Raw genomic sequence first — 56050 nt, forward strand, 5'->3', positions numbered from 1 at the left:
GCAAGGAAAAGATCTTGCGCTCCGCCGGATGGGGAATTCGATCGGGAAGCGGAACGAGGACATGGATTACTTGTACTTCCGAATGCGGGAGCGGCAATATGACATCTTGAAACGCATCGCCGAGAACTCACGGGAAATCACACTCGTCGTCAATGAAGCCAAACCGGTCGCGACATTCCTTCGACTCGTCGGCGACAACGTCAACCAACAAGCCGACGCCTCGACGTTCTTGCGGGAGCTCGAGGAGACGATTGAGCATTATCGAAAAAACGTACCCCTCCCCACGTCACGTGAGGAATTTGAGGTACGTTCATCGTTGCTCAATATTTTGTCTGATGTGAAGAGCTACTTGATTTTGAAAGAGCGCTATATCCTATTGTTACAGGAACATGGCCATCCCCGACAAAAACGTGCTCAATAAAAAGATGGATACGATGACGACGACACCGATTTGAATGATGCGTTGCCGCTTTTTCTGTTTCTTACTCATGACGTTCCTCCAAATGTGTTTGTCCTCATTGTACAGAATGGAAAAGGTTCGTGCAAACGGCACGAGTTTGTTATAATAACCTAGAAATGTTTGGATGGAGGGATGTTTTCATGGTAAACGAGAAACGGGTGCTTGACACATTTTTACGGTTGGTCGGCATCGATTCGGAGACGAAAGAAGAGGCAGTCATCTGTGAGCATTTAAAGGCGGTCTTCACTGAGCTCGGATGTGACGTCTACGAGGACGACGCATCGACGAAAACGGCTCATTCAGGTAACAACCTCATCATCACGCTACCTGCGACGAAACAAGGCGTCGACCCGATTTATTTCACGGCGCATATGGATACGGTCACACCAGGTAAAGCGATCAAGACGAGTATTCAAGATGGCTACGTCGTGACGGATGGGACGACCATCCTTGGCGCTGATGATAAAACTGGTTTGACGGCGATGATTGAGCTGGTCCGTGTTTTGACGGAACAAGCGATTCCGCACGGTCAAATCCAATTCGTCATCACGGTCGGCGAAGAGTCAGGTCTCGTCGGGGCGAAAGTACTCGACTTGTCGAAAATTGATGCGAAGTTCGGTTTCGCGCTCGACTCGGACGGCCCGGTCGGCGATATCATCGTCGCTGCCCCGACACAAGCGAAAGTGAACGCTAGAATTTACGGTAAGACGGCGCATGCCGGTGTCGCGCCTGAGAAAGGGGTCTCGGCCATTCAAATCGCGGCGAAAGCGATCGCGAAGATGAAGCTTGGACGAATCGATGACGAGACGACAGCGAATATCGGACGGTTCGAAGGCGGACGTGCCACGAACATCGTCTGCGATTACGTCGAGGTGCTCGCCGAAGCGCGCTCGCTCATCCACGAGAAGATGGAAGCCCAAGCCGAGTCGATGAAACAAGCTTACGTCGAGGCGGCAGCGGCACATGGTGGCCGAGCCGAAGTCGACATCGACATCATGTACCCGGGGTTCAAGTTCGAAGAAGGCGACGAAGTCGTCGAAGTCGCGAAAGCGGCGGCAGAGGCCATCGGACGCCCGACACGAATCTTACATTCAGGTGGAGGGTCAGATGCGAACGTCATCGCTGGGGGCGGGATTCCGACCGTTAACCTCGCTGTCGGTTATGAAGAGATTCATACGACGAACGAGCGCATGCCGCTCGTCGAGCTATACAAGTTGGTTGAATATGTCGTTCAAATTGTCGAGCACGTCGCGACACCGAAAACGAAGTGAAAAAGAGCCGACGCGATGTCGGCTCTTCCTATGTGTTCGAGTGATTATGCGGCGAATTCCAATGATTCCAAGACGAGTTCGTCTGAACAGTGAAGTTCCATCGCTATGTCGTGAATGTGGATTGAGGTGCCTAGTTCTTGTTGGTGTTTGCGATTCATTGAAGTCGCCCGTTCCCGGATCAGTTCATAGATCGAGTCGGAATGTTCAACTTTATTCATCACGGATCACATCCTTTATCAACGATTGCCTACAGTATAGCATGGAATGCACTAGAAGAAAGGACAAAATTATTTATGAAGTTACAATTTTTAGGAACTGGCTCCGGCATGCCCTCGAAACAACGGAACGTTTCCGGTCTGGCGCTCACGCTTTCGAAACAGACGTGGCTCATCGATTGCGGTGAAGCGACCCAGCACCAAATGCTTCATACGAAAGTCAAACCGCGTAAAGTCTCGGCCGTCTGGGTGACCCACCTGCACGGTGACCACGTGTTCGGCCTGCCCGGTTTCTTGTCGACGCGTTCAGCGCTCGATGGGTCGAGTCCGCTTACGCTTTACGGACCGAAAGGCATCAAGAAATGGCTCGAGTTGACGATGAAAGTGACTGGATCATATCTCGGTTATGACTTGACGATTGTCGAGTATGAGGACGGGGATACGTTCGAACAGGACGGCCATCTCGTCACGGTCAAACGATTGGATCATCGTTTTCCATCGTACGGATTTCGAATTGAGGCACCCGAAAAGCCCGGTGCGCTCCTCGTTGATAAAGTGAAGGCGCTCGGGATTCCGAGCGGGCCGATTTATCGGACGATCAAGCAAGAGGAGACGTTCGAGTTTGAAGGAGAAACCTATCTCTCTAAAGAATACGTCACTGACGCGGTCCGTGGACCGATCGTGGCGATTCTGGGGGATACGATTCCTTGTCCGAACGCGGTCGTCCTCGCCGAAGGCGTCGATGTGCTCGTCCACGAGGCGACGTTCATGGACGAAGAGGCAAAGCTCGCCCGTCAATATGGTCACTCGACGACGGTCGAGGCGGCGACGCTCGCGAAGACGGTTCAAGCCGGACGCTTGATTGTCACCCATATCTCGGCCCGCTATCAAGGTCGAGATGATGAATTTTTAGACGAAGTCCGAGCCGTCTTCAAAGACAGTTTTGTCGCCAGCGACTTCTTCGAGTTTACAGTGGGGGATTAACGTGACAGTACAACTATACGTATGGCTTGGATTTTTTGTCATCAGTACGTTGCTAGGTTTACGCTTGAATCAACTGAAAGAACCCGAACCGAACTTTTTCTTTAAATTTTTATTTTTCTCTTTGCTCGGAATCGTGTCGTTCCCGATTGGCGGGTTCCATATCCCCATCGGTTTTCTCATGTCATTCTTGTTTTTTCCGAAACGAAATAGCCGCTATAAATGGTACGGTGCGCTCGTCGGTTTCTTTTTCTTCATCGTCTTGTTGTTCGTCCCGTTGTTTGATCAATCTGAGTTCCGGGCCGAGTCGCAACAAATCGGGGCGGTGTCGATTCAAGACGAGACATTTGACCGGATGACGGACAATATCTTACGTCGCATCAATAGTGACTCGATTAAACTCGACCGAAGCAAGATGGTGTTCACCGAGGACGGGGAACTCCGCTCGCTCGAATATTTGCTCATGGTCGAGCGCTCGAACTCGTTTCAACAGATTCGAATCAACTATGACGAGTCCGGTGAGTTGTCGTATCGCCAAGTCGACGAACTGAACATGGACTCGGGAAGTGCGTTTTTCGAGAAGCTCGTCGACTTTGAACATATGCTCGATGCCGTACGCGACACGCCTTGGTCTGAATTTGCGGACCGAGTCGACGCGCCGCTTCTCCAGTTCTCGTTTGACGGCCTGTACGACATGTACACGTTCGAGAACGAGTCGATGCTCATGATCAATCGTGATCGCAGGCTCGTCAAGTTCTGGTTGCAACGAGAACCTGTGCTCGCCAACAGCATCCAATTGTCTGGGCTCAGTCAAGAAGGCCGGACGACTGGTGAAAAATATACGATTCTATACAATTATTCTATCCATCAACGAGAGGATTTGACCGACCAATGAAAAAACTGCTCCTGATGAGTTTACTCGTCCCACTTTTGACCGCATGCGGCGGGGAAGAAACGACGAACGGAGATGCGGCCTGTGACGTCGAACCGACGATTTCCGTTTATGATGCTGCGACCGAGGAGACGTTGTTCCATGAGAAGAGCGTCTGTTTAGAGGACGGGGCGACAGTGCTCGATGCCCTTGAAGCGACTGAACTCGACATCGAATCGGTCGGTAGCGGAGAGATGACATACGTGACGGCGATCGACGGCATTCAAGAGAAGTCGGCCGGTCAATCGTCGGGCTGGGTCTACGCCTTTAATGGAAGCCCAGGCGACGAAGGCGCTGGGGCCAAAGAAGTCGAATCGACCGATATTATTCAATGGCGTTTCGAAGAAGATGCGATTTCTTTCTTCGAATGAGGCAGATTGGGAGCGCAGACATCCGGTCACGCTCCTTTTCTTCTTAGTGGCCCATTTGTTCATCCTGACTTATTTAAATGATTCGGTTTGGTTCCTTCTTGGACTTGTCGGCCTGTTGCTCCTCGAACGACGATTTCCGCTGGCGATGCTCGGTGTTTTGGCCGCGTTCATGCTGATCTCGTTTGCACCGATTGTTTTTGGGTGGAACGTCTCTCTCATGGGCATCACGAATCAATTGATTCCATTAGCTACATTTTTGTTCGGTATGATCTGGATGAACCGGTTCATGCGACTCGAACGATTGCTTCCGTTCTTGAACAGATGGCCGCGTTCGACCCGGTTGCTCTATGGGGGATGGGCCCTCGTCCCGTCGATGGAGCGGGCGGTGCGATTATCCATTGCGAGCCATCCGAGGCGCGAGTGGCAAGAGGCGATCGTCGTCGGTATCGACAGTCAACGCCTTGAACCGGTGTATGTGACGAATCGAATGCGACGTTTCGAACGGCATGACACCGTTCAATGCCTCGTCTTGCTCGGTTTCGTGGCGATCGCCTCGATGGGAGTGCCGGTCGTGTGGTTACTGTATCCATATTTGACGAAAGGAGGGTTGCGCGATGCGTTGGTTATCCTTGGCAGACGGACATGATGAATTCGATGAGTGGGTGAGGGAAGAACGAGCGCGAGTCATCCGCCTTGATACCCCGCTTGCCGGGAAGGTTTCATCGCTCATTTCTGGGAGTGACGCCCTGCGAGGAGCCGAACTGGCTGCCATTCTTCAAATCGATCATCTATTTCATAAGCGATTCGATGAGTGCTCAAGCGGAGAACGGCAACTCGTCCGCATCGCTCACGCCCTCGCCGATTCAGCCGAGGCGCTCGTCTTGATTGAACCGTTTCGACATTTGGATCGGTTTCGGGTCGAGCATTTAACGATGTTGCTCAGCAGGCTGACCGGGCTCGGCGTTCGGATTGCTTACACGGATAGGGCGCGCGAACATAGTCCGTCCGGCGCGTTTCACGTCAATCCGACCATGAATCAGCCTCAACTTGTCGTCACGGACGTGTCCTATCGCCACCCGTTACAGGCGTCCTATGCGGTCGAGCATGTGTCTTACGAAATGAAGGGGCCGGGTCTGACCGTCTGTATCGGTACGAATGGTAGCGGGAAGTCGACGTTGCTCGAATTGATTGCCAAAAGCGTGCGTCCGTTGTATGGGAAGGTCAAATGGACCGAGCGGCCGGTTTATTTACCGGCCGAGCAAGAGTTTGGTCCGTTCCCGCATGCGACGAATCGTCGTCTCGCTCAACTGCAAGCCATATTCGATTCTGAGGCATCTCTGTTCTTGTTGGACGAGCCAAGCGTGGGCTTGACCGAGCAAGAGCGCTCTCAGTTTGAACGGGCGTTAATCGAGAAAGCCGGGACGGCGCACATCATGTGTGCCACCCATGACGAGCAACTGATTCAGGCGGCAGACCGCATCATTTGCCTGTCGAACGGGATGCTCGTCTTTGATGGGGATCGCAGCGACTATATGAAACGGAGTGCGCTATGGTCACATATGTCCTCATCCTCTTGATTGCAGCGGGGGTCATGTCGAGGTTCGAACGGAGTGACGCCCCGATTGCCGTCTTGACGCAAATTCTCGCTCTCGCGGTCATCGGACGTTGGCTGTTCGTGGCCATCCCGAATGTCCAACCTTCGACAGCGCTGCTCATGCTGACGACCCTTTATTTTGGATTCACGAGTGGGGCCATGTTGGCATTGTTCGTTCCGATTTTATCAGGTCTGTTGCTCGGGGTCGGCCCGTTCGTTTTGTTTCAATTTTTAGGGTGGCTCCTTGTCGTCGTCGTCGTCTCGTTCTTGAAGCCATTGCTTCGTCGCTCCCGGTTGTTCCTTGCCGCCGTCGGTCTCGGGGCCGGCTTTTTATTCGGATGGACGGCCAACCTGTCCTTCGCCGAGGTAATCGGGATCGACTTCGTCAAATTGCTCGTGCTCAGTTTGCCGTTCGATATGGCCCATGGCATCGGGAATGCCGTCTTTCTCGTCTTATTGCACGATCTGTTCGTTCGCATATTTGTACGAGAAGACGGGTAACAAGTAGATATCACACCGAGTGAGGTGACGCGTGCATGAGCGGATACGTCAATCTAGTTGAAATCGGTTGGTTTCTTTTCATTGGACTGTTGTTTATGGGACTCAATTTATTGTTGATGTCTCGTCGTCTCATTCGAACGCGCTATGGGATGCTCAGTATTCTCGGCGCGAGTGTATGGCCTGCACTAATGATCGTCCTGTCTGTACAAGGGGGACGCGTCCTTGACGGACTGGCCGAGCGAGCGGTCACGCTCGAGAGCGTGTTGGCCTGGGCAGTCGTCGTGGCGACGGCTCTGATGGTGTGTATTCCGGGTGTTTCACTGATTCGGCGCATGGTGCAGTTGGCTCGACATTGAACAATCACTATACGTAAAAGGAGGAGGTCCCACAACGGGAACCTCCTCCTTTTTATTGATTATGATTGTCAGGTCGTCGGCACATCTTCCATTCCGGCATCTGACGGTTTTTGGAACCGGCGCAAGATCTCGAGGCTGACCGCCCTAGGCATGAGTTTGGCCGCGGCCACTAGCAACTGGTTCGAGACGCCGGGAACGACCACGCGTTTGTTATTCATGACGCCTTTATAGCCGAAGAAGGCGACGAGGTGGGACGGCATTTTCGACACCATCATTTCGCTGCCGGCACGATTGAAGAAACCGGTATCGGTCGGTCCCGGGCACAGGACGCTCACGTTCACACCTGTTCCTTTCACTTCGGCATGGAGCGCCTCGGTGAGTGACAACACGTACGCTTTCGTCGCATAATAGACCGCCATGTAAGGGCCAGGTTGGAAGGCGGCGACTGAGGCGACATTTAAGACATAACCATGATTTCGCTCGACCATGCCAGGTAAGTAGGCTTTCGTCAGTTCGGTCAAGGCGTTGACGTTCAAGCGGACCTCTTCGGCCTCGGTCTCGGCGTCGAGGTCGATGAACTCGCCGGCCGTCCCGAAACCGGCGTTGTTGATTAAAAAGTCGACCGTCAGTCCGGCGTCTTCAATCGCGTTTGTCAGTCGTTTTGCGGCCTGATGTTCAGACAAGTCGAGGGCGAATACGTGCACGTGGACACGGTACCGCTTCTCCAGTACTTTTTTCAATTCGTGCAAACGGGGCTCGTTGCGAGACACGAGGATACAGTCAAACCCGTCCCGGGCCGCTAAAACGGCAAGATCGAGGCCAATTCCGGTCGAGGCTCCAGTAATTAAGGCGGTTTTTGTCAAAATCGTCCACTCCTTCGATGTAAAAAGTCATACTTTGTTACTGATTTCTTCACGAGTTGTTAAATTCCTGCACGGCCACCACATCAAAACGTGTGCTAGAGTATAGCAAGAATATGTGATTAGACTCACAAAGTGAGGAGAAGAAAGCAAATGATGATTCAGCTAGTGACTACGGCACAAAGCGTCGAGCAAGCAGAGGCGCTAATCATGGCGGGCTCCGACCGCATCTATATCGGAGATTCAAAATACGGGTTACGCCACAAAGGTGACTGGTCACTTCCGGCTGTGCGAGAAGTCACAGCAGTAGCCCACCGATACGGCAAAGAAGTGACGGTCGCTGTCAATAACTTGATGCATAACGAGCAGATCGAGACGCTCCCTGAATATTTGCAGGAACTCAAAGCGATCGGAATCGACAGTGTGACGGCAGGCGATCCTGGCGCCATCCGTCTGATCCGTAATGCCAATATCCCCTATTGGTATGATGCTCAAACGCTCGTCACGTCGGCGAGACACATTCAGTTTTGGGGGAAGCGTGACGCCATCGGAGCGATCGCAGCCCGTGAAGTGACGTTGACCGAACTCGGGATGATCCAACAACAGATTGGTTTGCCGGTCGAAGTGCAAGTGTATGGCCCGACGTGCATCCATCATTCGAAACGTCCGCTCTTGACGAACTACTTCAACGAGATCGGCCGGTCGAACATATTGGCAGAAGCACGAGAGTATTATGTGAGCGAACCGTCGGATGCGGACAGTCGCTACCCCGTCTATCAAGACGACAACGGTACGCACGTCTTCTCTGAAGATTTGACACTCATGGGACAATTGCCCACGCTCTTGAAGGGCGGGTTGCACACGTGGAAACTCGAAGGCTGGCATGCGGGCGATGCGTTCGTCGACATCGTCCGTCTGTTCGATAAAGCCCGGTCGGATCTATTGAACGGGCGGTTCGACCGTCATGGCATGGAACGGCGTCTCGCCGAACTCCAACCTGAACAATTCCGGCTCGGGACCGGACTGTTGTTACGAAATCCAGAAGAGATCAAGTGAGGGAACCGAGATGAAAAAACGTCCAGAACTATTAGCACCAGCTGGGAACTTAGAAAAATTGAAGATGGCGATTTTGTACGGGGCCGATGCGGTCTTTATCGGGGGGCAACAGTTCGGGCTCCGTTCCCGGGCGGGTAACTTCGGTTATGAAGAGATGGCCGAAGGAGTCGCGTTCGCCCATGCTCGTGGCGCAAAAGTGTATGTCGCGGCCAACATGGTGACGCATGAAGGGGATATCGACGGTGCTGGCGAGTTCTTTTGCAAGCTTCGCGATATCGGCATCGATGCCGTCATCGTGTCCGATCCGGCCATGATCGAGGTGTGCCTCACGGATGCACCGGGACTTCCGGTCCACTTGTCGACGCAGGCGTCAGCAACAAATTACGAGACACTCCGTTTCTGGCAAGAGGAAGGATTGGAGCGAATCGTCCTCGCCCGCGAAGTTTCGATGGAGGAAATCAAAGAAATGAAACGGCAAGTCGATGTTGAAATCGAGACGTTCGTCCATGGGGCGATGTGCATCTCGTACTCGGGGCGTTGCACGTTATCAAATCATATGGCGCTCCGCGATGCGAACCGGGGTGGCTGTGCCCAATCTTGTCGTTGGAAATATGGTTTCTTCGAGGCGGACGAGCTGTTGACCGACGAGATGGCGGCACGCGACGAGGAACCGTTCTCGATGAGCTCGGTCGATTTGGCGATGGTACGCCACATCCCGGACTTGGTCGATGCTGGCGTCGACAGCTTGAAAATTGAGGGACGGATGAAATCGATTCACTATGTGGCAACCGTCTGTAACGTCTACCGTCAAGTCATCGACGCCTACTGCGCCGATCCTGAAGGGTTCGAGTTCGACCCGGCGTGGGAAGAAGAAATTTGGAAAGCGGCACAACGAGAACTCGCGACCGGATTCTATTACGGCGTCCCGACCGAGAACGAGCAACTGTTCGGCAAGCCGCGCGCCATCCCGCAATATGCATTTGCGGCACGCGTCATCTCCTATGATCCGACGACACAAATGGCAACACTCGAGCAGCGGAACCATTTCCGACGCGGAGAAGAAGTCGAGTTCTTCGGCCCCGGCTTCGTCCGTTTCTCCCAGCGAATCGATGAGCTGTACGATGAGTCGGGAGAAAGACTTGAGACGGCGAACCAGGCGATGATGACGGTGCGCGTCAAAGTCGAGCAGCCGGTCGTGACCGATTTCATTATGCGCAAACGAAAAGCCGGCGTCGTGAGCCCTCCAGTGCCGAGCCCGGTCTGACACATCCGGTAAGACAACATAGTCGACCGTTCCATCCAATCTTGCTACCCTATTAACATAGACGAAAAAGGGGATGGAAGCATGAATCAAAATACGGAGCAGCTCCGGACCGACCCGATCGGACGCCTGCTATTCAAGCTGTCGCTACCTGCGATGATCGGCATGCTGGTGACGGCGCTCTACAATATCATCGATACGATCTTCGTCGCCCGCGGCATCGGGGCGACCGCCGTGGCCGCCATCGGGATCGCTTTCCCGATCCAGATGATTCTCATGGCCGTCTCGAGCGCGGTCGGGTTGGGCGGCGCCTCGATCAGTTCACGGAAACTAGGTAAAGGGGATGATGCCGGTGCCGCCGTCACGTTCTTGAACGTCCTCGTCCTCGTCGGGGTGTTTGCGGCCTTCGCAGTCAGTTCCGCCTTTTTCATGTTAGATGACATTTTGACAGTGTTCGGAGCGACGTCGGCCATCATGGAACTGAGCCGTCAATACTTATCTGTCGTGCTGATCAGCTCGCCGTTCTTCATGTTCACACTCGCGGCGAGCGCGATGGTACGGGCTGAAGGGCAAGCGCCCTATCAGATGAAAGTGATGCTCACGACCGTCGTCGTCAATTTGGTGACGACACCGCTATTCATCTTCACGTTCGACTGGGGCATTTACGGTGCGGCCTGGTCGACTGCGCTCGCCCAAGTCGTCGGATCGGTCCTCATGCTTCGGTTCTTCTTCGCGAAAAAAAATCGCCGGACCGAGCTCGACTTCCAATGGCGGAAGTTTCGACTACGGTTCGGCGAATTAAAAGAGATTATGGCGATTGGGTCGTCCTCATTCATCATGATGGTGTCGCAATCGATTCTATTCGTCGGCGTCAACGTCATGCTCGGAACGTACGGCGGGACCGAGGAACTTGCCATCTTTGCGATCATCAATAAATTCATGGCGCTCGTCGGGATGCCAATCATGGGCATCGTTCAAGGCATGCAGCCGATCGTCGGGTATAATTTCGGGGCCAGACAATTCGACCGGATGCGCGAGACGATCTGGACGGCGTTGCGGGTCGGGATTGCCATCGCGGTCATCATCTGGCTGACGCTCCAGTTGATTCCGGAACAGCTCATGCGCATGTTCACGACCGACGCGAACTTGATTGCCGGCGGGGTGACGGCCATCCATGTGTTGTTCGCCGTCTCGTTTCTCCCGAGCGTGCAAATGCTCATCAACGGCATTTATCAATCACTCGGAAAGGCCCGTGTCGCGATGTTCTTGTCACTGTCGCGACAAACGCTCTATACGATTCCGCTCGTCTTCATCTTGCCGAACTTCTTCGGCGTGTTTGGGGTATGGCTCGCGTTTCCAATCGCCGATGCCATGACCTTCTTGACGGCGGTCGGCATGGCGGTGTGGGACCGCAAGTTATTGTTCCGCCCGTCTGAGGAAGAAGTCGAAGCGAAAGCGACCAATTTATGAAGCGACGTCCGTTCTGGTGGAACGGGCGTCTTCTTTTAGGAACAAATAGATTCCGCCGAGCAGGACGGCCGCGCCGATCCATTGCATTACGCCGAGACGTTCGTCGAAGAAGACGAACCCGAACAGCATGCCCCACAGTGCCTCGCCAAGGATGGTGATGCTGACGACGGTGGCACTGACCCGGGCGAGCGCATAGTTGAACAAGTTATGCCCTAAAATCGTCGGGAAGAAGGCGAGGGCGAGGAAATACCACCAGTTGACCGATTCGAACGCGGTGAACGTCGTCCCCCGCACGAGGAGCATGAAGCAGAGGACGACCGTCGCGACGAGATAGACGCTGAACGAGTAAGTATTCGTGTTCATCTCGGTTCGGACGTGTTGACCGACGAGCCAATAGCCGGCGATAAGAAGGGCGGCGATTAAGGCGAGCAGGTCCCCGAAGAGCGCTTCGCGTCCAAGTTGGATGTCACCCGCCGCGACAAGCATGCCCCCAAGGACGGCGATGAGTGCGAAGGCTAAACCTTTTCGGGTCGGATTCTTTTTAAAGATCAAGGCGTTCCCGATTAAAACGAAAATCGGACTCGACGTCACGAATAACGTTGAACTCGCGACGGTCGTATAATCGAGTGACAAAAACCAGAGCCAAAAGTGGAACGCCAGCAACGTCCCGCTGAGCAACAAGGCATATCTCGTCATGAGACGCGTCCCGATGAGTGACTTGAAGTCGACAAACGGCAACAACATCAGACACGTGATCAGCATTCGGTAAAACGCGGCCGTTTCGGCCGGCGCGGACGTCCATTTGACGAATAATACGCTCGTCGACAAGAAAAATACAGCGGCGAATAAAATGAGATAAGACAATCGACATCCCCCTTTATGTTGTACATACTCTTCTAATGATATTATAGAATAGATAAGAAAATACATTCTTTCTCGAAAGTGTCGTTCCGACGAGATATTTCGGATGACTTTGAAAGTAGGGATCCTATGAGACTAATCATCGCGGAGAAACCGTCGCAGGCTCAAAAACTGGCTGCGCCGTATCCATCAAAAAAGAAAAAAGACGAGATTGAGATCGCTTCTTGCGCCCGTTTCCCAGAAGGTGCCATCGTCGTTTGGGCGGTCGGTCACTTATGCGAGCTTCAAGAACCGTCCCACTATAAACCGGAATGGAAGTCGTGGAAATATGAGTCGCTCCCGATTGTGCCGGACCGATTCGACTATCGCATCTCGAAAGGTAAATCGAAACCGTTTCAGACGATCAAAAAATGGCTGCACGATCGCTCCATCACCGATATCATCATCGCGTCCGATGCCGAGCGAGAAGGAGAAGCGATTGTCCGGCTCATTTTACGACTCGCTGGCAATAAAAAACCGCTGTCACGCCTTTGGATCTCAAGTTTGACCGAACAGGCGGTCGACCGTGGTTTCGCCGAACTGCTGCCCGGCGACCAGACCGTCCCTTATTATCATGAGGCGATGAGTCGTGCTTGTGCCGACTGGCTCGTCGGCATGAACGCCTCAAGGGCGTATACGACGCTGTTGAAGACGATCGGCATCGAGGACGTGTTTTCGCTCGGTCGTGTCCAGACGCCGACGCTCGCTTTGATCGTCAATCGCGAACGAGAGATTAAACAGTTCGTCCCAGAGCCGTATTTCGAGGTCGAGGCGACACTTCAAAAAGGACGTGGCACGTTCAAAGCGAAATACATGCTCGGGAAGACGACGAAACTGAAGACACGCGATCAAGCCGACGCCGTCGTCAACCGGGCGACCGGGACGGCGATTGTCCGTTCGATTGACAAAGAGGACAAGACGGAATACCCGCCGTTTTGGTTCAGTTTATCGGGTTTGCAGGCCGAGGCCGGCAAGCGGTTCGGCTTTGGGGCGAAGAAGACGCTCGATATCGCCCAAAAGTTGTATACGAAAGGATGGATCAGTTATCCACGGACCGACTCGAGCTTCGTCACACCGGACGAAGCGACACTGTTCCCGCAGACGAAAGCCCGGCTGTTGAAGTCCGCGGCCTATGCCGGACTTCAGGACGTGTTGACCGAGAATCCGTCGCGAAACAGTCGCTACGTCAATGCGAAAAAAGTCAGTGATCACTATGCGATCATCCCGACCGAGGCGTGTGGCGATGTGGCTCGGCTCAGCGGGGACGAGGCAAAACTATACGATTTGATTAACCGTCGCTTTCTTGCGGCGTTCGCCCCTCCGGCGAAGCTTGAGAAGACGACGGTCGACCTCATGGACGGGGACGACCTATACCGGGCGAAAGGGACGGTCGTCGTCAGCCCCGGGTACCGGCAAGTCGTCGAGATGAAGTCCAAAGACGTCGAGCTCCCGGCACTTACGGTCGGTGAACCGTTGACCGAAAAAAAAGTCGAAGTATTATCGAAACAGACGGAGCCACCGAAACGGTATACGGAAGGGGCACTCATCATGGCGATGAAAGTGGCCGGCAAGCAACTCGATGATGAGGAACTGATTCACATCATGAAAGAAGTCGAAGGGCTCGGCACTGAGGCCACGCGGGCCAATATTATCGACGGATTGAAAAAACGGGGTTATGTCGACCTGCAAAAGAAAGAGCTCGTCCCGACCGACAAGGGCCGTCTCTTAATCGATGTGCTCGGCGACAGCATCCTCGCCTCGCCGGCCATGACGGCGAAGTGGGAGAAGCGGCTCCATGAGATTGGACAGGCATCGGCATCCGCCGCCGAGTTTATCGAACAGGCGAAAAAGATGTCGATTCATCTCGTCGAGGAGGCGAAGGCGCGTGTCGAGTCGGCGAACCCGGAAGGCTACACGATCGAAGCAAGACGTTTCGGGAAAAAATCTGCGGCACGGCCAAAAGCGTCGTTCGGCGTCTGTCCGAGCTGCGGCAAAGGGCTCGTCGAGCATCCGAAGTTTATCGGCTGCAGCGGTTATCGCGAAGGATGCAAGTTCACGATGTCGAAACAAGTGCTCGGCGTCGGGATTGCCAAGGATGAGCTGAAACAGATGATCAACGGCGGCCAGTCGAACGTGCATACGTTCAAAAAAGGGGACAAGACGTTCGACGCTGCGCTCTATCTTGAAAAAGGGGCGCTCCGATTCGAATTTAAATAAAAAATAAGAGCCATCCGTCGTGGATGGCTCTTATTTTTTCTGCTGCTCATCTTCGGTGATGCGGCGGTTAATTTCCTCGTAATCGAGCACGATGTCGTCTTTGTTGTCCTTGTAGGCGTATCCTTTTTGAATGACGACGATCGAGGCAATCAAGACGAGCAAGATAATCAAACCGCTCACTGCAAAAATCCATCCCATGGGCCATTCCTCGCTTTCGTACTTCTAGTATGCCAAAAACGAAAGAGATTCTCCATCTTTCGGGTACTTCGAACTGTCACAGCATTGAAATACCTAATGAGGCGATTAGATATGATACAATAATATGCAGAAGAACACTGACAGAGAAAGTAGGGATGACTATGGCGATTTTGATTGTGGACGACGAACCGGTCAATACGATGGTTCTCGAACAATTATTGCATCAACATGATTATGAGACGATTTCGGTCTCAAGTGGTGAAGATGCGCTCGCGCTCCTGATGGATCCGCAAGCCCCGTCGCTATACGACCTTGTCCTGCTCGATGTCGAGATGCCAGGGATTTCTGGGATTGAGACATGCAAACGGATTCGACAGATGACCGGTTACGAGGAATTGCCCGTGATCATGGTCTCGGGCCGCACCGAAGAAAAGCAGATTGCGGAAGGACTTGACGCTGAGGCGTCCGATTATACGACGAAACCGATTAAAATCACGGAACTGCTCGCACGGATCCGTTCGGCGCTTCGCTATAAAGCAGCCGTGGATGAACGGAAGAAATATGAGGCACGTCTTCAATATGACCTCGATCTCGCGCAAAAGATTCAACAGAGTGCCTTGACCCCACCGATCAGTAACGATGAGATTGACGTCCGGGCCTTGTATTTGCCGTCTAAAAAACTGGCCGGTGACATGTATGCCTGGTTCCAGGTCGCACCTGATCGCTACGGCGTCATCATCTTTGATGTGATGGGGCATGGCGTGTCGTCTGCGTTGATTACGATGGGCATTCGTTCGATTTTACCGGGCCTCGTCGGCAACGTCCAATATCCGGTCGATGTGATGAGCGAGTTGAACCGCCAGATGACGTTCTTGTTCTCGGGAGAGGACATGCAGAGCTACTTCACGGCCGTATACTGCTATATCGATACGACGAAGCGTCAAATCGAGTACGTCAACGCCGGACATCCGCCGGTCATCGTGACGTCTGATACAGGCGTAACTCGCCTCGAGACGACCGGAGTGCCGGTCGGTATGTTCGAGGAGCCGAACTATGAGTCAAATGTGATTGACATCGAGCCGGGTATGACGATGCATATGTATACGGATGGGCTGATGGAATGTTACAGCAAAGACATCGATGACGGCATCCGTTGGCTCGAGAAGGACATCGCGTCCTACGGGCTCGACTACGCACGCCATGTCGCCGAACAGCTCGTTCCTAAAATCGAGATCGACGATGACCTTTGTCTCGTCACGGTCAAATTGATGTAAATAAGAGGGTGTCACCGTAGCCGGCGACACCCTCCTTTTCTTTAGAAATAACGCTTACGCCACAAAATATAAAAGGCGAGGCTTGAGAAGCCGACCATCATCGCGAGCGCGAACACGAAACCGATCGATTGGCCTTCCCATGGGACTTGAACGTTCATCCCGAATATCCCAGAAATCATCGTCGGGATGCTCAGCACGATTGTGATCGAGGCCAAGAATTTCATGACGAAGTTGACGTTGTTCGAGATGATTGAACCGAAGGCGTCCATTTTAATGCTGATGATGTCGTTATAGATCGACGCCATCTCCATCGCCTGGCGGTGCTCGACGAACACGTCTTCGAGCAATTCCTCGTCTTCCTCGTGCTTCTCGAGGCTCGGTGTCTTGACGATGCGGTCGAGGACGCTGTCGTTCGCTTTAAGTGAGGTCATGAAATAGACGAGCGACTTCTGTAAGTTCATCAATTGAAAGATTTCCTGATTTCGCATCGAACGTTGCAACTCTTGCTCGAGCTCGTCCATGCGCCGGTCGATTTGGCGAAGGAAACGCAAGTACGTCATGCTGACTCGGTGCAAAATCTGGAAGACGAACCGGCTCCGATAGTTCGTTCGGAACAGCCGGGCTTTTCCGTTGGCGAACAGGTTGAGCACGTCGAGGTCTCGTGAGCAGACGGTGATGAAATGTCGGCCGGTGACGATGATACCGAGTGGAATCGTGTTGTAGGCGCGTCCCGTATCATCTTCTTCCACGTACGGGACGTCGATGATCATGAGGAGCCCCTCATCATCTTTTTCAAATCGTGGTTTTTCTTCAATATCAAGCGGGTCGTAGACGAAGTCTTCAGGAATGCCGGAGGCGGCGATGACTTGATCAGCCTCGTCTTTCGTCGGATTGACGAGTTGGATCCAGCTTCCTTTATCAAAGTCGTCGATTTCGTCGACACGCCCAGATGCGTCGGTACGGTAAATCGTTAGCATAATGTTCCTCCTACCTTAGCTCAACCTAATTATAGGTAGGCGATTGAGAGAGTGCAATCGGAAAAGGAGGAGTTTTTTTGTTTTTTCTCGAAAACATGCTACAGTGGGAAAGAATGGCAGTAGGATTGAGTCAAAGGAGGGATGGAGTTGTCACAAACGCCCCAAAATGCTCTGTTTAACGAAGAAAAGTTGGCGGAGCTCCATCAAATCGCTAGCGGAAATAAAGAATTCTTGAAAAAGATTGCCGATACGTACGTACGTCAATTCGAGGCGAAGTTCCCTGAATTGAAACAGATGGTGCGTGAACAAAATCACGAACAAATCGAACAACTTGCCCACTTGTTGAAAGGGGCCTCTTATTCTGTCGGGCTCGACGAGACGGCCGCTCGATTCCATCAGCTTGAAATGGCTGGGGAGACGAACGAGACGTCGAACCTCGAACCGATTCTCGATGAGATTGAAGCCGATATGCATCGCTTCGATCAAGAATGGGACGCCCACTTGAACGAGTTGCCATAGGAAAAACGGGATTCCGCCGCGAGGCGAAATCCCGTTTTTCAAATCAAGCTAAAAATTCGTCGAGTGTGGCGATCAGCATGCCAATCTCTGGTTTTGTGATCTGGGCGTTCGCCCCGACCGCGTCGCCTTTATGCTTCAAATCATCCGAGATGAGTGAAGAGAAGATGACGATTGGCAGGTCGGCGAATTGGTCCATCTCACGGAGTCGTTTCGTCAAATGCAAACCGTCCATTTGCGGCATCTCGATGTCGGTGATGAGCAGGTCGCAATGAACGTCGCTCTGTTCGAACGCATCGAGCGCTTCCTTTCCGTTGTTGAAGATCGTCGTGTTGAAGTAGCCGGCATCGTCGAGCGTGTCGATGATGAGCGTCCGTAACATCTCTGAATCTTCCGCGATCCACACTTGTTTGTTCGACCGTTCCCGGGCACCGAGTCGTTTGACCGATTCGCGGGCCATGATATCCTTTCGTGACAATTCGAGCGCAATCCGCTCGTAATCGAGAAGGATAATCATCTGGTCTCCCGTTTTGACGACCCCGTTCGTGATGCCTTGCATGCCGCGCGCGAGATCGGACGGCGTGTCGATCTGTTCCCATGAGATTCGTTTAATTTCGGTCACTTGGTCGACGCGGAGCACCGACTTTTCTCCGTTGAACTCACAGACGATCAAGCGGTCGTTCTCTCCAACGTCACGCGGGTGACCGATGACCATTGGTAAATCGATGACGGTCATGACCTCGCCGCGAAGCTCGATGAGCCCCATGATCGCTTCCGGGGTACCCGGTAGCGGGGTGAGGGGAAGCATCGTGATGATTTCACGTACTTTCATGACGTTGATCCCGAAAATGAACGGGCCAGATTGGAAAATGACGATTTCTAATTCGTTCGTGCCTGCCTCAAGTAAAATATTATGATCCATGCTCACTGGTGGTCCCTCCTAGTTCACGTACTCTCTTCCTTTCTATCGGTCGATTTGATGAACATCTACAGTTGAAAGTGGCAAAGTCGAGGCGGAATTGACAAAAAATTGACGAGTAACCGTTTACATTACATAAACTGAATCTTTATAGTTGTTCTACCGATTTGATTTTGCATACAATGGGGGTGGCAACGAGATATCAAAGCTTACTCAGGAGGCAGATAGAGATTATGAGTATGAACACGTATCCATATTTAATTAATGGACAATGGCAGGAATCAACAACGAACGAAACAATCGAACTCGTTTCACCTTATACAGAAGAAGTCGTCGGACATGTCCAGGCGATGTCTCGTGATGAAGTCGATGAGGCAATTCACGGCGCGAAAAGCGCACAACAGGAATGGGCGGCGCTTCCGGTCAACAAGCGTGCCGAACTGTTGTACGCTTGGGCGGACAAACTCGAAGAGCGCGTAGATGAGATCGGTCAAATCATCATGCGCGAAGTCGGGAAAAACTTGAGCGATGCGAAGAAAGAAGTCGTCCGGACAGCAGAAATCATTCGCTATACGGCGGAAGAAGGACTTCGCTTCACAGGCGGATTCATGCAAGGCGACTCATTCCCGGGCGGTTCGAAGAACAAGATGGCGATCATCAAGAAAGAAGCACTCGGTGTCGTCCTCGCAATCTCGCCGTTCAACTATCCGGTCAACTTGGCAGCAGCCAAAATCGCACCGGCGCTTATCACTGGTAACGCGGTCGTATTTAAACCAGCGACACAAGGCGCTATCAGCGGTGTGAAAATGGTCGAGGCGCTTCAAGATGCAGGTCTTCCGAGCGGTCTATTGAACCTCGTCACAGGACGCGGGTCCGTTATCGGTGACTACTTGACGTCACACCCTGGCATCGACATGATCACATTCACAGGTGGTACCGGGACAGGTCAACACTTGTCGCAACAGGCATCGATGGTACCTGTCGTGCTCGAACTCGGCGGGAAAGATCCGGCCCTCGTCCTTGAAGACGCGGACCTCACCCTGGCGGCTGATCAAATCATCAGCGGGGCGTTCTCGTATTCAGGACAACGCTGTACGGCGATCAAGCGCGTATTCGTGCTCGAGCACCAAGCAGACGAACTCGTCGGTATGTTGAAAGAACGTGTCGAGAAGCTCACGGTCGGCTCACCGGTCGATAACAGCTTTATCGTCCCACTCATCGACAAGAAGTCGGCAGATTACGTCCAAGGTTTGATTGACGACGCCGTCAACAAACAAGCGACGGTCGTCCACGGAAACGAACGCGACGGCAACCTCCTTCATCCGACACTCCTCGACCACGTCACGCGTGAGATGCGCGTCGCTTGGGAAGAGCCGTTCGGACCGGTGTTGCCGGTCATCCGCGTCAAGTCGCTCGACGAGATGATTGAACTTACGAACGAATCAGAGTTCGGTCTTCAAGCGAGCGTGTTCACACAAAACGTGAACAACGCCTTCACGGTCGCCGACAAGCTCGAAGTCGGTACAGTCCAAGTGAACGGTCGCACAGAACGCGGCCCTGACCACTTCCCGTTCATCGGCGTGAAGCAATCAGGCCTCGGGGTCCAAGGGATTGGACGCAGCCTCGAGACGATGACACGCGATAAAGTTACCGTCATCAACTTATAAGTGATTGGAGAGGAGAAATCCTCTCCTTTTTTTGTGTGATTGAAATCCGTTCTAATCGACAGGTATAATGAGTGAAGATAGGTGGAAGGGGTTGTGGGGACGTGGCGAACTGGATTTCAAGCCAACTGGCAAGACTCGATATACCGACGCCGTTCGAGGTCGGCAACGTGAACGTCTATGTCGTCGAACATATGAACCGTTTCTTCATGGTCGATTGCGGACCAGACACGGAAGAGGCGTGGACTTCATTGACGACACAATTGGCCGAGCTCGAACTGAATCTCGCGGATATTGATTTTTTATTTTTGACGCACCATCATGCCGACCATGCGGGGCAAGCCTGGCGTTTGCGTGACGCCTCGATTCCTGTATATGGACACGAGAAGCTCGTTCGCTATTTGGAACAGACACCGAACTTCATCAAACGGGGCAATCAGTTCTTACACGACCTGGCGCACTGGTTTGGTACACCCGAGTCGATTGTGAACAAACTGCCTGATTATCGGGAAGCGTTGCGTTGGATCGGTCCGACGACCGTCACGATGACGTTCGAGGACGGTCAAGATGTGACGAGTGACGGGGCATGGAAGACGATCCATCTGCCTGGTCATGCGAGTGACCAGCTCGGTCTCCTTGGTCCTGGCGGTGTTTTGATCGCGGGTGATCATTTGATTGATACGGTCGAACCGAACCCGCTCATTGAACAACCGTACGAGGAGGAAGGGTTTGCCTCACCGGTCGTCCTGTATCTCGATTCGCTCCGAAAACTTCAAGACGTCGATTTGAAGCTCGTCGTGAGCGGGCACGGGGAACCGATTCAAAAACCGCGACCGTTGATCGAGGCGCGCATCGCCCAGCGTTATGAACGGAGTGAGTTGCTGCTCGCCGATTGGGTCGACGGGTTGAGCGTGTTCGATTGGTCGATGCGCCTCTATGGCCGCAAGATGCGTCGGGCGATGCCGCTCGTCTTCAGTGAGGTGTTCGCGCGCTTGACGTTGCTCGAGGAACGTGGCCGCGTCGTCAAACGGTTGACGGACGGGAAATGGATCTATATGAGAGCGGAGGAATTTGTGGAATGAGACATATTGTGATCACGGGTGCGTCGAGCGGCTTTGGGGCCGCGCTGGCGCATTCTTTTTATGAGGCGGGTGCCCGCTTGACATTGATTGCACGAAGTGAGGACCGATTGCGTGAACTCGGCACGAAACTATCGGCCGATTGGCTCGTCGCCGACGTCTGTACCGAATATGAGACGCTCGTGGCAAACGTCGAACGAACATACGGGCCAATCGACGTCTGGGTGAACAATGCCGGTATCGGTGAGTTCGACCGGGTCGTCGATCAATCGACCGACGTCATCGAGGAGACGATACGCTTGAACGCGATCGCCCCGATGGTGCTCGCACGTGACTGTGCCCGGTCGATGCGCCGCGGCAGCACGATCATCAACGTCTGCTCGCAAGCGGCGAAAGTACCGACGCCGAAGTCGGCCGTCTATGCCGGTTCAAAGGCGGCGTTACTTCAGTTCTCGAACGCGCTTCGGTTGGAACTGAAGCCGGAAGGGATTCATGTGTTGACGGTCAATCCGGGTCCGATCGCGACACCGTTTTTTCTCCGGGCCGACAAGAGCGGACGTTACGAGGCGAGCGTGAAATCGATTATGCTCAATCCCGATCGTCTCGCGAAACGTGTCGTCGCGGCGTGTGAGGCGTCGAAACGTGAAGTGAATGCCCCGTGGTGGATGGAACTTGGCGCGAAACTGTACGCAATGTGCCCGGTCATGTTCGAACGGCTCGCAAAACGGGGATTTGACAGAAAGTAAATGCGCCAACATAGAGAAAAAAGGGGGAGACACGATGCGCCGATTGAAACAATTTGGCTTGATGCTGTCACTCATCTTCCTCGCTGCCTGCGGGACGACGCGCGCCGAGATCACACCGACGTTCGAACAGGCAGCCGAAGAAGCGAAACAGTCGACGGTCAATTTTTATATGTGGGGAGGCGATGACGGCATCAATCGCTACATCGATGAGTATGTCGCGCCCCGCCTGAAACAGACGTATGACGTGGAGTTGAACCGCGTCCCGATGGACACGGCCGAGTTCGTGCGCCAATTGTCGCTCGACAAGCGGGCAAATCGAGAAGAAGGGACAATCGACCTCATGTGGATCAACGGAGACAATTTCCGTAACGCCGCCGAGGCGGAGTTGCTCCAAGGCGACCTGCTCGACAAAATCCCGAACGCCGCGCTGTTGAACGAAGAAGCCCAGGCAACTGATGCGGGCACCCCGACCGACGGGCTCGAGGTCGCCTGGGGGAACGTGCAGTTCGTCATGCACTATGATGCGGACAAAGTCAAAAATCCGCCGACGACGTTCGACGAATTACATCGTTGGACCGAAGAAAATCCGGGCCGTTTCACGTATCCTGAAGTGACAGACTTCACGGGCAACGCGTTCGTCCGCCATCTGCTCTACGCCGAGTATGGGGCTGCGGCCGGTGACGGAGAGATTCCAGACGCGTTCTGGGAGAAGCTTGCGACGTGGTCGCCGACCCTTTGGAAACAAGGGTCAACATATCCGAAGTCACTCGCCCAACTCGACCAGTTGTACGCCGCGGGTGACGTCTGGATGACGATGGGCTTCAATGAACGACGCGCCGAGGCGGAACGCAACGACGGCGTGTTCCCGAAGGGGACACGGGCACTCGTGCTCGAGCATTCGATTGCCTCGACGCATTTTCTCGCCGTTCCGTTTAACGCCAAAAATCCGAACGGTGCGCTCGTCGTCATCAATGAGTTACTGTCACCGGAAGCCCAGCTCGCCAAACAAGACGCGACGTATTGGGGGGACGGGACATCGCTCGATTTGACGAAACTCGATGCGGCCGACCGTGACGCCTTCTTGAAGCTCGATGACGGTGTCACCTATCCTGATCCGGAACGTCTCGCCGAACGATCGATTCCCGACTATGGGCCCGCCGTGATTGATGCGATTCGTGAGGAGTGGGATCGTGTCGCGAAGTAGTCTATGGCTTAGTTTAATCGTTTTGGCATTGCCATTCACCGGCGTTGCCTTCCTGCTCTACGAGACCGTCGGATTTGACTGGTCTGAGTTGAACGAGGCGGCGTGGCGTGCGAGCCTGGCGGTGACGTTGTACGTGACGCTTACATCGACGTTCCTCTCACTCGTGATTGGGACGTGGCTTGCCCGGACGATCTATATGAGGCGTTCGATGTGGCTCGCATCATTCCTCAAATGGCCGATGTTCGTGCCGCACGTCGCGGCAGCCTATTTGTTTTATCTGTTGTTCTCAGGTGGCTTTCCGGTATATGGCCTCATTGAGGCAAATGAGCGCCATCATCTCGTCGTCATCTTGACGTACGTCTGGAAAGAAGTACCGTTCGTTTTTTTGATGGTGGTCGGCACATACGGCCAACTGAATCCAGGGTACTTGGATATGGCCAAGACGCTCCAGCTCAAACCGCTCGAACAGTTCAGAGTGGCCGAATGGCCATTTCTCATCAAACCGCTCCTCGACTCGTTCTGGGTGCTCGTGGCGTTCATCTCGTTCGCTTATGAAGTGCCGGCTTTGCTAGGTGTCACGTACCCCGAGCTGCTCGGGGTACTCGCCTACGAGCGATTGACGACTGGTCTATTTTTAAATGCATTCGAGTCGTATGCGGTCGCGCTCGCTTGGACATTGTTCATCTTCAGCGGCGTCATCGCATCCTACGCTTTGACGGCCAAGCGGAGACGCCGAATCGAACGGGGGGTGAGACGATGAGTCGACTTCTCGTCGCTTGTTTCGTCGTCTTTCCGTTCGTCGGGTTGTTTTTGACGTTTCCGAGGTCGCTCACGTGGGACGAGGCGATTTTGAATACGGTCGCCTACGTGGTCGCCGTGGCGCTCATCAACGTTTGGCTCGGCATCGGGACGGCCTGGTGGCTCTTGTTCACCGAGTCAAAATGGAAGGCGTGGGTCGAATGGCTCACGTTTCTGCCATTGTTTATCCCCGTCTTGGCGAGCATGTTCGGCATGTATATCGCCCTCGCCCAAGTCGGACTCATCGGGACGTACACGGGGGTCGGGCTCGTCCTACTCGTCACGACGTTGCCGTATTCGATTCGATTGGCATACAACGCCATGTACGTGATCGGGAGACCGCTCCTCGAACAGTCACTGACGCTCGCGCCGCTCACCCGGATCGGGTTCGTCCTATTCCCGCTCATGAAAGAGTCGGTGCGGACGATCGTATTGTTTTCGACCGTCATCGTGTTGAGTCAATTCGTGCTCGTCCAATTGATCGGGGCCGGACTCGTCCCGACGGTCACAACGCGGCTGTATCAGGCCTACGCAGGCAATGACGTCTCATTGGCGTTACAAAATACATGGGTGCTCGTCTCGTTGCCGGTCTTATTTTATATCGGGCTCGGTGCGATGTTCGGCATCTGGATTAGATTGGTGAAGGGGCGTTTGCAATGAGCTTGGTATTGTCAGGAATACGAAAACGTTTTAAAGACCGCGACGTGTTACGCGGCATCGATCTCACTATCCCGAACGGAGAAATCCATGCCCTCGTGGGTGTGAGCGGTTCCGGGAAGTCGACACTGCTCCGCATCGTCGCCGGACTTGAGACGCTTGATGCCGGGTCGGTGACGTGGGAGGAGATGCCGCTCGATGGGGTACCGCCTCACTTGCGCCGGATTACGATGTTGTCCCAATCCCCGCTCTTGTTTCCGCATCTGACAGTCGGCGAGAACGTGACGCTCGCCACGCCGAACCGGTCACGGGAAGAAGCGGAAGCGTGGCTCACCCGGGTCAAGCTTCCTGGCCGCTACGACGCTGAAATTCATGAATTGTCTGGAGGGGAACAGCAACGCGCGAGCTTCGCCCGGGCGCTCGCTGCCGCGCCTCGACTCATTCTGCTCGATGAGCCGTTCACGAACCTCGACCCCGGTCTCAAATCCGAGTTGCAACGACTGATTCGTGACCTCGTCCGTGAACTCGAGTTGACGGCGCTCCTTGTGACCCACGACCGGGAAGAAGCGATGCTCGTCGCCGACCGGGTGACATTACTCGAGACGGGTCGGGTTCTGGTGACCGGTACGCCGGGACGTTTATCCGAGACGGAGTCGACGTTCGGTGACTTTGTCGAAGTGAGCGGTACGCTGCTTCCGTCGACCGATATCGACGTGTCGACAGAGGCGACGTCCGATTCGATCGTGCTCGTCCGGACGTTCATTCGCTTCGGGCATCATTTCGGCGAGTACCGGCGCCCGACCGGGGAATATGTCATCTTACCGCGGAGCGAATCGTTCAAAGTCGGAGAGACGTATTATTTGCGACAGAAACAAGGAGGAATTTGATGTTAGACACATACGGTAGCCGCTTCGTCCGTCCCGTCATCGAGCGCGGGGCCGATCGGCTTTTGAAATGGAACTTTACCCCGAACGAGGTGACGATCCTCGGAGGCATCATCGGTGTCTCGGTCGGTCTGTTCATTTATAACGATATGTTGTGGACGGCCGTGTTGCTGTTATGGGTGTCGGGTCTCTTCGACGTCCTCGATGGGACGATGGCCCGGCGCTCCCAAAAGACGGGGTTCGGCACGGTGCTCGACCTCGTCTTCGACCGTATCGTCGAGATTGCCGTCGTCATCGCGCTCGCTCTACGACATCCTGAACATATGCCGATCTTCCTGCTCTTGCTCGGGTCGTTCGTCGTGGCGATGACGTTATTCCTCGCCGTCGGGGCGAGCAGCTCACGCCGTTCAGAGAAATCATTTTATTATCAGCCTGGTATTTTGGAGCGGACGGAATGTTTCATCTTGTTCACGCTCATGATTCTTTTCCCGACATGGATCGGCGTCATCGCGACGATTTTCCTCGTGCTTGAAGTGTTCACAATCCTCCAACGTTTGTTTGAAGCAAGGCGGATTCTAAGATGAAGCCGCGCCTTGTCTTGGTCGGGCTCGGTCATGGGCAGCTCGAGATTCTAGAACACCTCGATGCGCTTAACGAAAACTACGAAGTGTCGTATATCGGTGGACGAGAGGCGATTTATACGGGTGCGTTTCCTCAAGTGATCGCTGGCGAGATGGAATCGGCGACGACGCGGTTGCGTCGTGACGTCTCTCCCGTCGCCGAGCGCCTGATCGGTCTCGATCCGGATGCGCGCCTCGTCGAAACCGATCGCGGCCACGTCGCATATGACATCCTCGTGCTCGCGACCGGTGCGAAGAGTCGTGGGATCGGGAACCGGTTAAAACCGATGACGACAAACATGCTGGACGAGATTTTACAGAGTGATGCAATCACGATCGTCGGCGGGGGCAAAGCCGGAGTCGAACTCGCCTTCGCTTGCCTCAGACAGAAGCAACGCGTGACGCTCTATGCTCGTGACATCTTACCCGAACTTCCCCGTCATGTCGGGCGACAGATGGCGCGACGTCTCGTCCGCAGCGGCGTGATGCTCATTCTGACGTCGTTCCAACCAGGGACTCAGACAGAGGGACTCGTCTTAGACGCGACCGGTGTCGTTCCTGATGAGTTTTGGTCTGAGGCTGGACTTGCGGACGATGGGGCGTTCATCGACACGGAAGACGATTTGCGACACCCGGTCTACCGCGAGATTTATATCACCGGGGATATGGCGGCCCGATTGAACGGTGGTGTCGATGCCGTCCGTTCGGGTCGGCATGTCGCCCGTCAACTGCTCGGTACGCCACGCCGGTTCAAATCGCGGACGTCGCTCAATATTTTGTTGACGACCCCAGGACGGGCACTCTTGACGTTCGGGAAGCTGACATGGCACGGTCGTCTGCCGTTTTGGCTAAAGCGGCGCATCGACCGGCGTTATCTCGAGCGCTTCAAGTGAACAAAAAAAGACGACCACGACGGCCGTCTTTTTGTTTACGCGTTCAACGTATCGAGGAACGAGCGGATTTGCATCTCCGTCTTGGCGTTCGCCGAGTGGAGGTGTTCTTGTTTGACGCCTTCTTGATAGAAAAGAAGTGAGGGGATGCCTCGGACTTCTTGCGCGTCCGACAGTTCAGGCAACTCGTCGCGGTCGACGACGTACCAGTTGAACTGCGGATAATCTTTGACTAGTTCGTCGACGTACATATCAAGACGACGGCAGTCGGGACACCATGATGTCGTAAAGATGACCATACCTTTATTTTGGATGGCCTCTTGGAATTGTTGATCAGATTGGATCGGTTTCATAAAAATCTCTCCCTTCACATATATTGTCTGTGTATTCGTAACGGGCGTCAACCGATTGGCATTCTCGGTCGTATCGCAATATGTGATACACTTATAAAAATAGAACCGCAAGGGATAGGTGATGGTTATGGCGTTACGTCATGCACTACTCGGGTTATTGACCCATCAACCCGCTACCGGCTATGCCTTGAACGCGACGTTCAAAGCACAAATGATTCATTTTTGGCACGCCCATCATACACAGATTTATCGCGAACTGTTAAAGATGGAAGACGAATCACTCGTCTCCTCTGAGCACGTCGCTCAACATGACTTACCGGATAAAAAGATTTATTCAATCACCGAGGCGGGACGTCAAGAGCTAATCGACTGGCTCCGGCAACCGACCTCGTACCAACCGAAGATGAAAGATGAGAACTTGCTACGGGTCAGCCTCCTGCAACTACTCCCGCTCGACGAGGCGATCCGTTACGTCGAGGAGACGAAAGCGCATCATGAACAAGTCGCTCATCAGATTCGGGCGTTTCAAGCGGCGCACCAGTCCGAGGCTGACACGCTCGGTTATTTACTGACGAGCGAGTACGCCATCCGGATGATGGAAAATTACGCCGGTTGGGCTGATTGGGCCATCGAACAGATGAAACAGCGAGACAAACATGCGACCTGACGTTCAGGTCGCATGTTTTGTGTAGGGTTGGACCGGCAGCCGGTTCAACAGATCGTCGAGTTTGTGCGAATCGACGGCGTATTGATGAGCGGCGATCAAGTCGTTCAATTGGTCGACCGAGGACGCGCCCGGTAGGACGACGGCACATGTCCGCTCCGCGGCTGCGAGGGCGTACGCTTGAATCGGTTCGGGAATCGTCGGCATCAAGTCGCGCAACTCCGCTTCAGTCCAAGATTCAAAGCCCTTCTCCGACAAGCGGGCAGACCATTCGTCGGTCAGTATGCCTTTGGCGAGCGGACCGCGCCCGACGATCGGGATGTCGAGTTCGAGCGTTTCGATGCGGCGGTCGAGCAGGGAGTACGGGGTCATCAAGACATCGAGCTCTCCGTGTTCGAGCCAGTAGCGGATGAAGTTCGGGCGAATCGAGGACAGTCCGATTTGGCGGATGGCGCCAGCTTGTTTCTGTCGACGCATGAAATCGATTGTCGCGTCCAGGTCGTCTTCCATCGTGCCGCCATGAACGTAATATAAATCCAAGTAATCTGTCTGTAAGCGTTCGAGAGAATCGTGTAGGGCCTGTTCTAAATAGGAGGGGGCTGGATTCCAACGCATTCCGTCCCCTGTCCATTGATTCCCGCCTTTACTGGTCAAGAACAGTTCGTTCCGGCGACCGGCGAACGTCGAGCCGACGAGTTTTTCGACTTCGAAGTGGTCATAGACGTCGGCCGTATCAAAGTGGCGGATGCCAGCCGCATAGGCGGCCTCTAAAATCTGTCGCGCTTCCGCCTCGCCATGTTTCAAAATCGACATAGTTCCTAATCCTAACTCTGCCATTGATAATTCCTCCTTGTTCCGTCTGTCAATATGAATCATAATTACAGTATATAGGAAAAGGTGAGGGGTACATACAATGGAAGAGAAAACGATTGAACGGGAAGTCATTTACGAAGGAAAGATCTTTAACGTGGAGAAGCACGTCGTGTCACTCCCGAACGGAGGGACGTCGGTCCGCGAACTCGTCTATCACAACGGGGCCGTCGCCGTCCTCGTCGTCGATGAAGACGACCGCATCGTCCTCGTCGAGCAGTACCGGAAAGCGTTCGAATCGATGTCGCTCGAAATTCCGGCCGGAAAATTGGAAGTTGGTGAGGAACCGCTTGCGAGCGCGAAGCGCGAGCTCGAAGAAGAGACCGGTTATACGGCCGAGAATCTTGAAAAAATCTTCTCGTTTTACGGGGCACCCGGCTTTTGTAGCGAACGGGTCGACGTCTACGTCGCACGCGGCTTGACGGCCGGTGTGATGAACCTCGATGAAGATGAATTTTTACAAGTCCAACGCTTTACGTTCGACGAGGCGGTCGACTTGTTAGCGAGCGGACGAATCACCGACGCGAAGACGATCATGGCGATTCAATGGTGGCAATTATCTAAATTGAAATGATTCTAAACTAGAGTGACATATGTTACACTTACATAGGAATCATTTTAATTTGAAAAACCGAACGAACTTCGGTATGCTTTGAATAGTGAATTATGCAAAGAGGGGGCGCCTTATGGAAACGCGAATTGAACGGATCAAACAGCAATTGAGCGCCAAAGGATATAAATTGACACCGCAACGAGAATCGACGGTCCGCATCTTACTTGAGAATGAAACGGATCATTTGAGTGCGGAGAACGTCTTCATGCTCGTCAAAGGCATCGCTCCGGAAATCGGGCTCGCGACGGTTTACCGGACGCTCGAGCTTTTGACCGAGCTCGGTGTCGTCGACAAAGTCAACTTCGGTGACGGCGTTGCCCGTTTCGACCTCAGACCAGAAGGCGCGAACCATTCGCACCATCATCTCGTCTGTGTCGAGTGCGGTTCGGTCGAGGAGATCATGGAAGACTTGCTCGTCGACGTTGAGAAGAAAGTCGAAAGCAAATACGAATTTTTAATCAAAGACCATCGCTTGACGTTTCACGGCATCTGTAAAGTGTGCCAAGCTAAAGGCGTCACGCTTGAGGGTCATAAAGCAGTCATCAACGGATAAAGCAAGACAGGCAGCCTCTTAAAGGCTGCCTGTCTTTTGTATGTCGTCACATCGTCAAATAACGGGACAAGCCGGTGGCGATGCCATCGTGATTGTTCGACAGCGTGATTTCGTTCGCAATAGCCTTGATGTCTTCGACGGCGTTGTCCATCGCGACCCCGATGCCGGCATACTCGATGATGGAGCGGTCGTTATGGCCGTCCCCGAACGCGATGACGTGCTCGCGGTCAATCCCAATCTCCCGGAACACGTGATCGAGTGCCCGGGCCTTGTCGATTCCGAGATCCGTGAACTCATAGTACATGGCTGCCGTGAACATGCCCGTCACGCGGTCCGTGAACGGTCCGGCGAGCGAGGCGGCATGGGCCTGTAGATAGTCCGGCTGTCCGGCGACGAGGATTTTATAGATCGGGAAGGTGATGGCGTCGGCGAGTCGCGGCTCTTCCCGCAATTGGAATCGTCCGCCGCGCGACTCATACTCGATGATATTGAACGGCTTACCATTTAACTCGAGCATGCCGCTGAAGACGTCATTAACGTACATATACGTCTCGTCATTGATCATCGGGATGACGTCGAATCCGGTCAAATGATCCAAGATGGCAATCGCGTCGTCCTGATTGATGGCCTGTTCGAACAGCGTCTCGTTCGTTCTGGCATCGGTCACACATGCCCCGTTCGAGGAGACGATGAGTCCCCCATTTTTATGGAGCATGAGCTCTTCGGCGAAAGGGTCGATTCCTCGCTTCGGACGTCCGGAAGTGAGCACCACTTTGACGCCGTTCGCCTGCAAATCGAGAAGTATCTGTTTCGTGCGCGGCGAGATCATTTTTTGATCGTTCAACAACGTCCCGTCAAGGTCTAGTAGAATCGCTTGGATCATCGTCGCGTCTCCTTAAATCGTCAATTCGAGTTTGTTTTGTTCGGGGTCGAGCAGGACGCTCTCTTAATAACCGTCCCCAGTCGTGCGTGGGCCATCGACGAGTGGGTAGCCGTCGGTCTCGAGTCGTCGCGTCAAGCTGTCGACCGCTTCTTTGCTGCCGAGTGCGAACGCGATATGCGCATAGCCGAGCGTCTCACGCGAAGCGTCTTCAATGTCCGGACGGCGCATCAACTCGAAGCGGCATGAACTGTTTGGGAACGTCAGAAAATAGGATTCGAACTGTTTGCGTTCGTTGATATACTTCTCGTTCGCGGTTGCCCCGAGATACGTCTCATAAAAACGGCGCATCTGTTCAAGCTCGTTCACCCAGAGGGCGACGTGTTCAATCTTCATGGAATACCCCCCTTGGAATTGTTGTCGTATGCTGGGTGGTCAGCTTCATGACCGCTGCCTGGAATTCGAGCATTCGTCGTGTGGAGTGTATCAAATCCGGACAGGCTTGGTAAACTCGACATGAGAAAAGCGGCGTGAAAACCTCACCAATTCCTGTCACAAAAAAGCTTTAAAAAAAATGAGGTCAGACGTCTTCACAACGGTTTACATAAGTGATATGATGTAAGCGTATTCAGGTGTAGCGAGGAAGGAGGGGGATGTCATGCGTTCGCAAGTCGAGTTATTTTTGCAGTATATGACGGTTGAGAAACGAATGTCCACGAACACGAGACAAGCCTATGCGAGCGATTTGACCCAGTACTTATCGACACTTACCCAACTCGGGGTGACAGAATGGAATGAAGTCACGCGGGCACACATCGTCAAACATATGGAAGAGTTATCGCAAGCCGGTCGGGCTGCTTCATCACTCCGACGGGCCGTCAGTTCGATTCGGACGTTCCATCATCATTTGAAGATGACAGGTGGTGCAACGACTGACCCGGCACTTTATTTGGAGACGCCGAAAGCGGAACGGCATCTGCCAGACACGTGGTCTCAAGATGAAGTTGAACGGTTGCTCGACAGTGTGCCGACGTCAGACCCGCTCGCGCTCCGCGATCGGGCCATGCTCGAACTGCTCTACGGAACGGGCATGCGCGTCAGCGAACTTCTTGGGCTTGATTTGGATGATTTACAGTTCGAATTGGGGTATCTACAGTGTGAAGGCAAAGGCGAGAGCGCCCGGATCATCCCGGTGTCGTCTGTCGCCCAAGGTTTTGTCGAACGCTATATCCAACAGGCCCGTAACGGGCTCGGCGGTCGGGAGACCGAGGCGTTGTTCTTGAACGGGCGCGGCGGAAGGCTCAGCCGTCAAGGGTTCTGGAAGATGATCAAACGACGGGCCAAAGAGGCCGGCATCCAAAAAGAGATCACGCCACACGTGCTCCGTCATTCGTTCGCGACACACTTGCTCGAGAACGGGGCCGATCTTCGGGCCATCCAACAGATGCTTGGGCATGCCGATCTCTCCACGACTCAAATCTACACACATGTCAATAAGGCACGACTCCACGATGTCTATCGAAAACATCATCCGCGTGCGTAAAGACACTAAAGGAGGAACTTTTTGTGAAGAAATTTAAACGTATTTTCTTGGTCGTCATGGACTCGGTCGGGATTGGGGAAGCCCCAGATGCCGACCAGTTCGGAGACGTCGGTTCAGACACGCTCGGGCATATCGCTCGTGAACACGGTGGGTTGAACATGCCGAACATGGGCCGCCTCGGGCTGTCGAACATCAAGCCGATTGACGGCATCGAAGTGTCGACGACACCGAGCGCCTACGGACGCATGGAAGAAATCTCGGCCGGGAAAGACACGATGACTGGCCACTGGGAGATCATGGGCCTTCATATCGATACGCCTTTCCGCGTGTTCGAAGAATTCCCGGACGATTTGATCGACCGGCTCAAAGAGTTCAGCGGCCGTGACATCATCGGCAACAAGCCGGCATCAGGGACAGAGATCTTGGATGAGCTCGGCGAAGAGCATGTCAAAACAGGTGCCTTGATCGTCTATACATCAGCTGACTCGGTGCTCCAAATCGCGGCGCACGAAGAAGTCGTCCCGCTCGACGAGTTGTACCGCATCTGCGAATACGCCCGTGAAATCACGCGCGAAGACCCGTACATGCTCGGCCGCATCATCGCCCGACCGTTCCTCGGAACGCCTGGCGCGTGGGTCCGGACATCTAATCGTCACGACTATGCGCTCAAGCCGTTCGGCAAGACGGTCATGAACACGCTCGAGACGGCAGGGAAAGATGTGATCGCTCTTGGGAAAATCAGCGACATCTATGACGGCGAAGGTGTCACGAAAGCGATTCGGACAAAATCGAACATGGATGGCATGGACAAACTCGTCGAATCGCTCGATGAAGAGTTCGAAGGTCTCTGCTTCTTGAACCTCGTCGACTTCGATGCGCTCTTCGGTCACCGCCGTGACCCAGAAGGCTATGCGATCGCGCTTGAAGAGTATGACGCCCGTCTACCGGAAGTAATGGAGAAGTTGCGTGAAGACGACTTGCTCATCATTACGGCCGACCACGGGAACGACCCGACGGCACCGGGAACGGACCATACGCGTGAATATGTGCCGCTCATCGTCCATCATCACGGTTCGACAGCGGTCGACCTCGGCATCCGCGGAACGTTCGCCGATATCGGCGCCACAGTGGCCGATAACTTCGACGTCGATGCACCAGCACACGGAAAGAGTTTCTTAAACGAAATTTGAGGAGGCATTACTCATGGTAAATTGGAACGAAACAAAGGCATTTTTACAGGAACGCATGAACGGAACACCAGAAATCGGACTCATTCTCGGCTCAGGTCTCGGCGTCCTCGCGGATGAAATCGAGAACGCGGTGAAAATCCCTTATGAGGATATCCCGCACTTCCCGGTATCGACCGTCGAAGGCCACGCCGGCCAACTCGTCTTCGGGGACCTCGAAGGAAAACGCGTCGTCGCGATGCAAGGACGGTTCCACTTCTATGAAGGCTACTCAATGGAACAAGTGACGTTCCCGGTCCGCGTCCTCAAATTGATCGGTGTCGAAACGCTCATCGTCACGAATGCGGCTGGTGCTTGCAACGAGTCGTTCAACCCGGGGGACTTGATGATCATTACGGATCACATCAACTTCTTCGGTACGAGCCCACTCATCGGTAAGAACGCGAGCGACTTCGGAACACGTTTCCCGGACATGTCAGAAGCGTACGATAAGGAGCTCGTCACATTGACGGAAGGCGTCGCCACAAAACTTGGACTTTCTGTTCAAAAAGGCGTCTACTTCGGGAACACGGGTCCGACGTATGAGACACCGGCCGAAGTGAAGATGGCTCGCCTGCTCGGAGGCGACGTTGTCGGCATGTCGACGGTGCCTGAAGTCATCGTGGCCCGTCACTCAGATATGCGAGTGCTCGGCATCTCGTGCGTATCGAACATGGCAGCCGGGATTTTAGATCAACCGCTCAACCATGAAGAAGTCATCGAGACGACAGAACGCGTCCGCCAAGACTTCCTTTCACTCGTACGCGGCACGATTCAAAGCATGTAACCACTACCCAATTAGGAGGACGAAACTTATGCGCATGGTCGATTTGATTTTGAAAAAACGTAACGGTGGCGAATTGAACGAAGAGGAGATTCGCTTCATCATCGAAGGCTTCACGAACGAGACGATTCCTGATTATCAGATGTCGGCCCTTTCGATGGCGATTTACTTTAACGGCATGACAGAGAAAGAGACGGCGGCCTTGACGATGGAGATGGTCAAGTCTGGTGACGTCATCGATTTGTCGAACATTCAAGGTAAAAAAGTTGATAAACACTCGACTGGCGGCGTCGGTGACAAAATCAGCTTAATCGTCGCTCCGCTCGTCGCGTCAATCGGGATTCCGGTCGCGAAGATGAGCGGTCGCGGTCTCGGCCACACGGGCGGGACGATCGATAAGCTTGAATCGTTCCCTGGCTTCAACGTCGAGTTGACGGAAGAACAGTTCACGAAGCAAGTAAACGATATCAAGATGTCAATCATCGGTCAGACGGGCAACTTGACGCCTGCCGACAAACGTCTTTACGCACTCCGTGACGTGACGGCGACGGTCGATTCAATCCCGCTCATCGCGAGCTCGATCATGTCGAAGAAGATCGCGGCCGGTGCCGACAGCATCGTCCTTGACGTCAAGACGGGTTCAGGCGCGTTCATGAAGTCGTTCGACGACGCGAAAGCGCTCGCTGAAGAGATGGTCGCCATCGGTAAGAACGTCGGCCGTAAGACGGTCGCCGTCATCACGGATATGGACCAGCCGCTCGGTTTCGAAATCGGGAACGCCAATGAAGTGAAAGAAGCGATTGAAGTCCTCTCGGGCAAAGACGTGACCGACTTGAAGACGATTGCCCTCACGATTGCCGGCCATATGGCAGTACTCGGCGAGTTCTATCAGACGTTCGAGGAAGCGTACGCTGACCTTGAGAAACGGATGGCCGACGGTCATGCCCTCGAAGTGTTCCGTCAGTTCGTAGCGGCACAAGGTGGCGACGCGTCGCTCGTCGATGACTTGTCGAAACTTCCGCAAGCGAAGTATGAGACGACGTTCGTCGCGAAACAAGCAGGTTACGTCGAGTCGATTATCGCTGACGAAGTCGGTGTGGCAGCGATGCTCCTCGGCGCAGGTCGGGCGACAAAAGATGATCAGCTCGACTTCGCGGCCGGTATCACGCTCGAGAAGAAAGTCGGTGACAAGGTCGAGGCCGGTGACGTGATCGCCGTGCTCCGTTCGAACAAAGAAGACATGACATCTGCGCTCGAGCGGATGGACCACGCGTACACGATCGGTGCGACAGAGCCGACGGCGCGTCCACTCGTCCACGCTGTCATCCAGTAAGCGGCAAGTCAGAACGTCTGTTTCCACAAAATAGTGGAGACAGACGGTTTTTTTTGATAGAATGGGCAATGTGTGAGTGAGAATGACAATATGAACATAAAGGGGTAACTTTTCATGAAAAAAGGATCTATGAAATTAGAGAACGGCGAAATGATCGAATTCGACTTGTTCCACGATGCGGCACCGATCACGGTCGACAACTTCGAGGAGCTCGCGAACAGCGGCTTCTATAACGGTTTGACGTTCCACCGGGTCATCCCAGGTTTCGTCAGCCAAGGCGGCTGCCCAGACGGGACAGGCATGGGTGGTTCAGGCAAGACGATCCCATGTGAGACATCGACATCGTTCCCATACAAACATGAAGCGGGTTCGCTTTCAATGGCACACGCCGGACGCAACACGGGCTCGTCACAGTTCTTCATCGTCCATGAGCCACAACCACATCTCGACGGTGTCCACACGGTCTTCGGAAAAGTGACGTCTGGCCTTGAGCACGCGGTCAAACTTCGTCAAGGCACGAAGATGGCCGAAGTTAAAGTTTGGGACGAGAATTGATTTCTGCCTGAACGTTATGGCACAATGAGCCATGTCTCTCACGTGTTCACTTAGTGAAACATGAATGACTAAAGGTGGTGAAACCAGCAATGCTGGTGAAATACAAACAATCGTACGAAAAGACGGCGATGGGCTTGCTCGCGTTCTCATGTAGCGACAAATCTCCGCTCGCCTTGCTCGAACTCGTCCGGTCCTACGAAGAAGACCCTGCCAAATTCCTCTATCTGTGGAGAGTCGGGGAAGACTTCGTCGGGATCATCGGGATGGAGCAACAAGAGACGACGATGTTCATCCATCATATCGCGCTGTCTCCGTCGTTCCGCGGCGAGAAGCGTTCTTACGAATTGCTCGATGAGACCCGGAACTTATTGCCGCTCGACTTGACGCTTGTCGGTCAAGGCAAAACCGGTGACTTGCTCGATAAATGGAACCAAGTCGTCATTTAAAAAAAGCTAGGCTCAGCGCCTAGCTTTTTTACGTGCCTCAAGCGCCCGGAGCCGTTCGGTGACGACGGGTGTCCGGTCTCGATACATATGTTTATGGACGAGCTCGTCAAACGTCAAAGTGGTCGGTTCGAAGGCGGGCTTCAAACGCTCGATGCGTTGTCGTGTCGCTTCATTGAGCGGAAGCGCCTCCGGGAGCGGCCAACGCTCCAAGTCACGGGCAAACGTCGCGGTATCGATTCCGAGGGCTTCGAGTTCGGTCACGGCCAACGTGAGCTTCTGCTGTAACGCTGCGATACTCTTTTTTGCACCGGGCGTGTTACCGCGACGGGCATGGTAGTGGGCAACGGCGTATTGAATCAAGGCAGCGTAACCGAGATCCTCTCGCCCCCCGTCCTGCCATGCTTCTTCAAGCACTTCGTGGCACTCGAAATAATCGGCATGACATTCAAATAAGAGCGTATACTGGATAAAAGGCGTCGACATCAAATTTCTCCTTTCGTGGTCACGGTACTACAAAACATGTTATACTAAAGCGCAAAAATGTAAATGGCAGGTGTCTCTATGGAAGCGTACAACGTCAAAATCGATACGTTCGAAGGCCCGCTTGACCTGTTGCTCCACTTGATTGGAAAAATGGAGCTCGACATCGCAGACATCTCTGTCTCCGAGGTCACGGATCAGTATGTCGCCTATATCCGGACGATGCAAAAATTTGAACTCGATGTGGCCAGTGAATATTTGGTCATGGCGGCGACGTTGCTCCAATTGAAGAGCAAGCAACTGTTGCCACCGGTTCCAGTTGAAGAAGATGACATTCCCGACTTTGGGGAAGAACCGACCCGAGAAGGGTTGATTCGACAGTTGATTGAATATAAGGCGTATAAAGAAGCGGTCGTATTCATGCGCGAGCAAGAAGAGTCTCGCCTCGAACTGTATAGCCGTCCCGGTGAGGATTTGACGCGCTACATGTCCGACCTCGTCCAGCCGTATGACGGTCCACTCAACTTTGCGGACTTATTACACGCCTATTCGAAAATGGTCGAACGCAAGCGGTGGAAAGAGCGTCGCAAAAAGACGATCAAACGTGAAGAACGGACGCTTGAAGAACAGATGACACGGTTGCACGATCACGTCTCGGCAAAGCGGACAACATCGTTCTTCTCGTTTTTTGAGGAACGTCCCGATGTGTCGGACCTTGTCGTCACGTTCATGGCGCTACTCGAATTGATCAAGTTGCGCGTCGTTACGACCAAACAGGAAGAGCGAGACATTCAAATCTCGTTCGTCGAATCGTCAAAGGAAAGGGATGAAGCCGTTGCTGTCTTATGAAACGATTATTGAGAGTCTATTGTTCGTCGTCGGCGAAGAAGGAATGGAAGTGCGGGCCCTCGCGGACACGCTCGACATTTCGGAAGCCGCTGCACGCGAACAGTTGAGCAAACTAGAAGCATCGTTCAAAGATTCGGGTCGTCCGTTCCAACTGATTGAATCCGCGGGCGTGTATAAGCTCGTGACGATTCCTGAAGTGTCGGAGTACATTCAACGTTACGTCGGCACGATGGCCGAACAGGCGTTATCACGTGCCGCGATGGAGACGCTCGTCATCATCGCGTACAAGCAACCGGTCACCCGGGCCGATATCGAGGAAGTCCGGGGCGTCAAAGTCGAGCGTGTCATCCATACGCTGTTGTCTAAAGGATTGATTGAAGCGGCCGGCCGGGCCAAGACGATTGGCCGGGCCAAGTTATACCGGACGACCGAACATTTCCTGGACCATTTTGGATTCAATTCACTCGATGAATTGCCCCCATTAACGTTTGAAGACGAGCTCTCGGACGAAGGCGATTTGTTCTTCGGCCAGCCGTCTGCGATTACGCAAGATAGATTGGAGAATGAATAAATGGAACGTTTACAAAAAGTGATTGCCCAAGCAGGTGTCGCCTCACGGCGTAAAGCCGAAGAAATGATTTTAGATGGACGGGTGCGCGTCAACGGGAAAGTCGTGCGCGAACTCGGTACGAAAGTCGGTCCAAAGTCTGAAGTCGAGGTCGACGGTGTGAAAATCGAACAAGAAGAGCATGTTTATTATGTGCTCTATAAGCCGAGCGGTTACGTCTCGACGGTCGAAGATGATAAAGGACGGAAAGTCATCACCGATCTCGTACCACCTGGATCGCGTGTCTTCCCGGTCGGACGTCTCGACTATAACACGACGGGACTCATCATTTTAACGAATGACGGTGAGTTCTCGAACATGATGACCCATCCGAAGTTCAAGATCCCAAAACGTTATGTCGCGAAAGTGAAGAACATTCCTTCGTATATCGCGATTAAACAACTCGAGTCGGGTGTCGAACTCGATGACGGCTACAAGACGGGTAGCGCCCAAGTGAAGATGAAGACGGTCGACCATAAGAAAAACTCGGCCATCTTAGAAATCGTCATCTCGGAAGGCCATAACCGTCAAATCCGTCGCATGCTCGAAGCAGTCGGTTCAGAAGTCATCAAACTGAAACGCGAACAGTTCGGTTTCTTGACGCTCGACGGTCTCACGACGGGCGAATGGCGTGAACTGTCACGCAAGGAAGTATCGAAGCTACGTGAGCTTGCCAACCCGACCGTACCACCCGTACAACGGGGCAAGAAAAAGAAAAAATAACAACTAAAAAATCGTCCTGAGATAGGATGATTTTTTATTTTGTGGAGATTGTGTGACAAAAAGATGAAAAAAGTCTGTTAATGTGCGTTTTTGGTGTTTTTTCAGTACAATAACAACTAAAGGATGGTGTGAACTCATGACGAAAGAAACAAAGTCGGGTGATCGCATGAACCAGGCGATGGCCCATAAGAAAAAACGGTCATTTTGGCGGCTCATGATTATGACGATGGTCCTGTTCGCAGGAGCGGTCGTTATCATGCAATTGTTTGAACAAGCCGGCAACGACGGACGTATCGAGGCCGGTGACGATGCGCCGAACTTCAAGCTCGTCAGTCTTGACGGGACGACGATGGTCGAGCGTGACACATACGACGGTAAAGGGTTGCTCTTGAACTTCTGGGGCACATTCTGTGAACCGTGTGAGAAAGAGATGCCGGTCGTCCAGGATAACTATGCCGCACTCCAAGACATGGGCGTCGATTTTTGGGCGGTCAACGTCGGCGAGACACCGCTTCGGGTCGATAATTTCGTGAACGGCCTCGGCGTCAAGCTCGACTATCCGATTTTGATGGACACGCGCAGCGAAGTCGAGAAGGCGTACGGGATTTATAACTTGCCGGTCACGTTCGTCATCGATGCCGACGGCAAAGTGATTGAAAAGTACGAAGGTGAACTCACGAAAGAGAAACTGATGGAGTTGGCCGAGAAGTCATTGTAAGCGAACGGGGGGCGCACAAATGCTAGATATGAAATACGACGGCGCCGATTTACGATCGAAGCGTCGTCCACGGTCATGGATTGACCGGGTGTGGAGCTTTTTTGCATCGGTCAAGGTCGGTCTATGGCTCATCGGGCTTATCATCGTCGGGTCGGCGATCGGAACGATTTTCCCGCAAGAGATGTATATTCCGCAACAGTTGCCGGCGAACCAGTATTACACGGACGAGTACGGGACACCGGGTACGATTTACTACACGCTAGGATTCCACAACCTCTATACATCGTGGTGGTACATCACGTTGATCGTGATGCTGACGTTATCGCTCATCGTTGTATCGATTGATCGATTTTTCCCGCTGTATAAAGCGTTGAAATTTCAACCGGTCCGACGTACCGATCGCTTCATGCGCGGACAACGTTTGATTGGTGAGGGAAAAGGGACGGACGAGCAAATCGATGCGTTCGGAGAGGCTTTAAAAGCCAAGCGTTATCAAGTGAAGCGTGATGGGGATGCCTTACTCGCCGAGAAATATCGATTCGGTCGCTGGGGTCCATACGTCAATCACATTGGGCTCGTCATCTTCTTCATCGGGGCGATGCTTCGCGTTTTCCCGGCATTCCATACGGATACGCTCGAATGGGTGCGCGAAGGCGATACGGTTCCGCTCGAAGCGACGGATGATGAATATTATCTTCGCAACGATCAGTTCATCTTAGAGATGTATGATCCGGAAAATAACGCGGAAGATGCGAAATTTGCCAAGGCGATCGAGAAAGCGGGCGCAGTCCCGAAAAACTATGAGACGGAATTGACGCTGTTCAAGAAGACCGGGACGAACGAGGACGGATCGCCGCAACTCGAGGAAGTCGATACCGGTTCGACGAAAGTGAACCACCCGTTCAAGTTTGAAAAGTACGAAGTGTATCAAGAACAGTATTCGAGTCGCCTGGAATTCTTGTCGATGTCCTTTAACGTTGCCGATAAAGAGACAGGTGATGTGTATGGACCGTTCACGGTCGATTTGACGAACCCGGAGACGACGTATGACCTCGGAGACGTCACGGTCAAACTGAACGACCTGTATCCTGACTTTGAGGTCAAGGACGGCCAACCGAACACGAAATCGCCACGGGCACTCAACCCGGCCTTCTTCATGGCGATTGACACACCAGACGGCACGACGGAATCAAATTTGATTGGAATTCGTTTAAACGTGGCCGATGAAGATAATCGCTATGTGTTCCAGTTCGCTGGTACGGAGATGGCAAGTACGAGTGGTCTACGCGTCAAGAGTGACTCGACGTATCCGATTTTGATTGTCGGTGGAGTCATCTTCATGATTGGAATTGTCATGGGGATGTATTGGCCGCACCGTCGTATCTGGATTCGCCGACACAATGAGACGGACGTGCTCGTCGCTGGTTTCACCAACAAGAACCCGTCCTCGCTCAATCGCGAAATCACACCGCTCCTAGAGAAAAATGGCCTGCCGATCTGGGAAGATCAGGCACGGTTTGAAAAAAAGACGGACGACAACTCAACCAATGAAAGAGGGGAATCATAATGGAGTGGATTCAGTGGAGCAGTCGTTTGCTCTTTATCGCGTTCATCCTTTACGCTGTCGCGACCGTGTTATTCACGATCGCGGTCAGCGGGATGCGCAAAGGCCGAAACGTCAACCGTATCGCCTACGGCAAATATGCGTTCATTTTGGCCGTCATCGGCTTCATCGCTCAAATGACATATTTTATTTTACGTTGGGTCGGGGTCGGTTATGCACCGGTATCGAACCTGTACGAATACACGACGTTCTTCGGCATGATGATGGTGTTCGGGTTCCTCGTCGTGTACGGGATTTATAAAAATGACGTGCTTGGCTTGTTCGCCATGCCGGTGGCGCTTCTCGTCATCGCTTTCGCTTCGATGTTCTCGAGCGAAGTGGCACCGCTTATCCCGGCCTTGAACAGTGTCTGGTTGAAAATTCACGTCACGACGGCCGCGCTCGGCCAAGGAATTCTCGCCATCAGCTTCGCCTCAGGTCTCATTTTCTTATTGAATGAGACGTCGATGCGGGAACAGTCGAAGTCACGAACGTGGCTTGAGATTACGATGTTCGTCCTCATGTGCACGCTCGGCTTCATTCTCGTCTCGATGCTCTTCAAGGCGATCGGTGCCGGTGGCGTGGTCGAGTTCACGAACGACCGCGGGACACAAGAGTCGTATGAATACTTCATGCCGATGTTGTTCGTGCCGGAAGGGGCTCAGCTTCTCTCTGGTTCGGGCGGACTGTCACTTGAGTTACCGACGTTCATCAATACATTGAAGTTGAACACGCTCATTTGGTCGGTCATCGCCGGCGTCGTGATTTATGTACTGCTTCGTTTCGTCATCTTGCGAAAACGGATTGCCGAGGCGCTTCAACCGCTCGCGAAAAAAGTCGATCTCGATCTCGCCGACGAGATCAGTTACCGGTCGATCGCCATCGGCTTGCCGGTGTTCATCCTCGGTGGACTCATCTTCGCGATGATTTGGGCACAAATCGCCTGGAACCGTTTCTGGGGCTGGGACCCGAAAGAAGTGTGGGCGCTCATCACGATGCTCATCTATATCTACTATTTGCATATGCGCATCCAACGTGGTTGGACGGGAACAAAAGCCGCTTGGTTATGTGTCGGCGGCTTCGCCGTCATCATGTTCAACTTGGTGTTCGTCAACCTCGTCATCGCAGGTTTGCACTCATATGCGTAAAAAAAGAAGTCACTTCGGTGGCTTCTTTTTTTACGCCGCTGTCAACTGACCGTTGTGAAGCCAAATAATAGAGTGGTATAGTTATGAAAGAGAGCGAAATGTTCACAATTGTGCAACATTCGCTACATCTTGTAATGGTTCTTTAGGAGGTTTAGTGGATGGCTAATAAAACTAAAATTTTAGTGGTCGACGACGAGGAAAGAATTCGCCGCCTATTAAAAATGTATTTGGAACGGGAACAATATGTGATCGTCGAAGCGACGAACGGGGAAGAGGCGCTTCAGCTCGCCCTTGAGCACAATTTTGATGTCATCCTGCTTGATTTGATGATGCCGAAAATGGACGGGGTCGAAGTATGTACCGAGCTTCGGAAATCGAAGGCGACACCGGTCATCATGCTGACGGCGAAAGGCGAAGAAGTCGATCGTGTCCAAGGTTTCGAAGTCGGAGCGGACGATTATATCGTCAAACCGTTCAGTCCGCGTGAGGTCGTCTTGCGCGTCAAGGCACTCCTTCGCCGCTCGGGCTCGACGAAATATTTGCGTACGGCCGAAAAATCAAAAGACTTGATCGTCTTCGCGCATTTGACGATCGACAACGATGCGCACCGCGTCACGGTCGACGGAGAAGAAATCGCGCTCACGCCGAAAGAGTATGAGCTCTTGTTCTTCTTGGCCAAACAAGTCGACAAAGTGTTTTCACGAGAGCAGCTCTTGAAAGAAGTTTGGAACTATGAATTCTTTGGAGACCTTCGAACGGTCGACACACACGTGAAACGACTCCGGGAGAAGTTGAACCGTGTCTCTCCAGAAGCCGCGCAAATGATCACGACGGTATGGGGTGTCGGGTACAAGTTCGAAGTCATCAGTGAGTGATGATTCGCCGGAATAGCATCGTCACAAAACTATGGTTGACGATTCTCGTATTGGTCAGTCTCATCTTGTTCATCGTCTCTGTGTTGATGCTCGAGTTTTTCAACTCGTTCCATATCGACCAGGAACGCGGCCACTTGGCCAAGCTCGGCGGGCAGGTCCAGTCGGTGTTGCTTCAAGAAGGGGACGCGTCACGGACGGTCGACCAAATCATTGAAGTGTACGGTGCGAACTATATATTAGAGAACGGGACGGTCCGTTCGAACTTTGGAACGGAAGTCGACGGTCTCATGACGGAGCTCGGCCGTCAGGATTGGGAAACGTATCAGGCGGTCGGGGAGACGGCGATTGGAAACTTTTCGTCATTTGACGATCAGGCGGCACTCGCGTATCGGACGACATTCTCACTCGAGACAGGCGAATATACGCTCTATTTGATCGAACCGCTCGACGCGATCTCGAGTGCGAACGAAGGGGCTCGGACGATCATCTTTTGGACGGTCGCGTCGGCGATCATCGTCACGACCGTATTTGCCTTCTTTTTATCGACCCGGATCACGGCACCGCTCCGCGAGATGCGTGACGCGGTCAATAAGACGGGAGAAGGGCAATTCGACCTCCGTCTCGTCCAGAAGTCGAACGATGAGATCGGGGAGTTGGCCGGGTCGTTCAATGCGATGAGTAGCCAACTGTCGACATACGTGAATGCGCTCGATCGAGAACGGCTCCAACTCGCCTCGATTTTACGGTCGATGGCCGATGGGGTCATCACGCTCGATCGTCATGCGAACGTCATTGTCACGAACCCGCAAGCCCAACCGCTCCTCATCGACGAACAGCCGCATGAAGTCGTCCTGTCTCTCTATGAGGACGTCGTTGCCGGGGCACCGGAGAAGACGATCGAAGTGAAACAAGACGAACATTATTATACGTTGACGGTGACACCGCTTCTCGGCGAGGATGATTTTGAAGGCGCGGTCGTCGTCATCCGTGACACGACCGAGAGCCATCGTCTTGACAAGATGCGAACCGATTTTGTTGCCAACGTCAGCCACGAGCTACGGACACCGCTCGTGACGCTTCAAGGGTATTCCGAGGCGATTATCGACGGCATGACCGAAAGTGATGACGCGACGAAAGAGTTCGCTTCCATCATCTACGATGAATCGCTTCGATTGGCCCGTCTCGTCAACGATTTGCTCGACCTGGCACGAATCGAGTCAGGCAAAGAGACGATGCAGTTCACGACGTTCGACCTCGGTGAATTTCTTCCGCGCGTCATGCGCAAATTCAACCAAATGGCGAACGAAAAAGGCATCACGCTGTCAACGGAGGCCCCGCGTCATGCCATCGAGGCGGACGGGGACCGATTGGAACAAGTGTTCACGAACTTGATCGGCAATGCCATCGCCCATACCGAGTCGGGATCAATCCGGCTCGAGGCGAGTGAAGAGGAGGCCGGCTTCGTGATCCGTTTGTCGGATACGGGCAGCGGCATCCCGAAAGAAGATTTGCCGTTCGTGTTCGAACGGTTCTACAAAGCGGATAAAGCGCGGACGAGCGGCGGCAAGACGGGTACCGGCATCGGTCTCGCCATCGTCAAAAACGTCATCGATGCCCATCAAGGCACGGTCGACGTCTCGAGCACGCACGGGGAAGGGACAACGTTCACGATTCATCTTCCGTACACACAACCGCACGCATAACGACAATGGTGACTCCTATGGGTCACCATTTGTGGCATCAAGGAGGAAATGACATGAAACTGTACACACGAGGCGGGGACAAAGGGGAAACATCACTCATCGGCGGACGTGTCTTAAAGATTCATCCGCACATCCAGGCGATGGGGCTGTTAGATGAATTGAACAGTCAGATCGGTCTCGCGCTCGCCCATCAGACAGACGAGACGCTCCGGTCCCAGCTGACGAAGATTCAACATGATCTATTCGATCTCGGTTCCGAGCTCATGTATACTGAGACGCCGCCACAACAAGTCGATTTGACAATCGTCACCGAGCTCGAGACGTGGATTGACGAACTTGAACCGAAATGTCCGGAGCTCGTCCGCTTCATCTTGCCGGGTGGCAGTGTCGGTGCGGCGAGCCTGCACGTGGCACGTACCGTCTGTCGCCGTGTCGAACGAGAGCTCGTCAACGTCGACGCCGCCGCTCGTCAGCTCCCGTACTATAACCGGCTGAGCGACTATTTGTTCACCGCGGCCCGTTACGCCAATGTCGTGGCCGGAGTTCCCGATCAAGAATACGCCCGCGGTGCGGACGTGTTCAAAACGAAAAAGAAAAAGGAGTAGATCAACTTATGAAAGGAATCGAACAATTCCAACAACGACTGCATTATTCGGTCTACCCGACCCAAAAATTTAAAACGACGACATGCCTCGTCTCATTTGCGGCCCCACTGTCGGCTGAGACGATTGCCGACCGGGCTTTACTGCCGTATGTGATGGAGAAAGCGACAGAAGCCTATCCGTCGATCGAATTGTTTCATACGCCGCTCGAACAATTATATGACGCGAGCCTTTACGCCGGAGCGTCGAAAGTCGGCAAAGAACATGTCATCCAGTTCCAGCTCGAAGTCGTGAGCGATGCGCTCGTCGGCGAACCGGTGCTCAGTGAGGCGATCAAGCTGCTCGAAGAAGTACTCCTACGTCCGAACGCCTATGACGGGGCGTTCCAACCGCTCATCGTCGAACAGGAGGCCCGTCTCCAGCGTCAGCGCATCGAATCGGTATACGATGACAAGATGCGCTTCGCCCAGCAACGTCTTCAAGAACTGCTCGGCGGCGAACTCGCCATCCAGTCGCTCGGTACACTCGAACAGTTGGAGCACGTGACGCCTAAGACGCTCTTTGATGCCTATACCTCGATGATCCGTCACGATCGTGTCGACGTCTACGTCGTCGGCGACGTGAGTCGTGAGCAAGTGACTGCCGCGTTCGCGCCGCTCGAAGGGCTCGGGGAACGACTCGTCCGTGAGTATCCACAGCCGGTCGACCGTGAGTTTCAGCGTCTCGAGGAACATCAAACGATCAATCAGAGCAAATTGCACCTCGCCTATCAAGTCGACGTCGACCCGCGCAGTGAAGACGCTGTCCGGATGCAAGTCGTCAATGGACTGTTCGGCGGCTTCCCGCACTCGAAACTGTTCATGAACGTCCGGGAGAAAGAGAGTTTGGCCTACTATGCCGCCTCGCAGTACAGCTCACTCAGCCGGATGTTATTCGTCTATGCCGGGATCGATGCCTCGAACCAGGCGAAGACCGAGGCGATCATCGCCGACCAACTCGCCGACCTCCAGGCCGGGACGTTCGAGGACGAGACACTCGAACAGACGAAAGCGATGCTGTACCATCAACGTCGTCAACTCGGGGATAACCCGCGCCAATTGATCGCTTGGATGAGCGGCTCGGACATCCGTCCGTTCTCGCTCGAGGAAGAGATGGCCATCATCGAGCGGACCTCGCGGGATGATGTGGCCGCGCTCGCCAAGGGCCTGGATTTACAGGCTGTCTATTGTTTAAAGGGGGGAACTGTATGAAACTCGATTTTCCAAACGTCGGAGAAACGCTCCATCACACCGTCCTCGAGAACGGATTGACGGTCTATTTATTGAAGAAGACCGGTTATGAGAAGACGTATGCCACGTTCACGACGAAATATGGTTCGATCGACCGTCGCTTTAAAACGGAAGATTGGGTCGACGTGCCGGACGGGATCGCCCATTTCCTTGAGCATAAGATGTTCGAGAAAGAAGACGGCGACGTGTTCCAACAGTTCGGACGCCTCGGCGCGTCGGCGAACGCGTTCACGTCGTTCACCCGGACGGCATACTTGTTCGGTGCGACGTCGAACGTCAGTGAGAACTTGAAGACGTTGATCGACTTTGTCCAAGCGCCGTACTTCACGGAGGCCTCGGTCGAGAAAGAGAAAGGGATCATCGGCCAAGAGATTCAAATGTATCAGGACAATCCGGGCTGGCGCCTCTACTTCGGTTTGATTGAGGCGATGTATGCCGAACATCCGGTCAAAATCGATATCGCCGGCACGATCGAATCGATTAGCGCCATCACGGCCGACGATTTATATCGCTGTCACGAGGCGTTTTACCATCCGAGCAATATGGTGCTGTTCGTCGTCGGCAATATCGACCCTGACGCTGTCCTTGCCGAGATTACCGCCAATCAGGCGGCGAAGACGTTTGATGCGCCGCTATTGACGGCGCGTGAGGTGGTCGAGGAGCCCGAGACGGTCCATATGACGGAACGGGTCATCGAGATGGACGTCTCGGTCCCGAAAGTGATGATCGGCTATAAAGATACGCCACGCCCCGGCAAAGAGGGCATGAAGCAAGAGCTCATCGTCGAGCTCCTCATGCACGCCTTGTTCGACACGACGGCACCGCTCTATGCGGAACTGTACGCCGAAGGATTGATTGATGACGCGTTCTCGTTCGACTATACGTCAGAAGAGACGTTCGCCTTCGCCGTCCTGTCAATGGAGACGCCACACGTCGAGACGTTCGTCGACCGGATCACGTCCGCTCTCGAGCGTCCGCTCGAACTCGGCGGCGAGACACTCGATCGCAAGAAGCGCATGATGAAAGGACAGTTTTTGAAGGCGCTCAACTCACCAGAGTTTATCGCCAACCAGTTCTCACGCTACGCACTCAGCGGCGGCAACATGTTCGACATCCCGGACTTGCTCGATGCGATTACGCTTGACGACCTGTATGCGGCGTACGACCGTCTGTTCCAAGCCGATCATCGGACGGTCTGTGTCGTCAAGAAACCGTGACGACGCTCATCACGGGAGCGAGCGGAGCGATTGGCCGTGCCGTCGCGCTAGCGTTTCGAGACGATGCACTCATTTTGCAGGCGCATTCGCAAACGGAGTCGCTTCGTGCGTTCGTTTCACACGAACAGTTGACGGCCGACGTCGTCACGTGTGACCTCGACGATGAAGCCGGACTCGAAGCTTGGCTCGAGACGCTCGGACCGGTCGACCGCCTCATCCATGTCGCCGGTAATCATGCCTACGGTCTGCTCGTCGATCAGTCACTCTTCGAGCTCGACCGGCTGTATCGCATACATGTCCGCTCGATGGTCCGTCTCGTCCAGCACGTTGTCGGGCTGAAACCGTATGACCGCCCGCTCGACATCGTCGTCGTCTCGAGTGTCTGGGGCGAGGTCGGTGCGGCCGGAGAAGTCCTCTATTCAACGGTCAAGGCCGCCCAGCTTGGATTCGTCAAGGCGTTCGCGCGTGAGGCCGGACCGTTTCACGTCCGCATCAACGCGGTCACGCCGGGGTGGATTGACACCCCGATGAATGATACGGTAGAAGAGACGAAACAAGACGTTCGGGATGAGATTCCGCTCGGCCGGTTAGGAGGCCCAGGGGAAGTAGCGGAGACAATACGCTTCCTCTGCTCTCCGGCAGCCGCATACATGACCGGCACCGTGCTTCGGATCGACGGCGGTTGGGTGTGAAACTTTGTTGGCTCGGTTGAAACGAGTTCTTTTCAATTCTTCTAAAATAATTTAGAATGAACAAGGTAGCGAGCACACATCAGAAAGGGTGGACGAGATGGATCATAAGTTCGAAGAATGGTATCTCGAATATGAACTTTGCCAAAATCGACCCGGTATCCTCGGGGATATCGCCTCACTGATGGGGATGCTTCAAATCTCAATCGTGACGATCAACGGCGTCGATCTACAGCGCCGCGGCATGCTGTTAAAGGCACCGGCGGCCGATCACGTCCATCGTTTGGAACATATTTTGCGCAAGATGGAAGCCATCGTCGTCATCAAGCTCCGGCGCCCGAAACTCCGGGACCGGATCGCAATTCGACACGGACGTTACATCGAGCACGATAACGATGACAAGAAGACGTTTCGTTTCGTGCGTGAGGACCTGGGTGTCCTCGTCGATTTCGTCGCCGAACTGATGAAAGAAGAGCGGCATTTGTTGATCGGCGTGCGCGGCAACCCGCGTGTCGGAAAGACCGAGTCGATTGTGGCAGCGAGCGTCTGTGCGAACAAGCGCTGGCTATTCCTGTCCTCGACGCTCATGAAGCAGACGGTGCGGACTTCGCTGTTCGAGGAAGAACGCGAAGGAGACCACGTCTACATCATCGACGGTGCCGTCTCGACGCGGACGATGGATGAACGCCATCGGCAATTGATTCGCGAAGTCATGCGACTTCCGTCTGTCAAAGTCATCGAGCACCCAGATCTTTATGTGCGCAACACCGACTGTGTGTTCGAGGATTTTGATTACATCATCGAACTACGGAACTCACAAGATGAGGAGATCATTATTCCTCAAGAGACACATCGTGAGGCAGAATGGTTTGAATAACTACTTGAATGGAAGGTGTGGACCCCTGTGACAGAACTAGGGACTTTTTTGAAACAAAGGCGTGAGGCGAGCGGTTTGACGCTCGACCAAATCCAGCAGACGACGAAGATTCAAAAACGCTATATCATCGCGATCGAGGAAGGTGATTACAAAAATCTCCCTGGCTCGTTCTATGCACGGGCGTTCATCAAAACGTACGCGGAATCGTTAGGGCTTGATGTCGATGAACTGTACGAGACGTATGCGAAAGACTTGCCGAAAATCGAGCCGCAGCCGACCGTTCAATTGTCGCGAAAACAAACCTACTCGAAAGCCTCGGAAACGTCGAGCCGTGTGTCGCGTTGGGTACCGAAAGTCATGCTCGTGCTCGTCGCCTTCCTCTTGATGACGGCCGTCTATTACGTCGTCCGAAACCTTGATTTTGGTGATCAAAACGCGTCACCGGCCGAGCCGTCGAACTCGGGTGTGACGATTGACCAAAATAAGGATGTCCCGAAAGAGGAACCGGTTGAAGAAGAACCGGTCGAGGAAGAGCCGGTCGAAGAAGAGCCTGCTGAAGAGACGGGGCCGATTGCGGTCGCGTCGACGAGCGGAGCTGATCTCACGTACGAGATTGCGACAGCCGATAAGTTGACGACGGAGATCCATGTGAAAGAATCGCCGGCGACGTATGTCGGCGTCCGAGACACATCACTCGAAGGACCGTTCCTCGCGCCGGAATATCCGAACCAATCGAAACAAAACCCGATTGTCATCGAGGACGCGGAGACGGATACGCTTCGCATCCGAATCGGCTTGATCGGTGGGGTCGAGAAAATTGTTGTCAATGGCCGGGAGCTTGAATTAGCCGACTCGCCGGTCACACAAAATATATTTGTAAAGAGAGTCGACGCAGAATAAGTTGACTCTCCTTCTAGAGGAGGAGTTCTCGATGAACCTACCTAACCGTTTGACGATGTTACGGGTGTTGCTCATCCCCGTGTTCGTCGTCTTACTCGCCGTAGATTTTGATTGGGGAGACATCGCTTTCCTCGGGGCGGACGTACCGCTCCATCAATTCATCGCCGCGGTCATCTTTACGATTGCCGCTATCACTGACTGGTTGGACGGACATCTCGCCCGCAAGCACAACTTGGTCACCAACTTCGGGAAGTTCATGGATCCGCTCGCTGACAAACTACTCGTCACGGCGGCACTCGTCCTGCTCGTCGAGATGGACCTCGTCGCGGCTTGGGTCGTCGTCGTCATCCTATCGCGTGAATTCGCGGTGACGGGGCTGCGTCTCGTGGCTGCCGATGAAGGCATCGTCGTCGCGGCCGGAAAGTCGGGCAAAGCGAAGACATGGGTCCAACTCTTTGCCATCATCTTCCTGTTGTTCGGCAACCCGATTTTCAGCTATGTCGGCATCCCGTTCGGTGAATGGGCCATGTGGCTCGCGCTCGTCTTGACGATTTACTCAGGGGCCGAATATTTTGCACAAAATTACAAGATCATTGTAAAGTCGATGTAACCGTCGGCACAGACGAGTTGTTCAGCTTGGCCGAACAGCTCGTTTTTTTATTTGGGGGGAGGAATTCGGATGAAACGGACCGAAATCATTGCGGTAGGCTCTGAACTGCTCTTAGGGGAAATTACCAACACGAACGCCCGTTACTTGTCAGAACAGCTGTCGAAATACGGACTGTCCGTCCTGTATCATGTAGTCGTCGGGGATAACCGGGAGCGCCTGAAAGCAACGCTCGAAGAAGCGAAAGCCCGGAGCGAACTCGTTATCGTCACTGGCGGACTTGGCCCGACGGCCGATGATATCACGAAGACGATGCTTGCCGACGTGCTCGACCGTCCACTCGTCCGCGACGAGGCCTCGCTCGAGACGATTCGTCGTTTTGTCGCCTCGCGCGGACGGACGATGAATGAAGGAGACGCTCGTCAGGCCGACGTCTTATCCGGGTCCGAAGTACTTGACAACCCGGTCGGTCTTGCGCCCGGCATGTGGATTGAAGGGGAGACGACATGGCTCTTACTGCCTGGCGTACCGTGGGAAATGAAAGCGATTGTCGAGTCTACGTTCCCGAACAAGTTCACGGGTGCGACGATTCATTCCGAGTCGCTTCGGTTTTATGAAATCGGCGAGTCCGCGTTAGATGAGGCGGTCGTCGATTTAACGACCAGTGCCAATCCGACGGTCGCCCCATATGCCGAGTCGGGCGAGTCACGGCTTCGAATCAGTGCTCGGGCCGAAACGGAATCCGAGGCGCGGCAAATGGTCGACCGGGTCAAACGGGACATTTTAAATCGGGTCGGCCGGTATTACTTTGGTTCCGATGAGGAGACGCTCGCTACCCATTTGATTCGAGAGTTGCAAGCGCGCAATGCCACACTGTCGATTGCCGAGTCGCTCACCGGCGGTCAGGCCCAAGCAATGCTCACGGCCGTGCCGGGGGCATCCTCGGTGTTCAAAGGTGGAGTCGTCACGTATTCGGACGAGCTAAAAAATAGGTTTTTAGGGGTGTCCCTTGATACAATTGAGTCACACTCGGTCGTCTCAACAGAAGTCGCCTTTGAAATGATCCTCGGTTTGATTCGTCAGACCGAGACGGATTATGGACTGGCGTTCACTGGAGAAGCCGGACCCATGTCAAGTTCGGGTCAACCGGTCGGCAAAGTATTTATCGGTATCCGGTCACCGGCCGGGATTGACGTGATTGAACGCAACTATCCACATCAAGAGCGGCACGTCATTCAAGCCCGAGCGACAAAAGACGGAATATGGGCGCTCCTTCAACAAATGAAAAAAGGCGAATAAACGTTCGCAAAAAACTTGTGTATCGTTCTCGGTTCGCTTATAATGAAAGTATCAATCAAAGGAGGCTCATTAATCTATGAGTGATCGTAAACAAGCGTTAGAAATGGCATTACGCCAAATTGAGAAACAATTCGGTAAAGGCTCAATCATGCGCCTTGGTGAAAATACAGATCAGCAAGTTTCCGTTACCCCATCAGGCTCAATCGCCCTTGACATCGCTCTCGGTGCCGGTGGCTACCCACGTGGTCGTGTCATCGAAGTGTACGGACCTGAATCGTCAGGTAAGACGACGGTGGCGCTTCATGCCATCGCTGAAGTTCAAAAGCGCGGCGGGCAAGCAGCCTTCGTCGACGCCGAGCACGCGCTCGACCCGAAATACGCCCAAAACCTTGGCGTCAACATCGATGAGTTGCTCTTGTCTCAACCGGATACAGGGGAACAAGCCCTTGAGATCGCGGAAGCCCTCGTCCGCTCTGGTGCGGTCGATATCCTCGTCGTCGACTCGGTTGCGGCACTCGTTCCGAAAGCCGAGATTGAAGGGGAGATGGGAGACTCACACGTCGGTCTTCAAGCCCGCCTCATGAGCCAAGCGCTCCGTAAATTGTCAGGTGCGACGAACAAATCGAAGACGATCGTCATCTTCATCAACCAAATCCGTGAGAAAATCGGAATCATGTTCGGTAACCCGGAAACGACACCTGGTGGTCGTGCCCTCAAGTTCTACTCGTCGGTCCGTCTCGAAGTCCGTCGTGCTGAAACGCTCAAACAAGGCCAAGACATGGTCGGGAACCGGACGAAAATCAAAGTCGTCAAAAACAAGATTGCGCCTCCGTTCAAGACGGCGGAAGTCGATATCATGTACGGCGAAGGCATCTCGCGTGAAGGCGAGCTCATCGACATCGGGGCCGACCTCGATATCGTTCAAAAGAGCGGCGCGTGGTACTCGTACAACGAAGAGCGTCTCGGTCAAGGCCGTGAGAACGCGAAGCAGTATATGAAAGAGAACCCGTCGGTGGCCGCATCGGTCGAAGAACGAATCCGCGACCACTACGGTCTCAACGGTGAAAAGACGGTCACAGTCGAAGCTGACAACGATGACGTCCTCTCGCTTCTAGACGAAGAATAAGCAACGTTTCTCGCCTGACACGGTTCAGGCGAGATTTTTTTAGTATAATTTTTTTGATGAATTGGTAGTTCTATCCTGTCCGTGCATTGCATTCTAACAGGTAAATAAGTACAATAAAGCTATACGCGGGCTCGCTCGCGTTTTCATTCATGAAAAAATAAAATAACCTTGCGAAAGGGAGGTGAACATGATGGAATGGCTATTAGAGCTTATTCTGATCCTCCTTTTGCCGATAGCTTTTGTTGCAGGTTTTTTTGTGCGTAAATCGATCGCCGAAGCGAAGATTCAAGGTGCCGAGACGGAAGCGACCAAGATTGTGGAGCAAGCGCGCCAACAATCGGAAGCGATGCAAAAAGAAGCACGGCTTGAAGTAAAAGAAGAGATGATTCAACTTCGCAATGAAACCGAACAAGAATTGCGCGAACGACGTGAAGAGCAGAAAGTGAAAGAAAATCGTTTCGTCCAAAAGGAAGAGCTTCTCGACCGGAAAGCAGACATGCTTGAACGGAAAGAAGACGCCTTGGATGAACGTGAGGCTGCACTCGCGAAACGGAAGCGTGAAGCGGAAACGCTCGAGAGCAAAGTGGAGGAATTATATGAGGAGGCACGCCAAGAACTAGTACGCGTGGCAGCCTTGTCGAAAGAAGAAGCACGGACCATCATCATGGACGAAGCGAAGCAGGAAGCGCTTCACGATGCTGCTCTCCTTCAAAAAGAAATCGAGCAAAAAGCAAAATTAGAAGCTGATAAAAAAGCGAAACACCTCTTGTCTCTCACGATGCAACGTTACGCGGCCGAACACGTCGCCGAGACGACCGTATCAGTCGTCAACTTGCCGAGTGATGAGATGAAAGGACGCATCATCGGACGTGAAGGACGTAACATCCGCACGCTCGAGACGCTCACCGGCATCGACCTCATCATCGATGACACGCCGGAAGCGGTCATCCTGTCTGGATTCGACCCGGTCCGTCGTGAAATCGCCAAGATGACGCTCGAGAAACTCGTTCAAGACGGTCGGATTCACCCGGCCCGCATCGAAGAGATGGTCGAGAAGTCGCGTCGAGAAGTCGATGAGCGCATCCGTGAATACGGAGAAGAAGCGACATTCTCAGCCGGCATCCACGGTGTCCACCCGGACCTCGTCAAGACGCTCGGTCGAATGCGTTACCGGACGAGTTACGGTCAAAACGTGCTCGCTCACTCGGTCGAAGTGGCCCATCTCGCCGGCATGATGGCCGCCGAGCTCGGGGAAGACGTCACGCTCGCCAAACGAGCGGGTCTCCTCCACGATATCGGGAAAGCCATCGACCATGAAGTCGAAGGCAGCCACGTCGAGATCGGTGTCGAGCTCGCCACGAAGTACAAAGAGCATCCGGTCGTCATCAACTCGATCGCCTCGCACCACGGGGACGTCGAAGCGACCTCGACGATCGCGGTTCTCGTCGCAGCGGCTGACGCCTTGTCAGCGGCGCGTCCAGGAGCCCGTCAAGAGACGCTCGAAAGCTATATCCGACGCCTTGAGCGCCTCGAAGCGATTTGTGAGTCGTTCGAAGGAGTCGAGAAATCATATGCCATCCAAGCGGGACGTGAAGTCCGGATCATCGTCCGCCCAGACGTCGTCGACGACGTCGTGGCGAACAAGATGGCCCGCGACATCTGTAAACGGATCGAAGATGAGCTTGATTATCCAGGCCAAATCAAAGTGACGGTCATTCGCGAAACGCGTGCCGTCGATTATGCGAAGTAACAAGAGCGGAGACATTCTCCGCTTTTTCTATTGGAGGAGGACAAAACTATGAAAATTTTATTTATCGGCGACGTGGTCGGAAAACCGGGTCGCGACATCCTGAGTGCCCAAATCGGACGCTTGAAGAGCAAGTATAGCCCGACGTTCATGCTCGTCAACGGTGAAAACGCAGCCAACGGACGCGGTATCACAAAAAAAATCTACCAACAGTTCCTTGAGCTTGGGTTCCATGGCGTGACGATGGGGAATCATACTTGGGACAACCGTGACATCTTCGACTGGATCGATGATGCCGACC

General features: G+C 53.6%; 63 protein-coding genes (2 of these 63 cut by a window edge). 52 read left to right on the plus strand and 11 right to left on the minus strand.

Annotated features, from left to right (window positions below; genetic code table 11):
- Positions 1-421, plus strand: partial view of an aromatic acid exporter family protein gene (locus KNP79_RS04310; protein WP_034777929.1) — the 3' portion only. It extends 569 nt beyond the left edge of the window; 421 of the gene's 990 nt are visible here — the last part of the coding sequence; the start codon falls outside the window, past its left edge; it ends in the stop codon at positions 419-421.
- 179 nt (positions 422-600) lie between these two features.
- Positions 601-1731: a M20/M25/M40 family metallo-hydrolase gene (locus tag KNP79_RS04315; protein WP_215191391.1), complete on the plus strand. Its 1131-nt coding sequence runs from the start codon at positions 601-603 to the stop codon at positions 1729-1731.
- Between the two features lie 44 nt (positions 1732-1775).
- Here the strand turns inward: KNP79_RS04315 and KNP79_RS04320 are convergent, their stop codons facing one another.
- Complete coding sequence (locus KNP79_RS04320) at positions 1776-1949, minus strand: hypothetical protein (protein ID WP_167491781.1); 174 nt, start codon at positions 1947-1949, stop codon at positions 1776-1778.
- A 75-nt stretch (positions 1950-2024) separates the two neighbouring features.
- Between KNP79_RS04320 and rnz the strand changes: the two genes are divergently transcribed.
- From rnz to KNP79_RS04355, 7 genes are read left to right on the plus strand one after another with little or no spacing between them, the layout of a single operon-like run.
- The gene (rnz, locus tag KNP79_RS04325) at positions 2025-2930 is read left to right on the plus strand and encodes a ribonuclease Z (RefSeq protein ID WP_214797240.1); all 906 of its coding nucleotides are present in this window, start codon (positions 2025-2027) and stop codon (positions 2928-2930) included.
- A 1-nt stretch (position 2931) separates the two neighbouring features.
- Positions 2932-3822 (plus strand): hypothetical protein, encoded by an 891-nt coding sequence (locus KNP79_RS04330; protein ID WP_138859295.1) that lies wholly within the window; start codon positions 2932-2934, stop codon positions 3820-3822.
- A gap of 14 nt (positions 3823-3836) precedes the next feature.
- Entirely contained in the window at positions 3837-4229 is a 393-nt protein-coding gene (locus tag KNP79_RS04335) for a DUF4430 domain-containing protein (RefSeq protein ID WP_233004359.1), read from the plus strand.
- On the plus strand, positions 4207-4875 hold the full coding sequence (locus KNP79_RS04340) for a hypothetical protein (RefSeq protein WP_214797238.1): 669 nt from the start codon (positions 4207-4209) through the stop codon (positions 4873-4875). Before KNP79_RS04335 ends, KNP79_RS04340 begins: the two co-directional genes overlap by 23 nt.
- Positions 4844-5806 (plus strand): ATP-binding cassette domain-containing protein, encoded by a 963-nt coding sequence (locus KNP79_RS04345; RefSeq protein ID WP_215191393.1) that lies wholly within the window; start codon positions 4844-4846, stop codon positions 5804-5806. The genes KNP79_RS04340 and KNP79_RS04345 overlap by 32 nt, the downstream gene beginning before the upstream one ends.
- Positions 5779-6324: a hypothetical protein gene (locus KNP79_RS04350; RefSeq protein ID WP_214791919.1), complete on the plus strand. Its 546-nt coding sequence runs from the start codon at positions 5779-5781 to the stop codon at positions 6322-6324. Before KNP79_RS04345 ends, KNP79_RS04350 begins: the two co-directional genes overlap by 28 nt.
- A 35-nt stretch (positions 6325-6359) precedes the next feature.
- Complete coding sequence (locus KNP79_RS04355; protein ID WP_034777912.1) at positions 6360-6680, plus strand: hypothetical protein; 321 nt, start codon at positions 6360-6362, stop codon at positions 6678-6680.
- A 68-nt stretch (positions 6681-6748) separates the two neighbouring features.
- Here the strand turns inward: KNP79_RS04355 and KNP79_RS04360 are convergent, their stop codons facing one another.
- Positions 6749-7543 carry an SDR family NAD(P)-dependent oxidoreductase gene (locus tag KNP79_RS04360; RefSeq protein WP_240731320.1) on the minus strand — a complete coding sequence of 265 codons (795 nt, stop codon included), beginning with the start codon at positions 7541-7543 and terminating at the stop codon, positions 6749-6751.
- Positions 7544-7693: 150 nt separating this feature from the next.
- On the opposite strand from KNP79_RS04360, the gene KNP79_RS04365 reads away from it, so the two are divergent.
- The 3 genes from KNP79_RS04365 to KNP79_RS04375 all read left to right on the plus strand — a co-directional run bounded on the left by KNP79_RS04365 (position 7694) and on the right by KNP79_RS04375 (position 11327).
- Positions 7694-8596 carry a peptidase U32 family protein gene (locus tag KNP79_RS04365; RefSeq protein ID WP_214791922.1) on the plus strand — a complete coding sequence of 301 codons (903 nt, stop codon included), beginning with the start codon at positions 7694-7696 and terminating at the stop codon, positions 8594-8596.
- Positions 8597-8606: 10 nt separating this feature from the next.
- Complete coding sequence (locus tag KNP79_RS04370) at positions 8607-9860, plus strand: peptidase U32 family protein (protein ID WP_034777908.1); 1254 nt, start codon at positions 8607-8609, stop codon at positions 9858-9860.
- 81 nt (positions 9861-9941) lie between these two features.
- Entirely contained in the window at positions 9942-11327 is a 1386-nt protein-coding gene (locus KNP79_RS04375; RefSeq protein WP_034777906.1) for an MATE family efflux transporter, read from the plus strand.
- Here the strand turns inward: KNP79_RS04375 and KNP79_RS04380 are convergent.
- Positions 11322-12191 carry a DMT family transporter gene (locus KNP79_RS04380; RefSeq protein WP_214712636.1) on the minus strand — a complete coding sequence of 290 codons (870 nt, stop codon included), beginning with the start codon at positions 12189-12191 and terminating at the stop codon, positions 11322-11324. The two genes, KNP79_RS04375 and KNP79_RS04380, sit on opposite strands and share 6 nt — an antisense overlap.
- Before the next feature lie 126 nt (positions 12192-12317).
- Between KNP79_RS04380 and KNP79_RS04385 the strand changes: the two genes are divergently transcribed.
- Positions 12318-14444 (plus strand): DNA topoisomerase III, encoded by a 2127-nt coding sequence (locus KNP79_RS04385; RefSeq protein ID WP_214797232.1) that lies wholly within the window; start codon positions 12318-12320, stop codon positions 14442-14444.
- A gap of 30 nt (positions 14445-14474) precedes the next feature.
- Here the strand turns inward: KNP79_RS04385 and ytzI are convergent, their stop codons facing one another.
- Positions 14475-14642, minus strand: a complete 168-nt coding sequence (ytzI, locus tag KNP79_RS04390; RefSeq protein WP_131436521.1) for a YtzI protein — start codon at positions 14640-14642, stop codon at positions 14475-14477.
- Between the two features lie 161 nt (positions 14643-14803).
- Here ytzI and KNP79_RS04395 point away from each other — a divergent pair, with 161 nt between their 5' ends.
- Positions 14804-15916, plus strand: a complete 1113-nt coding sequence (locus KNP79_RS04395) for a PP2C family protein-serine/threonine phosphatase (protein ID WP_034777900.1) — start codon at positions 14804-14806, stop codon at positions 15914-15916.
- 41 nt (positions 15917-15957) lie between these two features.
- Here the strand turns inward: KNP79_RS04395 and KNP79_RS04400 are convergent, their stop codons facing one another.
- Positions 15958-16893 (minus strand): magnesium transporter CorA family protein, encoded by a 936-nt coding sequence (locus KNP79_RS04400; protein WP_034777898.1) that lies wholly within the window; start codon positions 16891-16893, stop codon positions 15958-15960.
- 141 nt (positions 16894-17034) lie between these two features.
- Between KNP79_RS04400 and KNP79_RS04405 the strand changes: the two genes are divergently transcribed.
- Positions 17035-17412 carry an Hpt domain-containing protein gene (locus KNP79_RS04405; RefSeq protein WP_034777895.1) on the plus strand — a complete coding sequence of 126 codons (378 nt, stop codon included), beginning with the start codon at positions 17035-17037 and terminating at the stop codon, positions 17410-17412.
- 43 nt (positions 17413-17455) lie between these two features.
- On the opposite strand, the gene KNP79_RS04410 is transcribed toward KNP79_RS04405, so the two are convergent.
- Positions 17456-18331, minus strand: a complete 876-nt coding sequence (locus KNP79_RS04410; protein WP_034777893.1) for a chemotaxis protein CheV — start codon at positions 18329-18331, stop codon at positions 17456-17458.
- Positions 18332-18558: 227 nt separating this feature from the next.
- On the opposite strand from KNP79_RS04410, the gene KNP79_RS04415 reads away from it, so the two are divergent.
- The 9 genes from KNP79_RS04415 (at position 18559) to KNP79_RS04455 (ending at position 26873) form a co-directional block, all read left to right on the plus strand.
- Positions 18559-19995 carry an NADP-dependent glyceraldehyde-3-phosphate dehydrogenase gene (locus KNP79_RS04415; RefSeq protein ID WP_138860294.1) on the plus strand — a complete coding sequence of 479 codons (1437 nt, stop codon included), beginning with the start codon at positions 18559-18561 and terminating at the stop codon, positions 19993-19995.
- Positions 19996-20096: 101 nt separating this feature from the next.
- The gene (locus KNP79_RS04420; protein WP_214791931.1) at positions 20097-21074 is read left to right on the plus strand and encodes an MBL fold metallo-hydrolase; all 978 of its coding nucleotides are present in this window, start codon (positions 20097-20099) and stop codon (positions 21072-21074) included.
- Positions 21071-21817: an SDR family NAD(P)-dependent oxidoreductase gene (locus tag KNP79_RS04425; RefSeq protein WP_214797231.1), complete on the plus strand. Its 747-nt coding sequence runs from the start codon at positions 21071-21073 to the stop codon at positions 21815-21817. The genes KNP79_RS04420 and KNP79_RS04425 overlap by 4 nt, the downstream gene beginning before the upstream one ends.
- A gap of 34 nt (positions 21818-21851) precedes the next feature.
- Positions 21852-23021 carry an ABC transporter substrate-binding protein gene (locus KNP79_RS04430; protein ID WP_214797230.1) on the plus strand — a complete coding sequence of 390 codons (1170 nt, stop codon included), beginning with the start codon at positions 21852-21854 and terminating at the stop codon, positions 23019-23021.
- The gene (locus tag KNP79_RS04435; protein WP_214797229.1) at positions 23008-23781 is read left to right on the plus strand and encodes an ABC transporter permease family protein; all 774 of its coding nucleotides are present in this window, start codon (positions 23008-23010) and stop codon (positions 23779-23781) included. Before KNP79_RS04430 ends, KNP79_RS04435 begins: the two co-directional genes overlap by 14 nt.
- On the plus strand, positions 23778-24479 hold the full coding sequence (locus KNP79_RS04440) for an ABC transporter permease (RefSeq protein WP_214797228.1): 702 nt from the start codon (positions 23778-23780) through the stop codon (positions 24477-24479). The genes KNP79_RS04435 and KNP79_RS04440 overlap by 4 nt, the downstream gene beginning before the upstream one ends.
- The gene (locus KNP79_RS04445) at positions 24476-25363 is read left to right on the plus strand and encodes an ABC transporter ATP-binding protein (RefSeq protein ID WP_215191395.1); all 888 of its coding nucleotides are present in this window, start codon (positions 24476-24478) and stop codon (positions 25361-25363) included. The genes KNP79_RS04440 and KNP79_RS04445 overlap by 4 nt, the downstream gene beginning before the upstream one ends.
- Entirely contained in the window at positions 25363-25944 is a 582-nt protein-coding gene (locus KNP79_RS04450) for a CDP-alcohol phosphatidyltransferase family protein (RefSeq protein WP_138859314.1), read from the plus strand. Before KNP79_RS04445 ends, KNP79_RS04450 begins: the two co-directional genes overlap by 1 nt.
- The gene (locus KNP79_RS04455; RefSeq protein ID WP_138859315.1) at positions 25941-26873 is read left to right on the plus strand and encodes an NAD(P)/FAD-dependent oxidoreductase; all 933 of its coding nucleotides are present in this window, start codon (positions 25941-25943) and stop codon (positions 26871-26873) included. The genes KNP79_RS04450 and KNP79_RS04455 overlap by 4 nt, the downstream gene beginning before the upstream one ends.
- A gap of 35 nt (positions 26874-26908) precedes the next feature.
- Here the strand turns inward: KNP79_RS04455 and KNP79_RS04460 are convergent, their stop codons facing one another.
- Positions 26909-27223, minus strand: coding sequence for a thioredoxin family protein (locus KNP79_RS04460; protein ID WP_138859316.1), 315 nt, complete (start codon positions 27221-27223; stop codon positions 26909-26911).
- A gap of 127 nt (positions 27224-27350) precedes the next feature.
- On the opposite strand from KNP79_RS04460, the gene KNP79_RS04465 reads away from it, so the two are divergent.
- The gene (locus KNP79_RS04465; protein WP_034777872.1) at positions 27351-27890 is read left to right on the plus strand and encodes a PadR family transcriptional regulator; all 540 of its coding nucleotides are present in this window, start codon (positions 27351-27353) and stop codon (positions 27888-27890) included.
- Positions 27891-27893: 3 nt separating this feature from the next.
- Here KNP79_RS04465 and KNP79_RS04470 read toward each other — a convergent pair whose 3' ends face one another.
- The gene (locus KNP79_RS04470) at positions 27894-28724 is read right to left on the minus strand and encodes an aldo/keto reductase (RefSeq protein WP_251132870.1); all 831 of its coding nucleotides are present in this window, start codon (positions 28722-28724) and stop codon (positions 27894-27896) included.
- A gap of 76 nt (positions 28725-28800) precedes the next feature.
- Here KNP79_RS04470 and KNP79_RS04475 point away from each other — a divergent pair, with 76 nt between their 5' ends.
- On the plus strand, positions 28801-29331 hold the full coding sequence (locus tag KNP79_RS04475; protein WP_138859318.1) for an NUDIX domain-containing protein: 531 nt from the start codon (positions 28801-28803) through the stop codon (positions 29329-29331).
- A 112-nt stretch (positions 29332-29443) separates the two neighbouring features.
- Positions 29444-29923 (plus strand): ferric iron uptake transcriptional regulator, encoded by a 480-nt coding sequence (gene fur, locus KNP79_RS04480; RefSeq protein WP_024371580.1) that lies wholly within the window; start codon positions 29444-29446, stop codon positions 29921-29923.
- Between the two features lie 46 nt (positions 29924-29969).
- Here fur and KNP79_RS04485 read toward each other — a convergent pair whose 3' ends face one another.
- Entirely contained in the window at positions 29970-30806 is an 837-nt protein-coding gene (locus KNP79_RS04485) for a Cof-type HAD-IIB family hydrolase (RefSeq protein WP_214763199.1), read from the minus strand.
- A 63-nt stretch (positions 30807-30869) separates the two neighbouring features.
- Positions 30870-31199: a VOC family protein gene (locus KNP79_RS04490; protein WP_215191399.1), complete on the minus strand. Its 330-nt coding sequence runs from the start codon at positions 31197-31199 to the stop codon at positions 30870-30872.
- Positions 31200-31461: 262 nt separating this feature from the next.
- Here KNP79_RS04490 and xerD point away from each other — a divergent pair, with 262 nt between their 5' ends.
- From xerD to KNP79_RS04520, 6 genes are all read left to right on the plus strand, one after another.
- Positions 31462-32346: a site-specific tyrosine recombinase XerD gene (gene xerD, locus KNP79_RS04495; RefSeq protein WP_114166052.1), complete on the plus strand. Its 885-nt coding sequence runs from the start codon at positions 31462-31464 to the stop codon at positions 32344-32346.
- 23 nt (positions 32347-32369) lie between these two features.
- The gene (deoB, locus tag KNP79_RS04500) at positions 32370-33536 is read left to right on the plus strand and encodes a phosphopentomutase (protein WP_131471227.1); all 1167 of its coding nucleotides are present in this window, start codon (positions 32370-32372) and stop codon (positions 33534-33536) included.
- Positions 33537-33549: 13 nt separating this feature from the next.
- Positions 33550-34359, plus strand: a complete 810-nt coding sequence (locus KNP79_RS04505) for a purine-nucleoside phosphorylase (protein ID WP_034777854.1) — start codon at positions 33550-33552, stop codon at positions 34357-34359.
- Positions 34360-34387: 28 nt separating this feature from the next.
- Positions 34388-35689, plus strand: a complete 1302-nt coding sequence (locus KNP79_RS04510) for a pyrimidine-nucleoside phosphorylase (RefSeq protein ID WP_131471226.1) — start codon at positions 34388-34390, stop codon at positions 35687-35689.
- 114 nt (positions 35690-35803) lie between these two features.
- On the plus strand, positions 35804-36244 hold the full coding sequence (locus tag KNP79_RS04515; protein ID WP_029334855.1) for a peptidylprolyl isomerase: 441 nt from the start codon (positions 35804-35806) through the stop codon (positions 36242-36244).
- A gap of 89 nt (positions 36245-36333) precedes the next feature.
- Positions 36334-36690 carry a GNAT family N-acetyltransferase gene (locus KNP79_RS04520; protein WP_034777852.1) on the plus strand — a complete coding sequence of 119 codons (357 nt, stop codon included), beginning with the start codon at positions 36334-36336 and terminating at the stop codon, positions 36688-36690.
- A 12-nt stretch (positions 36691-36702) separates the two neighbouring features.
- On the opposite strand, the gene KNP79_RS04525 is transcribed toward KNP79_RS04520, so the two are convergent.
- Entirely contained in the window at positions 36703-37173 is a 471-nt protein-coding gene (locus tag KNP79_RS04525; RefSeq protein ID WP_029595323.1) for a DUF309 domain-containing protein, read from the minus strand.
- Between the two features lie 78 nt (positions 37174-37251).
- Here KNP79_RS04525 and KNP79_RS04530 point away from each other — a divergent pair, with 78 nt between their 5' ends.
- The 19 genes from KNP79_RS04530 to KNP79_RS04620 form a co-directional block, all read left to right on the plus strand.
- Entirely contained in the window at positions 37252-38019 is a 768-nt protein-coding gene (locus KNP79_RS04530; protein WP_029595324.1) for a segregation and condensation protein A, read from the plus strand.
- Complete coding sequence (gene scpB, locus KNP79_RS04535) at positions 37997-38590, plus strand: SMC-Scp complex subunit ScpB (protein ID WP_029595325.1); 594 nt, start codon at positions 37997-37999, stop codon at positions 38588-38590. Before KNP79_RS04530 ends, scpB begins: the two co-directional genes overlap by 23 nt.
- On the plus strand, positions 38591-39349 hold the full coding sequence (locus KNP79_RS04540) for a pseudouridine synthase (RefSeq protein ID WP_029595326.1): 759 nt from the start codon (positions 38591-38593) through the stop codon (positions 39347-39349).
- 136 nt (positions 39350-39485) lie between these two features.
- Entirely contained in the window at positions 39486-40067 is a 582-nt protein-coding gene (locus KNP79_RS04545; protein WP_029595327.1) for a redoxin domain-containing protein, read from the plus strand.
- A 19-nt stretch (positions 40068-40086) separates the two neighbouring features.
- The gene (gene resB / locus KNP79_RS04550) at positions 40087-41634 is read left to right on the plus strand and encodes a cytochrome c biogenesis protein ResB (protein WP_029595328.1); all 1548 of its coding nucleotides are present in this window, start codon (positions 40087-40089) and stop codon (positions 41632-41634) included.
- Positions 41634-42818, plus strand: coding sequence for a c-type cytochrome biogenesis protein CcsB (gene ccsB / locus KNP79_RS04555; RefSeq protein WP_029595329.1), 1185 nt, complete (start codon positions 41634-41636; stop codon positions 42816-42818). The genes resB and ccsB overlap by 1 nt, the downstream gene beginning before the upstream one ends.
- A 158-nt stretch (positions 42819-42976) precedes the next feature.
- On the plus strand, positions 42977-43693 hold the full coding sequence (locus KNP79_RS04560) for a response regulator transcription factor (RefSeq protein WP_214753188.1): 717 nt from the start codon (positions 42977-42979) through the stop codon (positions 43691-43693).
- Positions 43693-45396, plus strand: a complete 1704-nt coding sequence (locus tag KNP79_RS04565; protein WP_214753190.1) for a sensor histidine kinase — start codon at positions 43693-43695, stop codon at positions 45394-45396. The genes KNP79_RS04560 and KNP79_RS04565 overlap by 1 nt, the downstream gene beginning before the upstream one ends.
- Before the next feature lie 53 nt (positions 45397-45449).
- Positions 45450-46001 (plus strand): cob(I)yrinic acid a,c-diamide adenosyltransferase, encoded by a 552-nt coding sequence (locus KNP79_RS04570; protein ID WP_034777834.1) that lies wholly within the window; start codon positions 45450-45452, stop codon positions 45999-46001.
- 8 nt (positions 46002-46009) lie between these two features.
- Positions 46010-47248 (plus strand): EF-P 5-aminopentanol modification-associated protein YfmF, encoded by a 1239-nt coding sequence (gene yfmF, locus KNP79_RS04575; RefSeq protein WP_138859321.1) that lies wholly within the window; start codon positions 46010-46012, stop codon positions 47246-47248.
- Positions 47245-48504 carry an EF-P 5-aminopentanol modification-associated protein YfmH gene (gene yfmH, locus KNP79_RS04580; protein ID WP_214753192.1) on the plus strand — a complete coding sequence of 420 codons (1260 nt, stop codon included), beginning with the start codon at positions 47245-47247 and terminating at the stop codon, positions 48502-48504. Before yfmF ends, yfmH begins: the two co-directional genes overlap by 4 nt.
- Entirely contained in the window at positions 48501-49196 is a 696-nt protein-coding gene (ymfI, locus tag KNP79_RS04585) for an elongation factor P 5-aminopentanone reductase (protein WP_214753194.1), read from the plus strand. Before yfmH ends, ymfI begins: the two co-directional genes overlap by 4 nt.
- Before the next feature lie 97 nt (positions 49197-49293).
- The gene (locus KNP79_RS04590) at positions 49294-50070 is read left to right on the plus strand and encodes a YmfK family protein (protein WP_034777827.1); all 777 of its coding nucleotides are present in this window, start codon (positions 49294-49296) and stop codon (positions 50068-50070) included.
- Between the two features lie 48 nt (positions 50071-50118).
- Complete coding sequence (locus KNP79_RS04595; protein WP_233004332.1) at positions 50119-50970, plus strand: helix-turn-helix domain-containing protein; 852 nt, start codon at positions 50119-50121, stop codon at positions 50968-50970.
- Positions 50971-51001: 31 nt separating this feature from the next.
- Complete coding sequence (pgsA, locus tag KNP79_RS04600; RefSeq protein WP_021067614.1) at positions 51002-51580, plus strand: CDP-diacylglycerol--glycerol-3-phosphate 3-phosphatidyltransferase; 579 nt, start codon at positions 51002-51004, stop codon at positions 51578-51580.
- A gap of 69 nt (positions 51581-51649) precedes the next feature.
- Positions 51650-52876 (plus strand): competence/damage-inducible protein A, encoded by a 1227-nt coding sequence (locus tag KNP79_RS04605; RefSeq protein WP_214753195.1) that lies wholly within the window; start codon positions 51650-51652, stop codon positions 52874-52876.
- A 76-nt stretch (positions 52877-52952) separates the two neighbouring features.
- Positions 52953-54002 carry a recombinase RecA gene (recA, locus tag KNP79_RS04610; RefSeq protein WP_021067612.1) on the plus strand — a complete coding sequence of 350 codons (1050 nt, stop codon included), beginning with the start codon at positions 52953-52955 and terminating at the stop codon, positions 54000-54002.
- A 187-nt stretch (positions 54003-54189) separates the two neighbouring features.
- Entirely contained in the window at positions 54190-55752 is a 1563-nt protein-coding gene (gene rny, locus KNP79_RS04615) for a ribonuclease Y (protein WP_029595337.1), read from the plus strand.
- A 48-nt stretch (positions 55753-55800) separates the two neighbouring features.
- A protein-coding gene (locus KNP79_RS04620) for a TIGR00282 family metallophosphoesterase (protein ID WP_034777819.1) crosses the window boundary here: on the plus strand, positions 55801-56050 show its 5' end (the start). The gene runs 545 nt beyond the window's last position; only the first 250 of its 795 coding nucleotides appear in the window; the start codon lies at positions 55801-55803; its stop codon lies beyond the right edge, outside the window.

Source organism: Exiguobacterium sp. s7, assembly GCF_018618195.1.
GTDB classification, from domain to species: domain Bacteria; phylum Bacillota; class Bacilli; order Exiguobacteriales; family Exiguobacteriaceae; genus Exiguobacterium; species Exiguobacterium mexicanum_A.

What these genes read in the sequence shown, in the direction of transcription:
- KNP79_RS04315 (WP_215191391.1), top strand. Translation starts at nt 601, where the DNA reads ATGGTAAACGAGAAACGGGTGCTTGACACATTTTTACGGTTGGTCGGC.
- KNP79_RS04320 (WP_167491781.1), bottom strand. Translation starts at nt 1,949, where the DNA reads ATGAATAAAGTTGAACATTCCGACTCGATCTATGAACTGATCCGGGAA.
- rnz (WP_214797240.1), top strand. Translation starts at nt 2,025, where the DNA reads ATGAAGTTACAATTTTTAGGAACTGGCTCCGGCATGCCCTCGAAACAA.
- KNP79_RS04335 (WP_233004359.1), top strand. Translation starts at nt 3,837, where the DNA reads ATGAGTTTACTCGTCCCACTTTTGACCGCATGCGGCGGGGAAGAAACG.
- KNP79_RS04340 (WP_214797238.1), top strand. Translation starts at nt 4,207, where the DNA reads ATGCGATTTCTTTCTTCGAATGAGGCAGATTGGGAGCGCAGACATCCG.
- KNP79_RS04345 (WP_215191393.1), top strand. Translation starts at nt 4,844, where the DNA reads ATGCGTTGGTTATCCTTGGCAGACGGACATGATGAATTCGATGAGTGG.
- KNP79_RS04350 (WP_214791919.1), top strand. Translation starts at nt 5,779, where the DNA reads ATGGTCACATATGTCCTCATCCTCTTGATTGCAGCGGGGGTCATGTCG.
- KNP79_RS04355 (WP_034777912.1), top strand. Translation starts at nt 6,360, where the DNA reads ATGAGCGGATACGTCAATCTAGTTGAAATCGGTTGGTTTCTTTTCATT.
- KNP79_RS04365 (WP_214791922.1), top strand. Translation starts at nt 7,694, where the DNA reads ATGATGATTCAGCTAGTGACTACGGCACAAAGCGTCGAGCAAGCAGAG.
- KNP79_RS04370 (WP_034777908.1), top strand. Translation starts at nt 8,607, where the DNA reads ATGAAAAAACGTCCAGAACTATTAGCACCAGCTGGGAACTTAGAAAAA.
- KNP79_RS04375 (WP_034777906.1), top strand. Translation starts at nt 9,942, where the DNA reads ATGAATCAAAATACGGAGCAGCTCCGGACCGACCCGATCGGACGCCTG.
- KNP79_RS04385 (WP_214797232.1), top strand. Translation starts at nt 12,318, where the DNA reads ATGAGACTAATCATCGCGGAGAAACCGTCGCAGGCTCAAAAACTGGCT.
- ytzI (WP_131436521.1), bottom strand. Translation starts at nt 14,642, where the DNA reads ATGGGATGGATTTTTGCAGTGAGCGGTTTGATTATCTTGCTCGTCTTG.
- KNP79_RS04395 (WP_034777900.1), top strand. Translation starts at nt 14,804, where the DNA reads ATGGCGATTTTGATTGTGGACGACGAACCGGTCAATACGATGGTTCTC.
- KNP79_RS04400 (WP_034777898.1), bottom strand. Translation starts at nt 16,893, where the DNA reads ATGCTAACGATTTACCGTACCGACGCATCTGGGCGTGTCGACGAAATC.
- KNP79_RS04405 (WP_034777895.1), top strand. Translation starts at nt 17,035, where the DNA reads ATGGAGTTGTCACAAACGCCCCAAAATGCTCTGTTTAACGAAGAAAAG.
- KNP79_RS04410 (WP_034777893.1), bottom strand. Translation starts at nt 18,331, where the DNA reads ATGGATCATAATATTTTACTTGAGGCAGGCACGAACGAATTAGAAATC.
- KNP79_RS04425 (WP_214797231.1), top strand. Translation starts at nt 21,071, where the DNA reads ATGAGACATATTGTGATCACGGGTGCGTCGAGCGGCTTTGGGGCCGCG.
- KNP79_RS04430 (WP_214797230.1), top strand. Translation starts at nt 21,852, where the DNA reads ATGCGCCGATTGAAACAATTTGGCTTGATGCTGTCACTCATCTTCCTC.
- KNP79_RS04440 (WP_214797228.1), top strand. Translation starts at nt 23,778, where the DNA reads ATGAGTCGACTTCTCGTCGCTTGTTTCGTCGTCTTTCCGTTCGTCGGG.
- KNP79_RS04445 (WP_215191395.1), top strand. Translation starts at nt 24,476, where the DNA reads ATGAGCTTGGTATTGTCAGGAATACGAAAACGTTTTAAAGACCGCGAC.
- KNP79_RS04450 (WP_138859314.1), top strand. Translation starts at nt 25,363, where the DNA reads ATGTTAGACACATACGGTAGCCGCTTCGTCCGTCCCGTCATCGAGCGC.
- KNP79_RS04455 (WP_138859315.1), top strand. Translation starts at nt 25,941, where the DNA reads ATGAAGCCGCGCCTTGTCTTGGTCGGGCTCGGTCATGGGCAGCTCGAG.
- KNP79_RS04460 (WP_138859316.1), bottom strand. Translation starts at nt 27,223, where the DNA reads ATGAAACCGATCCAATCTGATCAACAATTCCAAGAGGCCATCCAAAAT.
- KNP79_RS04465 (WP_034777872.1), top strand. Translation starts at nt 27,351, where the DNA reads ATGGCGTTACGTCATGCACTACTCGGGTTATTGACCCATCAACCCGCT.
- KNP79_RS04470 (WP_251132870.1), bottom strand. Translation starts at nt 28,724, where the DNA reads ATGGCAGAGTTAGGATTAGGAACTATGTCGATTTTGAAACATGGCGAG.
- KNP79_RS04475 (WP_138859318.1), top strand. Translation starts at nt 28,801, where the DNA reads ATGGAAGAGAAAACGATTGAACGGGAAGTCATTTACGAAGGAAAGATC.
- fur (WP_024371580.1), top strand. Translation starts at nt 29,444, where the DNA reads ATGGAAACGCGAATTGAACGGATCAAACAGCAATTGAGCGCCAAAGGA.
- KNP79_RS04485 (WP_214763199.1), bottom strand. Translation starts at nt 30,806, where the DNA reads ATGATCCAAGCGATTCTACTAGACCTTGACGGGACGTTGTTGAACGAT.
- KNP79_RS04490 (WP_215191399.1), bottom strand. Translation starts at nt 31,199, where the DNA reads ATGAAGATTGAACACGTCGCCCTCTGGGTGAACGAGCTTGAACAGATG.
- xerD (WP_114166052.1), top strand. Translation starts at nt 31,462, where the DNA reads ATGCGTTCGCAAGTCGAGTTATTTTTGCAGTATATGACGGTTGAGAAA.
- KNP79_RS04505 (WP_034777854.1), top strand. Translation starts at nt 33,550, where the DNA reads ATGGTAAATTGGAACGAAACAAAGGCATTTTTACAGGAACGCATGAAC.
- KNP79_RS04510 (WP_131471226.1), top strand. Translation starts at nt 34,388, where the DNA reads ATGCGCATGGTCGATTTGATTTTGAAAAAACGTAACGGTGGCGAATTG.
- KNP79_RS04515 (WP_029334855.1), top strand. Translation starts at nt 35,804, where the DNA reads ATGAAAAAAGGATCTATGAAATTAGAGAACGGCGAAATGATCGAATTC.
- KNP79_RS04520 (WP_034777852.1), top strand. Translation starts at nt 36,334, where the DNA reads ATGCTGGTGAAATACAAACAATCGTACGAAAAGACGGCGATGGGCTTG.
- KNP79_RS04525 (WP_029595323.1), bottom strand. Translation starts at nt 37,173, where the DNA reads ATGTCGACGCCTTTTATCCAGTATACGCTCTTATTTGAATGTCATGCC.
- KNP79_RS04530 (WP_029595324.1), top strand. Translation starts at nt 37,252, where the DNA reads ATGGAAGCGTACAACGTCAAAATCGATACGTTCGAAGGCCCGCTTGAC.
- scpB (WP_029595325.1), top strand. Translation starts at nt 37,997, where the DNA reads ATGAAGCCGTTGCTGTCTTATGAAACGATTATTGAGAGTCTATTGTTC.
- KNP79_RS04540 (WP_029595326.1), top strand. Translation starts at nt 38,591, where the DNA reads ATGGAACGTTTACAAAAAGTGATTGCCCAAGCAGGTGTCGCCTCACGG.
- KNP79_RS04545 (WP_029595327.1), top strand. Translation starts at nt 39,486, where the DNA reads ATGACGAAAGAAACAAAGTCGGGTGATCGCATGAACCAGGCGATGGCC.
- resB (WP_029595328.1), top strand. Translation starts at nt 40,087, where the DNA reads ATGCTAGATATGAAATACGACGGCGCCGATTTACGATCGAAGCGTCGT.
- ccsB (WP_029595329.1), top strand. Translation starts at nt 41,634, where the DNA reads ATGGAGTGGATTCAGTGGAGCAGTCGTTTGCTCTTTATCGCGTTCATC.
- KNP79_RS04560 (WP_214753188.1), top strand. Translation starts at nt 42,977, where the DNA reads ATGGCTAATAAAACTAAAATTTTAGTGGTCGACGACGAGGAAAGAATT.
- KNP79_RS04565 (WP_214753190.1), top strand. Translation starts at nt 43,693, where the DNA reads ATGATTCGCCGGAATAGCATCGTCACAAAACTATGGTTGACGATTCTC.
- KNP79_RS04570 (WP_034777834.1), top strand. Translation starts at nt 45,450, where the DNA reads ATGAAACTGTACACACGAGGCGGGGACAAAGGGGAAACATCACTCATC.
- yfmF (WP_138859321.1), top strand. Translation starts at nt 46,010, where the DNA reads ATGAAAGGAATCGAACAATTCCAACAACGACTGCATTATTCGGTCTAC.
- yfmH (WP_214753192.1), top strand. Translation starts at nt 47,245, where the DNA reads ATGAAACTCGATTTTCCAAACGTCGGAGAAACGCTCCATCACACCGTC.
- KNP79_RS04590 (WP_034777827.1), top strand. Translation starts at nt 49,294, where the DNA reads ATGGATCATAAGTTCGAAGAATGGTATCTCGAATATGAACTTTGCCAA.
- pgsA (WP_021067614.1), top strand. Translation starts at nt 51,002, where the DNA reads ATGAACCTACCTAACCGTTTGACGATGTTACGGGTGTTGCTCATCCCC.
- KNP79_RS04605 (WP_214753195.1), top strand. Translation starts at nt 51,650, where the DNA reads ATGAAACGGACCGAAATCATTGCGGTAGGCTCTGAACTGCTCTTAGGG.
- recA (WP_021067612.1), top strand. Translation starts at nt 52,953, where the DNA reads ATGAGTGATCGTAAACAAGCGTTAGAAATGGCATTACGCCAAATTGAG.
- rny (WP_029595337.1), top strand. Translation starts at nt 54,190, where the DNA reads ATGATGGAATGGCTATTAGAGCTTATTCTGATCCTCCTTTTGCCGATA.